Below are 56387 nucleotides of genomic sequence, written 5' to 3'. Positions count from 1 at the left end.
TGTGCACACGACCTGATCAGCACGGGAATCGTAGGCGTCGATGGCGGAAAGGGCACGAGGTGGGAATCCTTATCGGGCTAGGATGACCTCAACAGGATAGCCATCTTCTCGGAAAACGAGAATAGTGGTTCTCGCGAAGCTGTGCGGCGCGTTTAGACTTCGAGCCGTGGACCCTGATTCGCAAATCCGAAAATGGATGTCAACGCTTGTAGGAGGCCGGCATTAACGTCGACAACGTGCTCAGCGGGGTCCGAGTGCTTGAGGTCGCGGCCTGGACATTCGTGCCTTCGGCCGGCGCGGTGCTCGCCGAGTGGGGCGCCGAAGTGATCAAGGTCGAGCCGCGTAACGGCGGCGATCCGCAGCGGGGTCTTGTCACCATGGGAATCGTCGACGAGGGCGGTGGCTCGGTCAACTACATGATCGAGATACCGAACCGCGGCAAGAAGTCGATCGGCGTCGACCTGAGCACACCGGGCGGTCGTGATGTCGTTCACGCATTGGCAAAGACCTGCGACGTGTTCCTGACCAGCTATCTGCCGGAGCGCCGGAAGAAGTTCGGCATCGACGTCGACGACATCCGGAAGGTGAATCCGGGCATTGTGTACGTGCGGGGGTCGGGTCATGGTCCCAAAGGGCCGGACGCGGACAAGCCAGGCTATGACGGAGTCTCCTATTGGGCGCGCGGCGGCATCGCCACCGCCCTGACAGAGGAAAGAGACGAACTCGTCCGGTCCCGGCCGGCGTTCGGTGATCTTCTCGGCGGCATGACCATTGCAGGCGGTATCGCCGCAGCGCTGTACAAGAAGGCGACGACCGGCAAGGGCTCGGTCGTGGACGTGTCGCTGCTCGGGCTTGCTACCTGGAACCTCAGTCCCGACGTCGCCGTCAGCCAGATACACGGCGGCACCTCGATTCCGAAATTCGGCCACGCCGATGCGCCGAACCCGTTGGTGGGTACCTACCGCACGAAAGACGGTCGCTATGTGCAGCTGATGATGCTGCAACTCGACAAGTTCTATCCCGAAGCGATGCGGGTGATCGGCCTGCCCGAGCTCATCGACGATCCGCGGTTCGCCGATCCCGCATCCCGATACGAGAATCGGGCCGACCTGATCACCCTACTCGACGAGGCGTTCGCCAAGCGCACGGTAGCCGAGTGGCGGGAAGTTCTGGCGCCGCTTTCGGGTGCGTGGGGGATAGTGCAGACACCCGGTGAACTCTGCGAGGACCCCGCCGTCACCGCGAACGGGTATGTCGCGCAGACGGAGACCGTCAACGGCGTGCCGTTCTGTATGCCCACCAACCCCGTTCAGTTCGATGAACAATCGGTGGTTCCGACGGGTGCTCCTGAGCACGGCCAACACACCGAAGAAGTTCTGTTGGACGCCGGAATCGGCTGGGACACCATCGAAGAACTGAAGAAGTCGGGAGCAATCCTGTGAACGCCACGCGGCCCGAAGTCGACAGCCGTCCCGTCGAGTTCGACCCGTTCTCCCAGGATTTCTTCGACGGCGCATATGACACCTATCGGCGGCTGCGCACCGAGGCCCCGATCTACTACAACAAGAAGTGGGATTTCTGGGCGCTGACGCGTTACGACGATGTAGCACCCGCGACGAAGGATCACGAAACCTTTTCGTCGGCCAAGGGCGCCACGTTGGACATGGTCAAGGCGCACGACGACGCGATCCCGGTGCCCAAGGTGATCACCTCCATGGATCCGCCGGAGCACCAGAAGATGCGTCGCTTGGTGAGCAATGTCTTCACCCCGCGCGCGATCGCCGCGCTGGAAGACATGGTCGCCGAGAAGATCTATGAGCGAATCGAAGCGTGCAACCCCGAGCGTTTCGACGTTGTCGCCGACTTCTCTGCGCTGTTCCCGAACGAGGTCATCACGACCATGCTCGGCGTCCCGAAAGAGGATCGAGACCAGATCCGACGCTGGCTGGATTTGCTGTTGGAACGTCGTCCCGGCGAGATCGCCGTTCCCAAAGAAGGATACGAGGCCTCGATGAAAACCGGCCTCTACTATTACGACCTCGTTCAGCGGCGCAGAACTCAACCCAGAGACGACATGATCAGCCGCCTCATCGAAACCGAAATCGAACGCGACGGTGTGGTGGAGAAGCTCACCGATGTCGATATCACCGGTTTCGCCACAATGCTCGGGGGAGCGGGCGCCGAGACGGTCACCAAACTGGTGGGTAACGCGATCGTCGCGTTCGCCGACTTCCCGGACCAGTGGCGAAGGCTTCGCGAGGACCGCAGCAAGATTCCCGCCGCGGTCGAGGAACTCCTGCGCTACGAAGCGCCGTCGCAGTATCAAATTCGCACCGCCACGCGCGACGTCACCTACTACGGCACCACGATCCCGCAGGGCGCGGCGGTTCTGCTCGTCACCGGATCGGCCCTTCGCGACGAGCGCAAGTTCGACGATCCCGACCGACTCAACATCGACCGGGAACGCAAAATGGGCTTCAACCTCGCGTTCGGCTACGGCGTGCACAGCTGCCTCGGAGCAGCGTTGGCGCGCATGGAAGCGCGCATCGCGCTCGATGCGCTCCTCGACCTCATTCCCGAATACGGGATCGACCGAAGCGGCCTGCGACGCGTGGCGATGTCGAACGTGTGTGGCTTCTCCAACGTCCCGGTGCGCAGGACCGGCTGAGGCTCACCGTCGCCGAGGACTGACGAATCCGTTAACCGCGTAGGCGCGTACGAATTCAGCTACCGCGTCGTCGTCGGGCATGTCGATGTTCGGAGACGGAGTTGTGAACAGCGAGAACAACATTCGTGCGAACCATTCGGTGGCGGATGCAACATCCAGGTCGGGGCGAACCTCTCCGGTCAGCTTGGCCGCTGTCACGTAGGGCGCGAGGAAGTCGGCGCATTCCTTCAGCAGGGTGGCCGCGTTCTTCGTCATCATGAGACTGACTTCCTCTTCGTCGAAGTACGCCTCGGGCTCGACGACCCGTCGCGCCTGGGTGACGAAGACGGCGGCGCGCACCAGCCGACCCTCGAGGGTGCTGCCTCCGTGACGATCGATGGCCTTGGCCATGTTGCGGTAGAACCGTTGCGACGCCGCCTCGGCGCAGGCTTCGACGATCGTCTCCTTGTCCCGGAAATACTCGTAGAACGTGCTGCGCGACACGTCGGCCTCGCGGGCGATGTCGACGATGGTGGTCTTCGCCAGCCCGCGTGTCCGGAAGCAGGCGAAGGCGGCGGAGATGATGGCATCACGGGTATCGACCGCAACTGATTGAGTCATGTCAGAACCCACGGGACGACATTATCGACTCAGTGGTCGGGGGCGAGGATGAGCCCGCTGGTCGGGACGCCGGTGCCGGACGTCACGAGCACATGTTCGACGTTTTCGACCTGGTTGTATGAGGTGCCGCGGACCTGTCGGACGCCCTCGGTGATCCCGTTCATCCCGTGGATGTAGGCCTCGCCGAGTAGACCGCCGTTGGTGTTGATCGGCATCCGGCCACCCAGCGAAAGGTCTTCGACCGACACGAAGTCCTTGGCTTCTCCGCGTCCACAGAACCCGAGTTCCTCGAGTTGGGTGAACACGAACGGGGTGAAGTGGTCGTAGAGAAACGCTGTCGAGATGTCGTCGGGTTTCAATCCGGAGTCGCGCCACAATTTGTCGGCGACGACACCCATCTCGGGCAGGCCCGTGATGTCCTCACGGTAGTAACTGGTCATCACCTCGCCGTTGTATGCGGCGCCCTGGGCGGCCGCGATGATCACGGCCGGCGGCTTGGCCAGGTCGCGGGCGCGTTCCACGCTGGTGACCACCATCGCCACCCCGCCGTCGCTCTCCTGGCAGCAGTCCAGCAGGCGCAGCACCGGTTCGATGATCCACCGCGATTGCTGGTGTTGCTCGATAGTGATCGGTTTCTCGTAGAACCAGGCGTCGGGGTTCTTGGCCGCATGCTTGCGGTCGATGACGGAGATCTTCCCGAAGTCGGCGTTGCTGACCCCGTAGGTGGTCATGTAGCGCTGCGCATGCAGGGCCACCCAGGCTGCCGGTGTCATGAATCCGAACGGCGCATACGGGGCCATCCACAGGGGAGTGACGCCGGGCTGTCGTCCGGCTCCACCGAACCGGAATCCCGAGCGCTCGTTGAACGCCCGGTAGCAGACGACCGCTTCGGCGGCGCCCGTGGCGACCGCCATGGCCGCCTGCATCACGGTGCCCGCAGCAGCACCGCCGCCGTGCGGTACCCGGGTGAAAAATGTGAGGTTCTCGATGCCGACGTTGCGGGCGACTTCGATCTCCTCGTTCTCATCCACGGTGAAGGTCAGCATGCCGTCGATGTCCCTGGGACGCAGGCCAGCATCGTCGATCGCGGCCTTGACCGCCTCGCAGGCCAATTGCATCTCGGTGCGGCCCGATTCCTTCGAAAACTCGGTCTGGCCGATGCCGACGAGCGCCGCTTTGCCGCCGATGCCTCGGCTCACGGCTCGACTCCCTCGAGCAGGCTGAGCACTGCCGTGCCCTTGACATGATCGCCAAGGCTGTTGCTGCCCTTGAAGGTGACCTCGACGACTCCTTCGCCGTCGCCCGCGGACTTCTCGGTCACGGTGCCTTCGAACCGCAGCGGGTCGTTCGGATACGCGGGCACACCGAGGCGGATGGACAACTTCTTGATCATCGCCTCGGGGCCTGCCCAATCGTGCAGAAACCTCACGCACAGCCCGTTGGTCGTCAGGATGTTGAGGAAGATGTCCTTGGAGCCTTGCGAATTGGCGAAGTCGCGGTCGTGGTGCACCGGCATGTAGTCACGAGACGCGATGGCTCCGGCGACGATCAGCGTGGTGGTGACGGGAATCTCCAGCGGGGTCACCTCGTCGCCGACGTTGATGGTGTTCCACGCCAGTGTGGTGGTGCGGTCGCGTCCGCCGGGGCGAGCGGTCTGTGCACTGGAGGTCATGGGTTCGGTCCTTCCGCGTATCCGTTGCCGAGCCGGGCGAGCTGTTGTGACGCCGATCCGAGCGAGAGTTCAATCTGCTTGGCCCACAGGAAGTATCGAAACAAGGGATAGGTGACGTCGATGCCCATGCCGCCGTGCACCTGTTGTGCGGACGCGGTGACCCGCGCCCCGGCCTCGGCCGCCCAGAACTTGGCAATCGCCGCCGCTCGCTGCGCAGGTCTTTCCTGCGCGATCAACCAGGCCGCATGCCACGCGGTCCACCGGATCGCTTCGGTATCGATGAAGGCGTCTGCCAGGCGCTGCTGGACCGCCTGGAACGAACCGATGGGACGCCCGAACTGTTCGCGCTGGCTCGTGTAGGACGCCGCCAGTTTCAGCGCCCGATCGACTACGCCGATCTGTGTCGCACACAAGCCGACCAGCGCCCTGTCGTAGAGCGCCCGGACGATTCCCGCATCGGCATGTTCTGCGAGCCGCCGACCGACGGCGTCGTTCAATGCGACATCGGCGAATGGCTCGCCGTTCGTTGTGGGCGTTGGCGTCAGATCGACACCGCCGCCGTCGGTTTCGACGAGAAACAGACCATCGCCGTCATCGGCGCGGGCCGACACGACGACGGCCGACGCCAGTTGCGCCGCGGGCACCAACTCCTTCGCGCCGGTGAGTCGCCACACGTCGCCGTCTGCGCGAGCCGTGGTGCGTGGTGCGGTCGGATCGGAGCCCCCGGGCTCGGCCAGCGCCGCGGTCAACAAAATGCGGCCCTCGACCACCCCCGGCAGGAAGCGCTGCTGCAGCTCCGAATCGCCGTGCCGGGCAACCGTATCGGCGCCAAGCGCCAGCGTCGAATAAACCGGTACCGGCGCAACGCTGTACCCGACCTCGCTGAGCAGCACGCACAGCTCGAGGAACCCGCCTCCGGTGCCGCCAAAGGCTTCCGGGAGCGCGATTCCGAGCAGATCGGCGGACGCCAACTCGGACCACAGCGCGGCGTCGTAGCGGATCTCGCCCGATTCGAGTTCGGTCAGATGCTCCGGTGTCGCACGGTGCTCGAAGAGCTGGCGGGCGACCTTGGCGACCGCCTCCTGCTCGTCGTTGAAAGTGAAGTCCATTCCTGTCTGTCTTCCACTTATCGGGCGGGCCGGAACTGGTGCAACACCAGCTCCTCGCCGCTGGGGATCGCCGAAAACGTCTCATAGATGACCTCGACGGGCATCCCGACTTCGATTGCTTCGGGTTCGATCTCGCACAGATTCGACACGATGCGAACGCCCTCGTCGAGTTCGACGAGCGCTACGACGTAGGGGTATTGGAGAAAAGGCAGAGGCGGGTACTGCGGCATGACGAAGCTGTAGACCGTGCCGCGGCCGTCCGAAACGACATAGTCCCAGTTCAGCGACTGGCAGGTGCCGCACATCGGGCGCGGCGGAACCCGCAACGTCTTGCAGTCCGTGCACCGTTGAATACGAAGCTCGTGCTCCTTGAGCCCGGACCAGAAGAACGCGGTGTCCGGGCTGATCGACGGGGCGAGTCGGCTGGCCATCAGTTGCCTGCCGTTCCGGCGGGGCCGCCCGTCTTGAAGCGCAGGGTGCGGAACCACTGGCGGCCGATGACTTCGCCGTTCTGATCGCGGTACGTGGTGACCCACGTGACGAAGAAGCCGTAGCCCATGGCCGTCTTCTTCTCCTCCGATATCGACTCGAACACCGTCTCGGAGGTGATCTCGTCTCCGACTCGGGGATAGCGCTCGATCTCGAATTCGGAGTTCGTCGCGATGATGCCGGTGTAGCCGGCGTCGGAGAGGAACTGCAGCGGGTTCGTCTTGATCTCGATCGGCACACCGCCGCGTTCATGGATGCCCTCCAGCTTCGGCGGCGGCATCGTCCAGCTCTGCAGCATCACGGGTGGAGACACGATCCCGCCGTATCGGGAGTTCTGCGCGAAGTCGGGGTCGAGATAGGCCGGGTTCATGTCGCCCAAGGCGTATGCCCAGTGCCGGATCATCGCGGTGTTCACCGGATCGGGCGCATGGACGGGCTTGCCGACGCCGTCGGTGGGTGTGCCGATGAGAGCGTCGAGGCGTTCGCGCAACTCGTCTTTGGTTGAGTCGGTCACAGCTGTATTCCTTTCAGGACACCCGCGTGTCGCGGGGTGCGCGCGGCATCCCGAGCCCGGCCATCGCGATGATGTCGCGCTGCAATTCGTTCGCGCCGCCGCCAAAAGTGTTGATGACAGCCAGTCGGTAGGCGCTTTCGAGTTCTCCCTTCAGCGGTGCGGTCGCACCCTTGCGGCTGCCGGCCTGCCCGACCACGTCGAGCAGTTCCCGGGCCACCTGTTGAGTGAGCTCTGTGCCGAAAACCTTTGCCGCGGACGCTTCTCCCATGCCGAGCGCGCCGGAGCTCATGGTGGTGTTGACACGCAAGTTCAGCAAGCGGTACGCCGCAACCTGCGCCTCGACGCGTGCCAGCGCCTGCTGCACCCACGGCTGGTCGATCACCCGGCCGTCGTCGAGTGGCGTGGTTGTTGCCCACTCCAAGGTCTTGGCGAACAACGGTTCGAGCGCACCGAGGTTGCCGAGCGCCGCTCGTTCGAGGTTGAGCTGGTTGGTCACCAGCTTCCAACCCTGATTCTCGCCGAGCACGATGGCGCTCTCCGGTACGCGTACGTCGTCGTAGAACGTGTAGTAGGTCGACACCCCGGGCATGGTGTGCAAGGGCTTCCACGAAAAGCCGGGAGAGTCGGTCGGCACGATGAACACCGTGATGCCCTTGTGTTTCTTGGCTTCGGGATCGGTCCGCGCCGCCAGCCAGATGTAATCGGCGAATTCCGCACCGCTGGTGAACATCTTGGAGCCGCTGATGACGAACTCGTCCCCGTCACGCACCGCCGTGGTGCGCAGCGACGCGAGGTCGCTGCCTGCACTGGGCTCGGAGTACCCGATCGCGAAGTCGACGGCGCCCTTCAGTATTGCGGGCAGAAACTTCTGCTTCTGCTCCTCGGTGCCGTACTGGATGAGCGTCGGACCGACGGTGTTGAGCGTGATCATCGGCAACGGGGCGTGCGCGCGGCGTGCCTCCTCGCTGAAGATGTATTGCTCCAGCGCGGTCAGCCCACGCCCGCCGTACTCCACCGGCCACGCCACGCCGAGTAGGCCGGCCTCGCCGAGGGCGCGTCTGCACTCCGCTACGGCGGGGCCGCCCTCCATCAGATTCGAGACGGCGGCCCGCCGCTCCGGGGTCATCACGGCCTCCAGGCGCTCCCGGAATTCCGCGCGGAGCCGCTCCTGTTCGGGGGTGTAGTCGAAATCCATTCAGGCACCGGCTCCGAGGCGCACCGGCATGCGCTTGACACCCGGCACCATCGTCGCGCGCAGCCGGGTCACGTCGCCGGTCAGTTCGATGCTGGGGTAGGCGCCCAGCAGCACTTCGAACATGATCCTGGCCTCGAGCCGTGCCAGTTGCGCGCCGAGGCAGGCATGCTCACCGGCGCCGAATGCGATGTGCGGATTCGGGTTTCGTGTGATATTAAACTCTTCACTGGTCGGGCCGAAGATCTCGTCATCGCGGTTCGCCGAACCGTAGAGCATCACCACTGTGTCACCGGCCGCGATCTTCTGCCCGCGGATTTCGACATCGGCGGTGGCTCTTCGCGCCATGTGTGTCACCGGACTGGTGAACCTCAGCATCTCCTCGACGGCGCAGGTCAACAGCGAGGGGTCGGCCTGAAGCATCGCGAACTGCTCTGGATGGCTCAGCAGCGCCATCGTTCCGAGCGCGATGAGGTTGCGGGTGGTCTCGTTGCCTGCGACCAGCAGCAGGAACGAAAAGTTCAATAGGTCTGTGTCCGTGAGCCGTTCGCCGTCGACTTCTGCGGCGGCCAGGATGCTCAACAGATCGTCCCCGGCTACCTTGCCGGAGCGCCTGGCGTCGATCAGCTCCGTGAAGTATTCGTACAGCTCGCCGAGTGCCACCAGGTGATTGAGCTCGATGTCGGGGTCGGCAGTTCCGACGGCCGCATCGGACCAGGTGCGGAACTTTTCCCAGTCTTCGGGTGGAGCGCCGAGCATCTCGGCGATCATCCGTGTCGGCAGAGGCGCGGCGATCTCCTCGGCGAATTCGTACTCGCGGGAGGGGTCGATGCTATCGACGATCCCATTGACGATCTTGCGCACCGTCGGTTCCAGCAACGCCACCTGGCGACGGGTGAATCCCGAGTTGATGAGCTTGCGCAGCTGGCGGTGTCGCGGCGGATCCGTGAAGATCAGGTTCCCTTCTTGAACGGGCTCGGGTTGGCTGGGATCCGGAATGGTGATGCCGTGCGTCGACGAGAACAGCATCGGATGACCGGACACGAAGCGCACGTCCTCGTACTTGGTCAGCGCCCAGAAGTTCGTGATGTCGTTCCACACCACCGGAGTTCTCTCGCGTAGTTCTCGATACGCCGGGTACGGGTCGCCCGCGTAGAAGTCGGGGGAGTGCAGAGGGTGAGCGGACGTCGGGCGGGACGTGGATTCAGTGGGCACGGCACTCCTCAACGCATCGGCCATCAGACAGATAATGCTCTTGTGTCCGGCGCCCTTGTGTCTACAGGACCCCCGATGGCGGTGTCAATGTTCATTGTCGCAGGAAAATGGCGGCTACCGTTGACTACGTGGCGCAGGCAGGTGTACACACAACGCACAGATGTCGGGCAGTTTGTGTCTGGTTGAGACGGTGGGACGCCCTCGGCCGGACAATCGGGAAGGTCCAGTGATCTGATGGCGGCGTCGAGCCTCGTTGACGACTATGACCTCTACATCAACGGCAGCTGGGTCCAGCCGGAAAGCGGTCGATACGACGTATCCGATCCATCCACCGGGGCGGTCATCGCGTCGGCTCCGGATGCCGGCCCAGCGCAGGTCGAAGAGGCCATCAACGCCGCGCGAACGGCGTTCGACACCGGTCCCTGGGCGATGGCGACACAGCAGGAGCGGTCGCACTGCCTGCGGCAGTTGAGTGATGCTCTGCTCGCCCGCGGTGATGAGATCTACGCGCTTGCGCAGACCGAATGGGGATGCACAGCAAACGAACGACTGATCCACGTCGACGGGCCTGCCGTCATGGTCGGGCACGCAGCAGAACTGGCACTCGAGCCGATTGAGGCGCCCATGGATGCGTGGGGGGCCGCGGGTACGACGCTGTTGCGGTACGAGCCGCTCGGCGTGGTCGCCGCCACGACACCGTGGAACTTTCCGCACACCCTCAACGTGATGAAGCTCGGGGCAGCCTTGGCGGCGGGCAACACACTGGTGCTCAAGCCCTCGCCTCTCACGCCGCTGGCGGGATTGGCGCTTGCCCGAATCATCAACGAGGAAACCGATATTCCGCCAGGCGTGGTCAACGTCGTCACACCAGCGGGTCTTGAGGCCAGCAAGTCCTTGACCCTCGACCCGCGTGTGGACATGGTGAGCTTCACCGGCAGCTCGTCGGTGGGTCGCGAAGTCATGGCGGGCGCGGCGACAACGATGAAGCGGATTCTGCTCGAGTGCGGCGGCAAGTCGGCCTCGGTTCTGCTCGACGACGTCGAACTCACCGATGAACTGCTCGAGCGGCTGTTGTTCGAAGGGTGCACGCTGCACGCGGGCCAGGCGTGCATCCTCAACAGTCGGCTCGTGGTGCCCGCCGAACTGCACGACGACGTTGTCGCACGGCTCGTCGACCTCGCCCGCGACGTGGTGGTCGGCAACCCCGCCGACGACGGGGTGACGATGGGCCCGTTGATCAGCCGTCAGCATCTTGAGCGGGTGGAGAATTTCGTGAGGCGCGCCGAATCCGAGGGCGCAAAGGTGGCGACAGGCGGCGCGCGTATCGAAAAACCATCGGGTGGTTACTTTTTCGAGCCCACGATCTTGACCGACACTAGCGCCGACTCGTACATCGCCCAAGAAGAGGTATTTGGACCGGTGTTGACGGTGCTGCGCTACCGCGGCGACGACGAGGCGGTGGCGATCGCCAACAACTCCTCCTACGGCCTCGGCGGTGCGGTGTGGGGTGCCGATGTGGACCGGGCCGTCGACGTCGCTCGGCGCATCAGAACGGGCCAGGTCTCGATCAACGGAACCATCCCCGGCGACGCACCGTTCGGCGGGTTCAAGCAGAGCGGCATCGGCCGTGAGGGCGGCGTGATGGGGTTGCGCGCCTATATGGAGCCCAAGGCGATCGGGGTTCCCGCGTGAGTCGGGCGCTGGCGGGGCTGCGGGTCGTCGAAGTGGGCAAGAACATCACGGCGCCGTATTGCACGAAGCTGCTTGTCGACCTCGGCGCCGAGGTGTGCAAGGTTGAGCCACCGACCGGCGATCCGCTGCGAGGCTGGGGACCGTTCCGGGACGGCGCGCGACAGCACGGCGGGCTCTTCGAGTATCTGAATGCCGGAAAGCTCGGTGTCACAGTTGATTTCGGCACGTCGGCCGGTGTCGAGCAGGTCCACGAGCTGCTCGCCACGGCCGACATACTGGTCGAGGACCTGCCCGCAGGGGTCGCCGAGAGATTCGACTGGGGACTCGACCGCGAGGCCCTGCAGCGGATCAACAGCGACCTTGTCGTGGTGAGGATCTCGGATTACGGGCAGGAGGGCCCCTGGCGTGAGCGGCCGTCCACGCTGCTGACGCTGCAAGCCGCCTCGGGATGGGTCAACGTCAGGGAGTTCGGTAGGCCGCCGGTGCAGGCCGGGGCGCGCATACCCGAGTACATCGTCGGCGGCTACGCGACTCTCGCGGCGCTGACGGGCCTGCGTATCGCGGACGCCGAACCGGGCCGCGTCGTCGAAGCCGATGTCTCGGCATTCGAGTCGTTGTTGTGCACCCTGCCCTATCCGATGCTGATGGCCGAGCGGTTGAAAAGCATGGGGCTGCCGACCAACTCGAAAGCCGCGCCGATGTTGGGGATCGTTCGCGCCGCCGACGGCTGGATCGGCATCAACTGTCTGACCGGGCAGCACTGGTTGGACGTCTGTGCAATGGTCGGGCTTCCAGAATTCGGCGAGCATCAACTCGCGATCATGTTGGGCGGACCAGAACGCGACGATTTCTTCTCGAAGGCGCAACCCTGGCTGGACTCGATGCCCGTCGCCGACCTCGTCGAGTTGAGCCAGGCCATGCGGATCCCGGCCGCGCCCATCAACGACGGAGCGTCCATTCTGGACTGCCCGCAGTACCGCGACCGCGGCTTCTTCATCGACGGTGGCCAAGAGGACGGACGGTTCCGGCGTCCCGGTGCGCCGTTCCGCCTGGCGAAGACACCGGTGCCTGCGCCTGGCCCCGCGCCGCAACCGGGCGCGAACACGACAGTTCCGTGGCCGCCCCGAGGGCGCCGTGACGCTGCGAACGTCACGGACGCGGCGACACCGTTCGCCGGCCTGAAAGTGTTTGATCTCAGTACGTTTTGGGCCGGCGCCTATCTCACCTGCTATCTCGGCGCGTTCGGCGCCGACGTCGTCAAGGTCGAGTCGATCCAGCGAGCCGACGGACATCGGTACTCGGGCTCGCTGCTGCGCAACAGCGACGAGTGGTACGAGATCGGCCCATTGTGGCAGGGGACGAACCTCAACAAGCGTGACATCACGCTGGATCTGAGCACCGATACCGGCCGAGCGCTCGCGCTGCGGCTGGCTGCAGAAGCCGACGTGGTGATCGAGAACTTCTCCCCGAGGGTGGTCGAACAATTCGGCCTGGACTACGACTCGCTGGCGAAGGTGAACCCGGCTGTGGTCATGGTCCGCATGCCCGGCTTCGGCCTGGAGGGCCCGTGGCGAGACTACGTCGGCTGGGCCCTGAACATCGAGCAGCTGGCCGGAATGTCGGCAGTCACCGGGTTCGCCGACGGTCCGCCGTGCAATCTGCAGGGTCCGGCGGACCCGATCGCAGGCGTGCACGCCACGGTGGCATTGCTCGCGGCGCTCGAACATCGACGGCGCACCGGTCAGGGGCAGCTGATCGAAGTGGCGCAGATCGAGGTCGGCGCGGCGGTGACGGCCGAACCCGTCATCGAGTACTCGATGACGAAACGGGTCCGCGAACGAGAGGGCAATCGCGATCGCCGTTACGCACAAGGCGTTTACCGCGCGGCGGGAGACGACGATTGGGTGGCGGTCTCGGTGCGCGATGACACCGACTGGGCCACCGTGGCCGAGGTGGTCGGGCGTCCGGAACTGCGCGGTGACCCCAGATTCGCCTCGCGCGAGGCGCGGTTGGCGCACCACGACGAATTCGACGACGTGATGGCGCAGTGCGCTGCCACACGCCAGGCAGAGGAGTTCGCCGAAGCGCTGCTCGCTCGCGGTGTGCCCGCGCAGCGACTGATGACCGCAGACCGCATGTACGACGTCGACCAACTCGAAGCACGCGGTTTCTACGAAGAACTCGACCATCGCATCGCGGGGCGACAACGATTCCCCGGCTGGCCCTTTCGCATTTCGCCTGGGCCGTCGCGGCACCACCGCAGCACGTCACCGACGCTCGGTCAACACAACGACGAGGTGTTCGGCGCTGTCGGGCTCACCGGCGAGGAGATCACGGCCCTGCGTGAGCGGCGGGTGATCGGCGAACGTCTCTTGGAGCGGTAGGCGCTAGTCGACCATCATGGCGATGGTGTCGACAACGCATGCCGGCCGTTGCGACCCTTCCACCTCCACCGTGACCCGCACCGTGGCCCTGGCGCCTGTGCCGGTGCGGTCCACCTTGATCAGCTCCGCCCCCGCGCGGATGCGCGAGTCGACGGGAACGGGCGCAGGGAACCGCAGCTTGTCGGCGCCGTAGTTCACCTGCATGGACAAGCCCGTCACCCGGTAGATCTGTTGAACGAGTCTGGGCACCAACGACAACGTGAGATAGCCGTGTGCGATGGTCTTGCCGTAGGGCCCCCGCGCGGCCTTCTCGGGGTCGACGTGGATCCATTGGTGGTCTCCTGTCGCCTCGGCGAACAGGTCGATCTCCTTCTGCGTGACCCGGTGCCATCCGCTGTAGCCCAGGTGCTGGCCCACGCGCGTTTCGAAGGCCGCGATTCCGTCGTATTCCGTTGGCGAGGCAGCCGCCTGCGTCATGCCGGAACTTTCAGCCCGAGCAATTCGATCGCGTTGCCGCCCATAATCTTTGCCTTGGTGGTCTCTGAGACCCCGTCGAGCCGGTCGACGAAGCTCAGCGGGTCGCCGATGCCCTCCGGATGGGGGAAGTCGGAGCCGAACATCACGTGGTCCTCGCCCATGACGTCGATGATTCCCTTGATGTCGTCCTCGAGGAACGGGTGGATGTAGATGTTGCGCTTGAACACCTCGACGGGGTGCTCGTCGAATTCCTTCGGCATGATCTTGTACGCGGTGTTGAGTTGCTCGAGAAGATTGCGCACCCAACCGCTGCCGTTCTCCACGCACAGGATCTTCAGATCGGGGAAGCGCGACAGCGCACCGTGGCAGATCAACGCGGCCAGGGTGTCTTCGATCGCCCGGTGGCCCATGACGACTTCACGCAGCGCGCTCGGTTTGAACGACAGGTATTCGTCGCCGCCTTCCCACTCCATCAGATGCTTCTGGTAGCCGCTGTCGGAGGCGTGCATGGTCACCGGGATCCCGGCGTTGACGACCTCCTCCCAGAACGGGTCGAACTCGGGTAAGCCCATGGACCGGGAGCCGCCGAATCGGCTCGGCACCGGCGCTGGCCGGACCAGGAAGGTTTTCATGCCGCGCTCGAGCCCCCAACGGAACTCCTCGATGGCCTGCTCGACAAGCGGCAGGCAGACCACCGGCGTCGCGAAGATGCGGTCGTGGTAGTTGAACGTCCAGTGCTCGTACATCCATTCGTTGAGCGCGTGGATGATGGCGTGCGTCAGCACGACGTCGTCGGTGGTGCGCTCCTCGATGAGGCTGGCGAGGGTCGGGTACATGACACACTGATCGAGCCCCAGCTCGTCCATGAGCTCCAGACGCGGCGCCGGTGCCTGATAGGCCGGGATGACATCCATTGGGTCGCCGATGAATTCACGGAAGGTGAGGCCCTCCGGGTTGTTCCCCAAGAAGTAGTCCTCCGCGCTACCAGGCCGTGCCACCCTCTCGAACGTCGGGTTCGGGATCATATGACTGATGCGGTCCTTGACCATGAGTTTGGGCCGCCCGTTCACCTCGACGTAGCCGACCTTGCCCCTGTGTTGCTTGGGGAGGTACTTGGTAAGCGCATCGGTCGTCTCGTACATGTGGTTGTCGATGTCGAAGACGGGGAATGGCAGAGACCGAGGAGACATAGGCTGACCACCTTCTTTCGACCAGCGGATATGGCCGTTTACGCTGTACGGAAACGACGTTATCACTTTGGCTGGTCGGCATCCACCACAAGGGTGTCAGGTCGTCAGTTCCGCCCAGGTGTCGACGACGGCGCTGGTGGTGGTGATGGTCGCCAGCAGCGACAAGGTGTTGTCGATAACCGATTCGGCATACTCGCGTGGGTACCCGCTGACGGCGTCGCGGGGGAGGACGAACTGATAACCGCGGTTGACGGCGTCCATGGCGAAGTTGGTGATCGCGACGTTGACCGACACGCCGACTCCGACGATGGTCGTGATCCCGAGGTTACGCAGCACCGAATCCAGGTCGGTGCCTGTCATCGGACCGACCCCGTGCGTTCGGGTGAGCACGAGATCCTCTGGCTGCGGCCCGAACTCGGGCAGCAGCGATGCGCCGGCGCTACCGGGAGTCAAATCGACGGGAAATGACTTGCCCGCAGCGAACAGTCTGGCGTTGGTGTTGGAGCCGCGACCGTCGGCGCGCCTCTGCACCAAGCAGTGCACGACCGTGACAGCGGCCCCGCGAGCCGCGGTAAGCAGTTTTTCGACGTTCGGAATCGTCTCGAGCCTCGCTTCTTCGGCGAGCATGGGCAGGCCCGCCTGGGGTCCAATGACCCCACCTTGGCACTCTTGTGTGACGAGCGCGGTGGTCGTCGGACTGAGCAGATCGCGCAGAGTGGGTTGCGGCATGAGAACACACGTTATCGTGTGTCAGAACGTGGTTTCCATACATAAGCCATACTTCAAGCCAGACGGGAGACGAGTGGATATCTGGGAACTCGAGGCCCGGGAGTCAGTGCGACAGACGCTGGCCGACTACACGGCGGCCACCGACCGGTTCGATCTTCGGGGTGTCGGTGCGTGCTTTGGCCCCGACGGCGTGCTCGAGTTCTCAGGAGGACCCGAACCGCTCAAAGGCCCCGCGGCTATCGAACAGGGACTCCGTGCGGCACTGGCCAGGGAACCAGGTTCGCCGCAGCAGGCGCCGACTCACGTGCGCCACCACGTCTCGAGCATCCGGTTCGAGGCGGTGACTCGCGACCGGGCCGAAGTCAGTAGCTATTTCGGCGTGTACACCGATATCGGACTGGACCATTGGGGCCGCTATCGCGATGTGCTGATACCTGTCGACGGACGATGGCTTTTCGCGCACCGGCGTGTCCGTGTCGATGGATTCTCGGTCGAGAGCCTGATGACCTGATTCAGGTCCTGATGAACTCCTTCCCGAATGCCCTGGCCTCATCGATGACCTCTTCGCGAGAGAACCCCGACGGGGCGATGGTCAGCCACGTCACGCCCATGGCTTCCAGTTTCGCGATGATCGCGTGCCGTTCGTCGGTCGACTTGCTGTCGTCGAGAAGGTTGCCCGCCGAGAAGCAGATGTCGAGTGGTTCTGTGCGACCGATCTCGGACGCGTATTTCCTGGCCCAGGTGATTGCCGCGTCGAGTTCCTCCACCGTCGAGATCTCGGCGGTTCGTGAGGCGGTCGCATAGCCGAAGGTGTTGAACGGTGCCCATCCTTGTCCGCGGGTGACCGCCCGCCGGACCGCGGTCTTGCTGTTGCCGCCGATCCACACCGGCGGTGGCGTGGCGGGTACCGGACGAAGCCGCACACCCCTTGCGGAGAACGTGGTGCCCTGCCAACTCACATCGTCGCCGAGCAGCACTTTGTCGAGTACGTCGAGCGCCTCGTCAAGCAGCACGCCGCGGTTATCGAAATCGACTCCCAATGCCCGGAATTCCGGTTTCAGATACCCTGCTGCGGTTCCGAGGATGAGCCGTCCACCGGAGAGGACGTCGAGGCTCTGTATCGACTTCGCACCAAGGAATGGATTCCGATAAGCGGCGATGTAGACGTTGGTCAGCAGCTTCGCCTTCGTGGTGGCCGCCGCCGCGAACGACAGCGCCACGAACGGGTCGAGCGCGTGGTGTCCACCGTGGTCGAGCCACTTCGCGTCCGGCGCCGGGTGGTCGGTGACGTGTACCGCGGCGAATCCGCTGTCTTCGCCGGCACGAGCGATTTCGGAGATCGCTTGTGAGGTGACGAATTCGGATGCGGAGTCCACCCGGTGGGTGGGCAGTTCGAGTGAAAACGAGACGGTCATGACGTCCTTTCAGCAGTGACAAGGCCCGCGAGACGTTGCGCGTGACGATCCGGGGTGCCGAAGATCAGTTGGGTCGCCTTCGCCCGTCGGACGTAGAGGTGCGCGTCGTGTTCCCAGGTGAAACCGATACCGCCGTGGATACGCATGTTGTCGAGCGCGACCTGGAGAAACGCCTCTGAACACGCCATCTTTGCGACGGCGGCCGCAGATGGGAGATCGTCGCCATCGGCGGATTGCGCCGCGTGCACCGCGGCCGATCGGGCACCCTCAACGAGGACGAGCATGTCTGCGCACCGGTGCTTGACGGCTTGAAAGCTGCCGATGACCCGTCCGAACTGGATTCGCTCCCTGGCGTACCGGACCGCCATGTCGAGGCAGCGTTGCGCCGCGCCGACCTGTTCGGCAGCCAGCGCAACGATCGCCAGGTCGCACGTGCGGGCCAGTCCCGGCGCCGCTTCGCCGTCCGTGCCGATCAGGCGCGCGGGCACGTCGTCGAAGCGCAGGCGAGCCGTCTTGCGGGTGCGGTCGAGAGTGGCCAGCGGCTGACGGGACAGCCCCGACGCGTCGGCAGCGACGGCGAACAATGATGTGCCCGCGTTCGTATTCGCCGCGAGCAGAATGACATCGGCGCTGTGACCATCAAGCACGTATTCGGCCTCGCCCTGGATTCGATAACCCCCAGCGCCACCGTGCGCGGCCAGTGTGACGGCCTGCGGATCCCAAGCGTCGAGGCGGCCGTTGAGGATGAGCGTTGCAGTCATCGAGCCGTCGACGATCGGCGGCAGGTAGTCCTCCATCGCGGATCGGTCACCGCTGCACAGGATCGCGTGGCCGGCCAAAGCGACGGTGGAGAAGAACGGCGCGCACAACAACGCGGCGCCCATTTCTTCGAAGACGACCGTGAGTTCGGTCAACGTCGCGCCGGCCCCGCCGAACTCCTCGGGTACGGCAATCCCGTGCAGGCCCAGCTCGCGCGCCAATTGTCGCCACATCGCCTGGTCGTACCCGGCCTCCGTGGCCATCAGCTCGCGCACCCGCTCGCTGGGGGACACGGCCGCCAGGTAGTCCCGCACCGCGCGCCGGAGCGCGTCGGTTTCAGTGTTGGCGGTCATGTCGTCCTCCACAGCGGGATCGCGAGCGCGGCGCCCGGTCCGGGATAGGCATTCCCGCCTGAGGATAGTATCTTTTCTGAAAAAGGAGAATATCTATTCTCACCCGAAGGAGTCGCGCGGTGGCGGTAAAACTCGACTACGGAATCTTCGACTGCGATACGCATTGCTACGAAACGCGCGACGCGTTTACCCGCTACCTCCCTAAAGAATTCCACGACCGCGCGATCAGTCCGGTGCGATCCGCAGACGGCAAGGAGGTCATTCTCGCGGGCCATCGCATTGCAACGTTCAACAGTGAAGCGGGCCTCGGCTTCGATCTCGCCTACCGCCCAGGCTCTCTCAAGGAAATGCTCAAGCAGATGGGCTCGGGCAATCCCAACGAGAGTTACGAGCCTGCGCCCATGCAGCCGGAATGGCTGGAACGCGAGCCGCGCCTTCGGGTGATGGAGCACCAGGGTGTCGAACGCGCCGTGATCTTCCCCGCGGGGATGGCACTGGCCGCCGAGCACTACGTCGACGACACCACGGCGCTGTATGCAAATCTGCGGTCCTTCAACCGTTGGTTCGACGAGACGTGGGGCTTCAACTATCAAGACAGGATCTATGCCACCGCCCTATTGTCACTGCGAGACCTCGAGTCTTCCATCACCGAGACAGAGGCGATCATCGAACAGGGCGCACGCATGGTGTTACTGCCCACCGGCCCCGCCTACGGGCGGTCTCCGGGTGATCCCTATTTCGATCCGATCTATGCACGACTGGAGGAGGCCGGCTGCACACTGGTCTTCCACATTCAGCCGTTCTGGTACTTCGACGCCATATCCCCGGCGTGGGGGCACAATCCCGACCCCGCCGCGTGGCACATGTCGGCCTGGCAATGGATGAACGTCTACGGACAGCGTCCGATCGAGGACACCCTCTCGGCGCTGATCTTCGACAACCTGTTCGGCCGGTTCCCAGGGTTGAACGTCCTCGTCGCCGAGCACGGCGCCGAATGGGTGCCGCAGTTCGTCGTGCACATGGACAAGAGCCGCGGCATGGGCCGCAACGGGCCGTGGATCGGCGGCAAGCTTACGGAACGACCATCCGAGATCTTCAAGAGACACGTCGGCGTCGTGCCCTATCCAGAGGACGACATCCCCGCGATCGTCGCGCGACTGGGCTATGACGAATGCCTGCTCATGGGCTCGGACTATCCGCACGCCGAGGGACTGGCCGAACCGGCAGACTTCGTCAAGCTGCTCGACCCACTTGATGACGCCACCAAGCGGCGCATCATGCGCGACAACGCCGATCAACTGCTCGGCCCGCGTTGAACCCTGAAATGACCGGCGAGGACTCACCCGTCGTCGACCTCGAACTACTGCGGGCTTCGGCACGTGGTTTCCTCGCTGAGCGGGGAGAGAAAGAATCCGTCGAGGACCTTGCGGCGATGGATTGGACGGGGCTGCTCGTCGACGAGTCGGCGGGTGGCGCGGGTTGGCGCCCCGTCGAGGCGTGCGTGGTGGCCGAGGAACTCGGCCGCGCCCTGGATCGTTCGGCCTGGTTGGGCACAGCCGTGGCGGCCGCCGCGGTCGCGTCCGCATCCGATGGGGAGGCACATCGATGGCTGCCCGATCTGCTCAGTGGAGCCGCCACAGCGGGTGTCGTCATCGGAGGCGCCGCCCGGGTTCCTCGCGGAGACGAGATCGACATCTTGATCATGTTGAGTGACACCGGCATTCGTTTGATCGAGGCTGCCGCAGTCGGAAAGCGTTGGTTTGACGACGATCTGCTCGACGTCACCAGGCCGGTGTGGCGTTTCGACATTCGCGACGTAGGGGGTGTGACCATCGGAGCACCCGAAAGATCCGCCCAGCTGGCGGACATGGCTCGGCTGCTGGTCACCGCCGACTCGCTCGGCGCGGTGTCCATGACACTGTCCCGTCTGACGGAATATCTCAAGGAGCGCAGAGCATTTGGCGCACCGATTGCGAGCTTCCAGGCGGTTCAGCATCGTTTGGTGGACCTGCTCGTCTTCGAAGTGAAGGCTCGAGCCATCGTCATGAAAGCCGCCCGGGCCGTTGCCGCTGGCAGCGACCAGGCGCCCGCATTGGCGGCGACGGCGCACGCCTTCGTTGCCCAGAAGGGCGTAGCCGCCGTCGACGAGTGCATGCAACTTTCCGGCGGGATCGGCTTCACCTGGGAGTACCCGTTGCACCACGAGTTGCGCCGGGTGTTCGCCAACAGTCACCTCTTCGGCACTGCCCGGTCGAGTCGCACCCACCTGGCGAAGGTGTGTGGCTGGTGAACAACTTCGGAAGTCGGCCGAGCGCAGAACAACTCGACGCCTTCAGGTCGCGGGTCAGGGCGCACATCGCCGAGTTCGCGCCGCCTTTCCAAGCGCGCGAAGGCCATCGGGCACCGGGGGACGCGTCGCAGGAAGCTCAACTGCGCACGTGGTTCGCCGGACTATTCAACGCCGGCTTCGTCGGCGCGGATTGGCCTGTCGAATACGGTGGGCGCGCTGATCATCATCTGCTCTACGACCGCATCGTCAGCGAAGAGATCCTGCGCGCGCGTGCACCGCGGCCGATCGACCAGGTCAATCTCGCAGCACATGTGTTGCTGCACTTCGGAACCGAGCAGCAGAAGCGTGCGCTGTTGCCGCCCATCCGACGTAGTGAACACGTGTGGTGTCAACTGCTGAGCGAGCCCGACGCCGGCAGCGACATCGCGGCTGTACGCAGCCGCGCCGTACGCCAGGACGACGGCACCTGGATCATCGACGGCCAGAAGACGTGGATCACCGACGGACACTGGGCGGATATGGGGCTCGCGCTCGTGAGGACAGACCCGGCGTCGTCGCGTCACCACGGCCTTTCGGTCTTCGTCGTGCCCTTGTCGGCGCCCGGCGTGGAGGTGCGTCCGATCCGCACCATCGGTGATGCGATCGAGATCAACGAGGTGTTCATGACCGGTGTCGCGGTCACCGAGGATAGCCTCATCGGCGCGGTCGGCCAGGGCTGGTCAATCATCATGGCCGGTCTCGACTTTGAACGCTTCGGGATCGGCGGCAACGTCATCCTGCTGGAACTGCTGATCGACGACTTGGTGACGGTCGCCCGCAATACGCTCACTGACGGCGTGCCATCCCTTGCTCACGACGACATCCGTCAGGCCATCGCCGAACTGGCGGTCGAAGTGGAGGTCGCCAAAGCATTCATCGACGATCACGTCGAACGGCTGATCTCGGGAGTGCAGGAGCCGGGTGACGGTTCGATCGCCAAGCTGAGTTTCGCAGAGACCTACCATCGTGTCTCGGCCTACGCCGCAGATCTGGTAGCTTCCGCGGAGACGGTCGAACCGGCCGACTCGTCGGTCCAGCAGGCCAAGGAGCGGCTGCGGGACTCCTGGCTGTGGTCCCGCGCCTACACCGTGTCCGGAGGAAGCTCTGAGATGATGCGCAACATTCTCGCCAAGCGCCGGATGCTGCTGCCGACCGAGTGAGTGCAGACGTGCCTGCGGAGACCTACTGGGCCCTCGTCGACGCGGCAGCCCGGGGCCATCCCGACCGGGTGGTGCTCTGCGACGACTTCGGCCGCAACCTGACCTGTGCGCAGTTGCGCGACGAAGCGCAGCGAACAGCAGCGCGGCTAGCCGAGTACGGCGTCAGAGAAGGCGCGGTGGTGTCGTGGCAATTGCCGACCACGCTGGAGACGATGGTCGTGATGGTGGCATTGACCCGCCTCGGCGCCGTCCAGAACCCCATACTTCCCATCTGGCGCGAAAGCGAAGTCCGGTTCGTGACAACGCAACTCGGCACTGAATTCTTCATCGTGCCGGGAGTGTGGCGCGGGTTCGACCACGTCGCCCTCGCAGACGAATTGGCCGCCGGGCGGTCGATAACGGTTGTGGTCGTCGATCATGCGGCCCCTGCGGACGAGGGACTGCGGCTGCCCTACGGCGACCCGAGTTCGCTGCCGGCGCCGCCGACTTCGGATTGTCTGCCCCGATGGGTCTACTACTCCTCGGGCACCACCGCTGCGCCCAAGGGGGTGCGGCACTGTGACCGGTCGGTGATAGCCGGTTCGGCCGGGGTCATCGGAATGGTGGGGGTCTGCAGCAGTGACGTCAACCCGATTCCGTTCCCGGTGTCCCACATCGGCGGTGCAGCGATGCTGGCCGCCGGTCTGTTGACCGGCATGCGTCTGGTGTTGTTCGACGCGTTCGACCCGGTGTCCGGCCCCCTGGCCATTGCCTCGCACCGTCCGACTCTGCTCGGCACGGCGACGCCGTTCTTCGTCGCGTTCATGGCCGCCCAGCGCGAACACGGCGGCGAACCGCTCTTCCCTAACCTGCGTGGTTGCGTCGGCGGCGGGGCCCCGATCACTCCCGAGCTGGGACGGCAAGTGCGAGAGATCTTCCCGGTGAACGGCGTCGCCAATTCATGGGGTCTGACGGAGTTCCCGGTCGCCACCTCGCCGGGGCTGGACAGTGCGCCGGAAGTGCTCGATCACACGGTCGGCAGGCCCGTGCCAGGGGTCTCCGTGCGAGTGGTCGACGACTCCGAGCTCGAAGTCCGCGCGGGCGAGGAGGGTGAGTTGCGGCTCAAGGGCCCGCAGTGCTTTCTCGGCTACGTCGACGAGGCTTTGAACGCTGACGCGTTCGATGCCGACGGCTGGTTCCGCAGCGGGGACCGAGGGCGCATCGATACAGACGGCAATGTCGTCGTGACCGGTCGGATCAAGGATGCCATCATCCGCAACGCGGAGAACATCTCGGCTTTGGAGATCGAAGGCGTCTTGGCGACGCATCCTGCAGTGGCCGACGTCGCGGTCATCGGCGTGCCGGATCCTCGTACCGGCGAACGGGTTTGCGCGGTCGTCGTCACGAAGCCCGACAAGGCAGTCACACTGACGGCGCTCGCAGAACACTGCCAGGCCAACGGGTTGAGCAAGCACAAGTCCCCGGAGCGACTCGAACTGGTCGAGGCGTTGCCGCGCAACCTGACCGGCAAAGTGCTCAAGAACGAGCTACGAGGGCGATTCGGCTAGCCGCTGGCGCCCGGGGCGTTTCAGACGCCGATCAACTCCTTGAGATTGCCGCCCATCACCCGAGCAGTGGTGTCTGCGGGTAGACTCCCGAGTTCCTTGACGAACTCCGCGGGGTCGGCGAGACCTTCGGGATGCGGGTAGTCCGAACCGAACATCACCCGATCCGCGCCGAGCACCTCGATCAGATGCGGCATGTCCTCCTCGTGGAACGGGTTGACCCACACATGCCTGCGGAACACCTCGCATGGATGCTCGCTGAAATCCCTGGGTTTCTTGCGATACACGCGGTCGAAGGCCTCCATCAGGCGCTGTGCCCAGGACCCGCCGTTCTCGACCACACCGATACGCAGGTCGGGGAACCGCTCGAACACGCCATGCGCGATGAACGCCGCGAGCGTGTCGAAAATGTGGCGGCTCTCTTCGTAGATGAAGCCGCGCAACTTCGTCAGCGAAAACCCCTGAAATTCCGAGGGGGTCTCCCAGTCGTCGACGTAGCGGTCATAACCAGAGTCCGAATTGTGCATCTGCACCGAGATTCCCGCTGATTCGACCAGACCCCAGAAGTCGTCGAACTCAGGCAGAGCCGGTGAGCGAGAGGTGCCGTCTTCGCGAGGTACTGGGGCGGGCCGAATCAATACCGTTTTGGTGCCGTTCTCCAAGCACCACTCGAGTTCCTTGACTCCTAGGGCCGGATCGTTGAGAGATATGGCGGGAACGGTCAAGATGCGGTCCTTGTAGTTAAACGTCCAGTCTTCGAGGAGCCAACGGTTGAAGGCGTGGGTGACCGCGTGAGTGAGCTCGGTGTCGGATTTCGTCCGCTCCTCGAGCATGCCTGCCGTAGTGGGGAACATCACCGCACCGTCGACGCCCTGACGGTCCATCAGCGCGAGCCGCAGATCCGGGCGTCGGAATTCGTCGGGACAGCGGATGGGCTCGGCCAGCTCACGCAGCGTTTTGCCGTCCGGGTTGATGCCGCGGTAGTAGTCGGCCCAGGCACCCGGGGTGGGGATCACCTCGTACGTCGGATTCGGGATGCACTCGGTGATCACGCCGAGGATCTGCAACTTCTTGCGGCCGTTGACGTCGACGAATTTCAACGCCTCCGAGTACTTGTCAGGCAGATAGCGGGTGTAGGCGTCGATGGTCTCGTACATGTGGTTGTCGGCATCCCACACCTCGAATTGATTCTTGCCCACCTGTCGGCTCCTTCGCTTTTTCCGCCATCACGGTAACGCCATTATCGCAAATTGAGAAGTGGTGTTCTCGACCGCGTCGTCCGAATCGGTAGCGACGTCATCACTATCCGCGGGTCGGCCGCGCTCGGATCACACAGCGGCCGCCTATGCGTCGGCCAGAGTGGCGAGTTCGCGCTTGAGAACTTTGCCGACGTCGTTGCGCGGCAGCTGCTCGACGAACACGACCCGCACAGGGACTCGGTACGGTGTCAGGTGCTCGCGACACCAGGCGATCAGTTCGTCTTCGCCGAGCTTGTCGTCGGTCCGTACGACGAAGGCCCATGGCACTTCGCCAAGTCGCTTGTCGGGTACGCCCACCACGGCGGCTTCCCGCACGCCGTGGGCGGCCAGCAGCACGTCTTCGACGGCGCCGGGGAACACCTTGAGCCCACCGCGGTTGATCATGTCCGACACGCGGCCGTCGAGCCAGAGGAATCCGTCTTCGTCGAACCAGCCCAAATCGCCCGTGTGGAACCAGCCGTCATCGGTGAGCCTGTCGAAAAACGCAGGGTCGATGTTGCGCGCCGCCGTTGTCGGCGTGCGCACCATCACCTCGTCGTCGGCGATCGTCACGTCGATGCCAGGTAGCGGCCGTCCGACGGAACCGAGCTTGGTCTCGCCCCACCTGCGGGCATCGGCGGCGGACCACCCGACGACTTCACCGCCGAGTTCCGTTTGACCGTAGGAATTCAGCACGAGCACACCGAATTTGTCGCGGAAGCGCGCTGCTTGGACGGGGGACAGGGGCGCGGTGATGGACCGGACGAGTCGCAGCGGCGACAGGTCTGTGACCGACGTGTCGTGCAGAACCATCGTCAATGCTGCCGGAGGCAACACCGTGGAGCGCAGCTGGTGGCGCTTGACCAACGCTGCGAAGTCCGCGGGCGAGAACCGGTCCATCAACACGACACCGGAGCCCGCTCGGAAGGCGAACAGCACCTGGTAGATGCCGGCCCACAGCGACATCGACAGCGGTACGAGATTCGGCATCGGTGCCCTGTCGCGTCTCTCTCGTTTCGCACCACGCAGCTTGACCAGCAGCCGGTCGATCAGGTCGAGCACGGCGGAGTGGCGCAACGGAACGGGCTTCGGCGGACCGGTGGTGCCCGATGTGAACTGCAGCAACGCGACGTCGGCGTCGTAGCGATGTGCCGCGCGGGACGATTTCGACGTCTGCGTGAGCGACCATGCCAGGTTCGACGCAGTGACCACCGGCAACCCGGACCCCGAAAAGCGATGGGCCTGTTCAGGAGTCGTGATCACCGCCACCGGATCGAGCGATTCGAGCTGGGCCGCCAGCTCGGCGTCGGCCGCTCTCGGGTTGAGCGGTGTGTAGACGCAGCCGGCACGCCAGACGCCGAACAGCGCCGCCACCGTCGCGGCCTCGTTCGGCAGCATCGCTGCGACCACCTGACCGGCCGCAGTTCCCGTCTCAGTGATTATCTCGGCCAGGCGCTCGGCACTCGCAACCAGCTCAGCACGGGACACGTCCGCCGCCAGTGTGTGGACCGCGGTGTCGGGAACATCGGCCAGCAGGTCGACGAGATTCACGAATCTGGCTCCAGCGGTTGCCAATTGGGCGTTCGCTTCTCGGCGAACGCCAATGGGCCTTCGTTCTGATCTGCGTGGCCCCACATCGACGTCAGGTGCTTGGCGCCCTCTCGGCAGGCATCGGTCAAGCCGTACTCGAGCGCGCCCCACAGTGCCCGCTTGGTGGCGCGCATCGCTGCGGGCGAGTTCCTGGCGATCTTCTCGGCCAGCTCCTGTGCCGCATCGCGTAGTTTGTCGGGTGGATCCACGACCTGGCTGATCATGCCGAGCTCGTATGCGCGCTGGGCGCTGAGGCGTTCATGACTGCCGACGAGTGCCATCCGCAACACCGCCTCGGCGGGCATCTTGCGCATCAGCGCAATTGTCTCCAGCGCGCTGACCTGGCCGATCGAAACATGGGGATCGACGAAGCTGGCGTCCGACGCGGCGATCACGACGTCAGCATCGGCGACCCAGTGCAGTCCGCCGCCCGCACATACCCCGTTCACCGCGGTGATGACGGGTTTATCGACGTTGCAATGCCATCCGGTCAGTTTGAGATCGAGTGTGCGCAAGGTGTCCTGGAACTGTCGCACACCGTCACCGTCGAGGTCGCCGACGTCGGCGCCCACCTGAAACGCTCTGCCGTTTCCGGTGTGCACGATGACGCGCACGGCGGGGTCGGCATTCAGCTCGGCCCACGCCCTGGGGAACTCGCTGCGCATCAGCGCGTCGTACGCGTTGAGCCGCTCCGGTCGGTTGTTGATGATCCAGCCGACCGGTCCTCGGCGCTCGACGATCAGCCTCTGGAAATTCACGGCACCTCCACGGGATCGAGCGGCTGCCAGCGCGCTTGACGCTTCTCTCGCCACGCGCCCACGCCCTCGGCATGGTCGGGGTGATCGCGCAGCCGCCAGATCGTCTCGGCGGCAGCGGCTCTGGCCTCAGAAAGACCGACCTCGAGTGAATACCACAACGCCTTCTTGGTGGCTCGCATCGCCGTCGGCGAGTTGGTCGCGACGGCCGCCGCGAGACGTGCCGCCGCCGGCCGCAGCTGTTCGGCCGAAACCACCTCCGAGACGATCCCCAACTCGTATGCCCGTTGTGCGCAGATGCGTTCGCCCTTACCACTCAGCGCCATCCGCGTTATCGCCTCCATCGGAGACTTCCGTGCCAAGGTGATCGCTTCGTATGCCACCGCCTGTCCCACCGAAACGTGGGGATCGACGAACGAAGCGTGCTCGGCGGCGATCACGATGTCGGCATCGGCGACCAGATGCAGGCCTCCACCTGCACACACGCCGTTGACGGCGGCTATCACCGGCTTCCACACCCCGCAGTGCCATGACGAGATCTTCAGTTCGGCATCCCTGGTCCGACGTGAGTGTTTCCGCATCGCGGCTTTGTCGCGGGCCACCTGTACCACGTCCATACCGGTGCAGAATGCCTTGCCGTTGGCGGCGTTGACAATCACGTGTACGTCGTGGTCGCTGTCCAGCTCCGCCCACGCGGCCTCGAGTTCGTCGAGCATCAGTGCATCGAATGCGTTGCCGGCATCCGGCCGGTTCAGGATGAGCCAGCCGACGCCGTCGGACTTCTCGATGACGAGGCGCTCGTAGACGGTCATGACCGTGGAATCTCCCGCCACGGCTTGCCCTTCCACGGATCGGGCTCTCTGGGCAGGCCCAAGACTCGCTCACCGAGGATGTTCTTGTTGATGTCGGTCGTGCCGCCTTCGGTGCTGTTGGCCAGGCTGCGCAGCATGCCGCGCACCTCGTCCGGCAGCGCGTCGGGCACATCGGTGGCGGTCCAGGCCACCGCCGCGACCCCCAGCAGGTCCACCATCAGATCCTGGATCTGTTGGTTGAGCGTCGCTTGGTGAACCTTGCCGATAGACGACGCCGCGCCGGGGGACTGCCCCGCCGAAAGCGCCGCGCGCACACGGTCATTGGTCCACCCGCGGATCTTCTCTTGAGCCCACAGCCGCATCACCTTGGTTTGCACGACGGGGTCGTCCCAGCGCCCGGTCTCTTGAGCCAGTGAAATCAGCCGATGCGCGCTGAAGCCGCCGAGCCGCCCCATCCCGCCGGATCGGGCCCCCGACACCATCTGCCGCTCGCTGGCCAACGTCGATGCGCTGACCCGCCAGCCGTCGTTGACATCGCCGACACGGTGCGCGTCGGGCACCCGAGCTCCGTCGAGGAAGACCTCGTTGAACTCCGCTTCGCCGGTGATCTGGCGCAGCGGCCGCACCTGCACCCCGGGTTGATGCATGTGTAGCAGGAAGTAGGTGATGCCTTGGTGTTTGGGCTGATCAGGATCGGTGCGCGCGAGCAGGATAGCGAAATCTGCTTCGTCGGCCCATGTGGTCCACACCTTCTGTCCGGTGATCACCCAGGCGTCGCCGTCGCGCACCGCCCGTGTCGCCAGTGACGCGAGGTCGGAGCCTGCGCCGGGTTCGCTGAAGAGCTGACACCATTTCTCTTCGTTGCGAACGATCGGTGGGAGGAAACGTTGCCGCTGCTCTTCGGTGCCGTGGCTGAACAGGGCTGCGGCGGCGTTGTTGAGTCCCAGCGGATTCAGGCGCGGCATGCGCAGCGGTGCGAGCACGCCCTCGATTGCCCTGGCGACGTCATTGCCGATACCAAGGCCGCCGTGCTCGGGCATCCAGGTCGGCGCCACCAGACCCGACTCGGCGAATGCCGGGTACCACTGTTGATATTCGGCGGTGCTGCGGACAGCTCGCAGGGCGCCGGGACCTTCGGCGGCGGCCTTTCGCCATGCGACGGGCACCTCTGTGTCGACCCACCGCCGCACCACCTCGACCGCAGCGTCGGCCGGGGTGTCGGCGAAGATCGGTAAGCGGCTCATCGTCCCTGGAACTTTGCGTTGCGTCTCTGATTGAACGCCGCCAGGCCTTCCTTGAAATCGTCGCTGCGACTGGAGAGTTCGAGCGCCATCGCCTCGTTCTGGAGATGGCGATCGAGATCGAGTCCGTTGCCGCTGTGCAGCAGCCACTTGGTCAGTCCGAGCGCCACCGTGGGCGCCTCGCTGAGTCTGGCCACGAGCTTTTCTGCGACGTGGGGCAAATCGTCGGCAGGGCAGGCGGCGTGGATGATGTTCCAGTCGGCCGCGGTGGAACCCGAGACCTCCTCACCGAGCATCAGCAGTGTCCTGGTGCGGACCGGCCCGATCAGCCGCGGCAGCAGCCAGGTCGCGCCGCTGTCCGGTGTGAAGCCGCGGGCCATGAACGGTTCCCAGAACCGGGCGTCCTCGGCGGCGACGCAGAAGTCCGATGCCAGGGCCATGTGAAAGCCCAGTCCCGCGGCCCAGCCCCGCACCACAGCGACAATCGGGACTTGAGTTTCGAGCATCAACGGGATGAGCCGGTTCGCCTTGTTCGGCAGTCGGCGTTGCGTGCTGCCCACCCGCGGTTTGCGTTCCGACTTCGCGTTGTTGGCCACAAGATCGGACCCTGCGCAGAAGTCCGGTCCTTCGGCGTCGATGCGGATGACCCGAACCGTCTCGTCGATTCCGGCGGCGGCGAGATGCCCGATCATCGCGTCGAGCATCACGTCATTAATGGCGTTGCGCTTCTCCGCACGGTCCAGGGTGAGGGCCAGGACCGGACCTCGCTGCTCGGCCCGAAGACCAGAAACACTCGCGTACCCCATGCTTGGTCAGCGCCCCGCGAACTGGGCCGTGACGGCGCGCAGCACGTCGGCGAGATTCGTTGCACCGTCCGGCGGATCGGGCAGCCGGACTGGGCCCCGGTTGCGGCTGGGCAGCAGGACGGTCGCGTGCCCCGGGGTGGTGACTTCACCGCGCTGGTTGATGGCTGCCAACTCGAGATCCACCGCGGGACGATCGCCGTCCGCGAGGTACTTGCGGACCAGGGTGCCGGTGATGGTGTGCAGGTCGCCCACATAGTTGAACAGCCGGAATTCGCAATCCAATTTCCACAACCATGCGTCGTCGCCCATCCAGTCGGTGCACAGATGGATGAGCCACGTCTCCCGCATGCGACCGTAGTCAAAGGTCGTCGGATTACCGGCGCTTCGGGCGGCTTCGGGTTCCCAGTGCACCCGTTGCATGACGTCGGGGACGCCGTGTTCGTTCGGCGTGTAGAAGCGCGGGATACGTTGGCGATTCCGCCATGCCAATCGCAACGGTCTTACGCCGTAGAGGCCGGTGCCAACGCCGACATGCCAGCAGACCATGTCGGTGACCGTGAGGGGACCCTTCGTCAGCGACCCGATGTCGTCGCCCTCGTCGACGTCTTCCCACCACCTCGGCTCCGGCCCGCGTGGTGCCTCGCGCGCATAGCGTTCGTCGATTTCAGCGATCTCTTCGGCAGTCCAGGTCTTGAGTTGCACCGAGTCGTACTTCTTGCGTCCGCGCGCCTTGTCGCGTTCGGTGCGAATCATGTTGCGGTATTGCCCACCCAGAAGGACGCCCTCGTCGTCACGGAACACCTGCGCCGACCATTCGTGGACTGCGCGACCGGCGAAGTCACTGCGTTTGTCTAGTGCGGCCACCAGTGCGTTGCGGCGGAACACCCGATGGTTGGCGCGCAGCGGGGCCCACCACTCACGCGACGACCCGGCGTAGAACGCATGCACGCCGCGCAGCGGGTCACCCTTGGTCGCGGCGCGCTCCTCGTCTGAGAGTTCGGTGACCTCGTCCTCCCCGATCAACGTGTCGCCACCGATCAGCGCAGGCGGCGCGATCGATTCACCCCACACCGACTTGGCGGCGTACTCCGGATCGACCCATAGCGGATTGTCGTCGCCGTATGCTTCGGCGACATGGCGAAAAGTGTCCTCGTTGGGGCGGCGATAGTGCGGGGGCTGCGGATGCGGCACCGCGATGCCGATGGTGGCGCGCAGCCGGGCCAGCCCCTCATCGGTGATCTGCCCAACTGCCGCCATCCAGCGCCTCCCTGTCGTGGTTCCCATCGCCCGAACCCCGGCGGAAATTAAGATACCCGAAAAACGGAAATGCCGTTAACGCAGGGATGGACGAGATGACCGAAGAAGAACCGGGGGTCCTGGTAACCGTTGGCGAAGACAATGTCTGCCGCATCACCATCGACCGGCCGAATGTGGGAAACTCGTTGTCCCCGTTGGCACGTGACACGTTGATCCAGTCATTCGCGCGTGCCGGCGCTGACCCCGCGGTGCGGGCTGTCCTCTTGAGGGCGACCGGCGACCGGCATTTCTGCGCAGGCGCGGGACTGTCGCCGGATCCGCCCGCTGAGCCTGCGCGCGAAAAGCGGCCCGGTGACATAGCGAGGATGCTCCAAAACGGCTGGCAGCGACTGATCGTGGCCGTACTCGACTGCGACAAGCCCGTCGTCGCCGCGGTCAAGGGCACGGCCGCGGGTGCAGGGGCAAGCCTGGTGCTGGCATGCGACCTGGTCGTGATGGCGCAGGAGGCGACGCTCGTGCAGGCCTTCGTGCATCGCGGCGTGTTGCCCGATTCGGGCGCGATTCACCTGTTGACCAGGATCGTGGGACTGCGCAGGGCGGCCGAACTGCTGATGTTGGGCGAACCGGTGGATGCCGCGACGTGTGAGCGGTTGGGGTTGGTCAACCGGGTAGTGGCGAGGCAGGAGACCGACGCGGCAGCCGAAGAACTCGCCCGACGCCTTGCGGCGGGCCCGACGGTGGCGCTGGCGCTGACGAAGCGCCTGCTCTCGGTGTCATCGGAGTCGGGCAGGGAACGGGCCTTCGAGCAGGAGGCCTGGGCGCAGGAGGTGGTGTCGCGCACCGCGGACCTGCAGGAGGGACTGCAGGCGTTCGCCGAGCGCCGCCGACCGCGGTTCAGGGGGTTTTGAATCAGCCCGTTTGCGGTCCGCCGCGGACCATGAACGACTTGGTCTCATCGATCAACTCGATCGCCGCTGCGACGGATTCTGCTGTCAGCGAGGTGTTTTCGACGCCCTCCGTGACGCCGATGAAAACGCGGGACACCTTGCCTGCCCCGACCGAATAGATATGGGCGGTGCGGTCACAATCGCGATGCGACAGATAGATCACGACCGGGGTGACCAGTTCGGGATCCATGGTCTTGCCGGCTTCGCCCATGATGTCCTCGGTCATCCGAGTCCGCGCGATCGGTGCTATCGCGTTGATCGCAATGCCGTTTCGCGCTCCTTCGATGGCCAGGACATGCATCATGCCGACCAGCCCCATCTTGGCAGCGCCGTAGTTGGCCTGCCCGAAGTTGCCGAACAGCCCGGTGCCCGAAGTCGTTTGCACGATCCTGCCGTAGTTCTGCTCCCGCATTATCGGCCAGACGGCGCGTGTGACGTTGAAGGCACCGAGAAGATGCACCGAGATGACCGCTTCCACCTGTTCGGCGGTCATGTTCTTGAAAGCGGCGTCACGAAGGATTCCGGCGTTGTTCACCAGGATGTCCACCTGTCCGAAAGCTTCCATGGCGGCGGAGACAATCGCGGCGCCGCCTTCCTCCGTGGCCACCGAGTCGCCGTTGGCGATCGCGGTGCCGCCCGCCGCGGTGATTTCGTCGACAACGTCCTGTGCCGGTGAGATCGACGCACCCGCGCCGTGCACTGTGCTGCCGAGATCGTTGACGACGACGCGAGCGCCTCGGCGCGCGAGTTCAACGGCGTGACATCGCCCGAGCCCTCCGCCGGCTCCGGTGACGATGGCGACCTGATTGTCGAAAGTCAGAAGCGACATGTATGAGAGGTTACATTTACGGGGTAGAGAATCTGTATTCACATCGGAGGGCACCATGAGCGCGGCTACCGGGCTGCTGCACAATGCGCACCGCCGAGCGGATGCTCTTCGATCTCGGTATCGTGCCGCCGGTGTCTGGTCGGACCGGCCGCTCGACGTCGTCCGGCACGCCGCCGAACGGCATCCGCTGCGGGCCGCGCTCGTCACGCGCGATGCCGAACTCACCTACGCGGCCCTCGATGAACGGGTTGATCGTGCATCGCGTGCACTTCGGGACGCCGGTGTTGGTGCTGCGACGCCCATCGCCGTCGTAGTCGGCAACGACATCGGATCGGTCGTCGCCGTGCACGCCGCCATCCGCGTCGACGCGGTGGTACTTCTGGTGCCGCGCAGCGCAGGCCCGATGCAGGTCAGCGACATCGTCACGCGCAGCGGTGCCAGGTTCGGCGTGGCTCCCGACTGGCGGCCTGCGGGCGAATCGCCGGTGCGCGACGCCTGCAGCTGGGTCGACATCTCGCGGCCCTCTGACGGTGCGGCGCCGGGCCGGCCCGTGCGGCCGGCCGACGAGCCGTCCTTCGTTCTCTACACCTCGGGTACGACCTCTCGGCCCAAGGGCGTCGTCCACTCGTTGAGCACACTGGCCAAGGCGTCGACCAATTACATCGCCGCCGCCGGCCTGGGGGCGGATGACCGCCTCTTTCTCATCAGTCCGCTCGCCTCGGTGACCGGCGTGCTGCAGGCCCTGTTCATCGGGCCCATGCTCGCCGCGCCGGTGGTGCTCGAGGACCGCTGGGACCCCGCTGCGACATACGATCTTCTGCTGTCGTCCGGCGCGACCTGGTACGGCGGACCCGACCGGCTGCTCGACAGGCTGCTCGACGAGGCGGCCGCTCGGAGCAACGTTGTGCCGCTGCGCGCGGTGTATCTCGGCGGCACGATGCTCGACCGGCGCATCGTCGAACGGGTTGAGGACGATTTCGGCATCACCGTGATGCGTGCCTACGGATCGTCGGAGGTGCCGGTCAGCACGTCCGGGTTGCGAACCGAGAGCAGGGCGGTGCGTCACGCGGATGATGGTGTGGCACTTGATGACGTCGGCGTGCGGGTGGGATCGGTTGGGGACCCGGGGGAATGCTGCATCAAGGGGCCGCACGCGTTCCTCGGCTACACCGACGCCGAGGACGACATCAAGGCGTTCGACGGTGACTGGTTCCGCACCGGTGACGTGGCCGAGGTCAGCGACAACCGGGTGCGGGTGATAGGGCGGATCAAGGACATCGTCATCCGTAACGGCATGAAGATCGCCGCGGCCGAGGTCGAGGAGGCGGTGGCGCGGATTCCCGGTGTGCGCGAGTGCGCCGCCTACCCCGTGGCGGATGTGGTTACCGGGGAACGGTTGGCGGTCGCGATGGTGCTCGACGGCGCCGTCGAAATGTCACTCGCCGAGGTCGCCGCAGAACTGGTTTCGATGGGACTCCCGAAGTACAAGTTGCCGGAAGAATTGGTGTTCTGGGACGAACCCTTGCCCGTCAACGCAAATGGGAAGTTGCAGCGCAACGCGCTCGAGGCGCGATCGCAGGGGCGGCCGCGAGTACTCGCCGATCGCCTCGCGAGACTGTAATCCCGCAAGACTCCACTCGAATTTCCGCTGCGGGAATACAGTTTCGCGGGGCGGCGTCAGGTCAGCGGCCTGAAAACCGGAACGACGAAGCCGTCATCGTCCTCGCGGAACGCGGCCGTGAGTTCCAGGTCGGGGCGCAGATCGTCGGCCGCGCAGCCCTCGAGTTGCGTCATCAGCCGCGGGCCCTCCTCGAGATCCACCATCGCCACGACATAGGGCGTGCGGGAGTCGAAGGGGGCGGCATTCTGGTGGACGACGGTCCACGTGTAAAGGCGTGCCCGTCCTGTGGCGGGGCTCAGCGCCACGTCCTCACTCCAGCAGTGCGGGCAGAATGGCCTGGCGTACAGCGATTTCCGGCCACATGCCGCACATGCGGTGACCATCAGTTTGCGCTGTTGCACCGCCGCCCACCAGGCCTCGCTGTCGGCGTCGACGATCGGGCGGTCCGGGCCGGCCGCGATCTCCACTACTGCCTCCCCAGAATCATCGTCGCGCTATGCGTGAAGAACCCGCCCATCGCGTGCACGCACGCCAGTCGCGCGCCGTCGACCTGCCGTGGGCCGCACTCGCCACGCAGCTGCCTGACCGCCTCGACCATCAGGAACATCCCGCGCATGCCGGGGTGACAGCACGCCAGCCCGCCGCCATCGGTGTTCGTGGGCAACGCCCCGCCGGGCCGCAGAGCTCCCGACCCGATGAACGGTCCACCTTCGCCCTTGGCGCAGAAGCCGAGATCCTCAAGCGTGAGAAGCACCGTGGAGGTGAACGAGTCGTAGAGCTGACAGACGTCGATGTCGGCGGGGCTCACACCCGCTTGCGCGAATGCGGCAGGACCCGACTGCGCCGCGGCAGAGGTGGTGAAATCACCCCACTGGCTCATGCTGACATGTGAAGCGGATTCGGCTGAGCCGAGAACCCAAACAGGTTCCTTGGCGCAGTCTTTCGCCACCCGCTCGCTTGCCAGCACGACCGCCCCGCCGCCGTCGGTGCGCAGGCACACGTGCTTGGCGGTGAACGGCTCGGCCAGCATCGGAGCCGCCGCCACATCCTCCGCCGTGATGCGCTCCCGCTCGAATGCGTTGTCGTTGCGGGCTGCCCATTCGTGGGCGGCCACGGCGACCTCGGCGAGTTGCTCGACCGTGGTGCCGTATTCGATCATGTGGCGCCTGGCGGCCATCGCGTACTTGGCGATCAGCGTCGCACCGAACGGCGCTTCGTACTGCATTGCGCCCGCCGTGCTCATCGCGGCGGCGGACGGGCGAAGGCGGCGTTTGACGTCGGAGCGGGCGGTGGATCCGTATGTCAGCAGGGCGACGTCGATCTCTCCCGCGGCGATTGCTGCCGCCGCGTGCCGGGCCATCACCTCCCATGACGACCCGCCGACGTTGGTGGAGTCCACCCAGGACGGGTGTAGCCCGAGATACTCGCTCACCTCGATCGGCGGCAACAGCGACCCATGGCCGCCGAACCCGTCGATGTCTTGCTTGCTCAGGCCCGCATCGGCAATGGCAGCGCGCGCGGACTGTGCCATCAAACCCATGGCGGTCTTATCCGGGACCCTGCCGCAGTCGGAAAGGGCCGCACCCACGATGGCGACGCGATTGGCCGGCATGTCTAATGGTTATCACATCGATAATGCCGTTAACGAATATTTGCAATGGGCGTTCTCGCTTCGACCACTGTGGACTACTGTGAGCATGTGCAGGGATCGCTTCGGGAGGCTCTGAGAGGCGACGGCTTGGTGCTGTGCATGGCCCTGATGAATGCCCGCACACCCGATGTGCCTGCGATCGCCGCCGCATGCGGCTTCGACGCCGTCTACGTGGATTTGGAGCACACCTCGACGTCATTGGAGTCCGCGGCGATGCTGTGCTCGAGCGCGCTGGGTGCGGGCATCTCCGGTCTGGTGCGGGTCCCGTCCCACGACCCCAGCGTCATCGCTCGCGTACTCGATGGCGGTGCTGTCGGAGTAATTGTGCCGCATGTTAATTCGAAACAAGAGGCGCTCGCCGTCGTCGACGCCGCGCGATTCCCGCCCGTCGGGCGCCGGTCGATTTCGGGTGCCAACCCGGTCAGCGGTTACGCTTGGCGTTCCACGCCGGAGATCGCACGGATCATCGAGAGTCGGACGACGGTGGCGGTGATGATCGAAACCCCAGAAGCCGTTGAGGCGGCCGGACAGATCGCCGCGGTGAACGGCATCGACATGATCCTTATCGGGGCGCACGATCTGACCGCCGAGATGGGCATTCACGGACAATTTGAGAATGACCATTTCCACCATGCAGTAGAATCGGTCGCTGCGGCTTGTCGTGAGCACGGCGTGGCGCTGGGACTAGCGGGCATCAAGGACTTTGACCTGCTGAACCGCTTCGTAGATCTCGGTCTGCGATTCGTATCGGCGGGTACGGATGTCGGCTTGATGACCGAGGCGGCGACGGCCCGCGCTTCCGAACTCCGTGCACTCGAGGACCGCAAGCGATAGCGGCTAGTTGCGCCACGACAACGAGGAGAACCGATGCCCACCCCGATATACACCGAACAGGTCACGGACCCGATGGCATGGACGGGCGCAGACTTCGCCAGTAAAGAGGACTTCGCCTTCGACCTGTCACCGCGCAATGTGGCTGCGCTGGAGTCGATTCTGCGCAAAACCGCGGACAAGGATCGCGATGAGATCACCCCGGAGGACGCCCGCCATCCCGACCTGGACGACGACCTGGCTCGGCTGTATCGGGAGGTGATGTTCGGCAGGGGTCTGGTGTGCGTACGGGGCTTCCCCGTCGAGAACCACTCGATCGAGGATCTCGAACGAATTTACTGGGCGTTCTGCACGCACCTCGGCTATCCGGTGTCGAACAACTCGTTCGGTCATCGCATGGTCCGCGTTCAGGAGGAGGTGCTGCCCAACGGCGTGCAACCGGCCCGCGGCACGAAATCGCGCGCCGAACTGGCGATGCACAACGACGCGGCCGACATCCTGGCGCTGCTGTGCGTTTACCCGGCCGCCGAGGGCGGTGAGAGCCAGTTCGCCAGCGGCCCCGCCGCCCACAATCGCATCCTGGCCGAACGTCCCGACCTGCTCAGCGTCCTCTATCAGGGCTTCCCACACCACCGCCGCAGCGAACAGCCGGACGACCAGCCGGACGTGACGCCCTACGACGTGCCGGTCTTCTCTCAGATCGACGGCCGGATCTGCATCAACTTCACCTACAGCAGCATCCTGCCCGCGATGAAGACACTCGGCCGCGAGTTCACCCCGCAGCAGGAGGAGGCCATCGAGTTGCTCCGCACCGTGCTCGTCGAGCAGCAGGTTGAGTTCCGGCTCGAATCCGGTGAGGCCGCGGTGGCGAACAATTTCGCGATGTGCCATTCCCGGTCGGATTTCGTCAGCAGCACCGATCCGCAGAAGACCCGGTGCTTCTTGCGGGCCTGGATGGAGGTGCCGCGTGAAGACCGCCGCCTACCCATCGGGCGCGAGTACTTCCACATGGAGAACAAAGACCTGCGGCTGGGATATGACCCCGTCCCTGGACGCGACGGCGCGATCGCGCGCAACGATTACAAGAACGTCGACTCCGCGTTGGCCGACATGTTCAAGGCCGCGCAGGCGAAGCCGAAACTGAAGAAATGACCGATCGTCCCCGCCCGCGACTGGTCTACGAACGGTGGACCGACCCTGTCGCAGGGGAGATCCTCGGGCAAGCGGACGTCGACATCATCAAACTCGACCTGGCCGCGGCCGACGAATTCGGCTGGGCGCAACTGTCATCCGCGCACGGATATCAGGTCGCCACCCGCACCGACATCGCCGATCATCCCGACGGCGACCAATGGCTGGCCGGAGCGGCGCTGGTGCAACGCTGCGAGAACCTGCTCGCCGTCTGCTCGGCCGGTGCCGGCTACGACGTGATCGACGTCGAAGCGTGCACGCAGGCCGGAATTGCGGTGTGCAACAACTCCGGACCGGGCGCGGAGGCCGTCGCCGAACATGCGCTGGGGTTCATGCTCGACCTCGCCAAGAACATCACGGTCGCCGATCGGGCGCTGCGCGGCGGTCCTGTCGCCGACCGGATGGCGTTGCGTGGCAGCCAGCTGTTCGGCAAGACGCTCGGCGTCGTCGGCCTCGGCGCGATCGGCGGTCGCCTGGTGCAGCTGTGCGCCCCGTTCCGCATGCAGGTGCTCGCCTACGATCCCTACATCGACGACGCGACTGCCCGTTCCCGCGGCGCGACTCCGGTCCCGCTCGAAGAACTGGTCGAGCGGTCCGATTTCGTCCAGGTCACCTGTCCACTGACCGACGAAACACGCGGCCTGTTCGGCCACGAGCAGTTCGCCGCGATGAAGACATCGGCGTTCTTCATCACCACCGCGCGCGGCCCCGTGCACGACGAATCTGCGCTGTGTGCCGCGTTGGTCGACGGCGCAATCGCGGGCGCAGGTCTCGACGTCTTCCACCAGGAACCGCTGAGCCCCGACAATCCGCTGCTGTCGCTCGACAATGTCGTCGCGACTCCGCACACGGCGGGGATCACGGTCGAAGCGGCGCACGATATCGCGGTCGCCACCGCGACACAGTGGTTGACGATCTTCGATGGTGGCGTGCCGCCGCGATTGCTGAATCCCGATGTGTGGCCGCGCTACTGCGAGAGATTCAGCGACATCCTCGGGTTCCGCCCCGACGCCACCACCGCTTTGCAGAAGGAAGGCAAGCCGAGTTGACCGACTACGAGACGATCGAGGTCGAGGTGCGGGGCCGCACGGCGTGTGTGAGGCTCAACCGTCCTGACGTGCTCAACGCGATCAACGACGAGATGATCGCCGAGCTGGCGGTGGCCTACGCGGAAATCGAACGCTCCGACGACATCTGGACGATGATCATCACCGGTGCAGGCCGGGCGCTGTGTGTCGGAGCGGACGTCAACAAGGCGGCCGACCACGACATGGAGAACGCGGCGGGAATCGACAATCAGGGCGAGCCGATCCTCAGCTCGATGCGGCAATGGGATGCGCCACAGGAAGCGACACCGCCGTGGCTTGCGATGACCAAGCCGATCATCTGCGCAGTCAACGGCATTGCGTGCGGCGCGGGCCTGGATCTGGTGACGACGGCCGACATCACCATCGCCTCCGAGCGTGCGACCCTGATGGATCCGCACGTCAGCATCGGCGTGACGTCGGGCCGCGAAGGCGTCAGGCTGGCTCGGATCCTGCCGCTGCCCGTGGCTATGCGGCTGATCCTGATGGGCAAGCACGAAAGCCTCGATGCCCAACGCGCCTACGAATTGGGCATATTCACCGAAGTTGTCGCGCATGACGCCTTGATGGACAGAGCCTGGGAGATCGCCGAAGTGGTGAACTCGAACGCACCCCTTGCGGTGCGCGGGTCGCGGATGGCCGTCCGCAAGGGGCTGACATTGCCGATCTACGAAGCCGAACTGCTCGCCGAAAACTATCGGATGAAAGTGGCGCTGACGAAGGATGCCATCGAGGGACCGCGTGCCTTCCTCGACAAGCGCAAACCGGAGTGGCAGGCGCGGTAGACATCACCGCACCCCCGACATGACAGACTCAGACGGCCTCAGATGAGACCAAAGAACCTTTTGGCGTTGGTGGACAAGACCTTTCGCTTGGTCTCCTCGTCGAGACCCTCCGTCGCCTTATTGGCGACCTCCATACTTCTCGGCCAGTTGGTGTCGTTGTGCGGGTAATCGGTCTCGAACATCAGTTGGTCGGGGCCGACCAGGTCGAGAATGCGGAACGCCACGGGATCGCCGAACGTGGAGAAGTAGACACGTCCGGGCACCTGGCTGCTCGGTGGTTCGGTCAGCAGGGGATGAATGCCACCCCAGGCGCGACGGTCGTGCCACACTTCGTCCACCCGTCGCAGGTAGTAGGGGATCCAGCCCGCTTGCGCCTCGGCGAATGCGAGCTTGAGTCTGGGGAACTGAATGAGCTTGCCGGAGAACAGCCAGTCGACCAGGGCGATAGTGCAGTTGACCGCCATCAGTGCGCTGGTGACCACATGTGGCGAGTCGGGGGACGACTTGGTGAGCGACGAGCTGGAGCCGATGTGGAGCATGATGCCCACATCGTTTGCCTCGCAGGCAGCGAAGAACGGATCCCAGTAGCCGCTGTGGATCGAGGGCAGATCGAGACGGGAAGGCAGTTCCGAGAAGCACATCGCGTGCATCCCTTTCGCCGCGACCCGCTCGACCTCCTTGACGGCGAGGTCGACGTCCCAAAGGGGAATGATTCCGAGCGGGATCAGCCGACCGTTCGAACCTGCGGCCCACTCGTCGATCTGGAAGTCGTTGTAGGCCTCCACACACAGCTTGGCGAGTTCCTTATCCTTGCCGTAGAGGAAACGCTGGCCGCAGAAGCGCACAAGTGTGTTGGGGAAGCAGGCCGACGCCTCGATGCCCGCGATGTCCATGTCTGCCAGTCGGTCCGCCGGCCGGAAGCAACCCGGCCGCATTTCGTCGTAGGTGATCGGATCGGTGGTCAGCTCGTCGAGTTCATAGCCGGCCGCCGCGCTGATGAGCGGGATCGGAATGATCGCATCCTCGTAGTGCCAGATGTCGGCGTCGCGACCGTTGTCATCTTCGATGAACGCGACGTCGGAGGTGACCGTGGGGTCCATGCGTCCGCGGTGCCGCACGATCCGGGGCCCGATGTCTTGATACCGCTCGGGCAGCCGGCTCGTCCACAGGTCGGCCGGTTCCACAAGGTGGTCGTCCGGCGAGACGATCAGGATGTCGGTGCTCAACGGTGCGCTCCTTCGCGAACGGCCTGCGGCAGTCCGGGAAACAATGACTTCCACAAGCGAGAATGGCCGTTTTCAGAGTACCGGATAGGTAAGCGGACGGAAGGGCCTGGGCCGGACTTGAGAAATCGGTCAACATGCGCGTGTAGGTAGGTCGCATGTTCGGGCTGCAGAACGCGTATTCTCATAGCATCATGACCGCTAAGAAACGTAGTAGCCGCGACTCAGAGGCCGAGCTGGAACTGGTCGACTCAGACGTCTCGGACGTCGAGACGATGACGAGCTGGCAAGAGCGCACGATTGAGCGGCGTTTGTCCGCGGCACGCGCGCGGGCGCTCGCTCGCAGCTCGAGATTCCTCGCCACCGCACTGGAGTTGGTCGAGGAATCAGGTCGAGCCGACTTCACCATCCAGACGCTCATCGACCGCTCCAACCTCAGCCTGCGCGCGTTCTATCAACACTTCGCGGGTAAAGAAGAACTGCTGCTCGCGCTGTACGAGAACGCGACGAGCCAGTTCATCGAGGCGATCCGGCATGAGGTTGCCGCGGCCGATGGTCCGATGGAACGGCTCGAGGCGTTCTGCCGCGGGTTTCTCTCCCGTGCGGAGCGATCGGAGGCGGTCGGCGGCCGCGTGATGACGATCTACAACCTGAGCCTCGAGATCGAGCGGCCTGCCGACTTCGCGAAGATCTGGGAGCCGCACCAAAAGCTGCTGACACAGATCCTCACCTCATGCCAGCGGGCGGGGTTGATCCGAACCGACATGTCGCCGACCCAGTTGACGACGCTGCTGAATTCGACGCTCATCGCCCTCGCTCAGATCGGTGTCTTTCACCTTGGCGTCAAAGGCGCCGAGCTCACCGAGGATCAACTGTGGGCGTGGTGCAAACAGGCGCTGATGCCTCCCGATGGCACGACCAAACGCAAGTCCACGCCCGCCAAGCGTGCGACCAAACGCACGGCCCCCAGCAAGTCCACCGGCAAGCCGAAGAAGCTAACGGGGTAATCCCAGCCCGCGTTGGGCGATGATCGATCGCTGGATTTCGCTGGTTCCCGCATAGATTGTGGTTCCGAGCGAGAACCGCATCAGGTGCTCGAAGCGGCCCTGTTCCGGTGCCCTCGGCTCCCAATACGACCGCATCGCGTCCGGTCCGACGAGTTCGACAACGTCCTGGCTTGCGCGTGTCAACGCTTCGGTGCTGAACACCTTGGACATCGACCCTTCCGCGACGGGCATCTGACCCTGCTCGGTCATCCAGACGCACCGACGCTGCAGCAGCATCGCCACCTCCAACTCCATCGCGACCCGTGCAATGCGGCGGCGCACATCGGGTTTCGTCAATCGAGGTGAGCCGTCGTCGCCCGGCGCCGCGGCCCAACGCTCGACATGATGCAGAAGCCGCGCGATGTGGGGGCCCCATCCGGAAGCGTGTTCGTCACGCAGCGACAGTCCCAGAACCTGCCAGCCGGCGTCGACGTCGCCCACCCGCCACTCGTCGCCGATGCGGACATCGCTGAAGAACGTGATGTTGGTGCGCTCGCCGGAAAGTGTCCACACAGCTTGGGCCTCGAACCCGTCGGAGTCGAGTGGGAGGAGAAACATGGTGAGCCCCTTGTGTTTGGGCTTGTCCGGATTGGTGCGTGCAAGCAGGAACACGTAGTCGGCGATATGACCGTTCGTGGTGAACATCTTGGACCCGTTGATCACCCAGTCGTCGCCGTCGCGCACAGCCCTGGTGGACGCCGCCGCGACGTCTGAGCCGCACTCGGGTTCGGTGAAGCCGAGCGCGATGGTGATGTCGCCGTTCATCGCCGGACCGAGAATGCGCTGCTTTATCGCGGATGTACCGACTTCGCGGATGATCGAGGCGACCATGCGAGTGGTCTCCGACAAGTACATCGGTGCGTCGGCCCGCATGAACTCTTCTTTGACGACTTGCTCATCCCAGGCGTCACGGTTTTGGCCGCCGAGGTCTTGCGGCCAACTCGGCGCGAAAAAGCCCTTGTCCACCAGACCTTTGGCGAACGTCTCGTCGTGGGCGACCCCACTTCGGTAGATGCGCTCCTCGAACTCGGGCGTCATCACCGCGTCGAGATGGGCCCGTACCTCGGCGCGGTAGGCCTCGGTTTCGGAGGCAAGCTGAAAATGCATGGTGGGGAACCAATCTGTGTAGGCCGCAGTCCGGTGGAGGTCCGATCGAAAATGTTACTCTCGAAAGTGAGAATAGGTATATCCGCGTCGACGGGACTAACGAGTGGACCTAAGCCTTTCGGTCGAACAGCAACAGCTCGTCGACTCGTTCGCCGCAATCTTCGCGCGTGACTCGAGTCCTGATCGGATCCGCGCGGCCGAACCGTCCGGTTTCGACCCCAAGTTGTGGCATGCACTTCGGTCCACCGGCGTCGTTGAGATGGCCGTCGATGAATCAGCAGGGGGTTGGGGCGCATCGGAGCTCGACCTCGCCCTGATCGCCGAGCAGTGCGGGCGGGCGGTGGCCTCCGCCCCGCTGATCGAGGCTCAGGTCGCCGCCCGCGTTCTCGGCAGATGCGGTGACTCCGCCGCCGGGCTGCTGGCTGAGGCGTTGGCGGGCGGCAAGCTCGTCGGTTTCGCACCGAGAACTCCACGAGAGGGCGTGCTCGAGCTGGTACCGAGCGGCGGTGTCGCCGACGCCGTCGTGGCTCTCGTCGGCGACCATCTCGTCGCTGTTCCGGCGGGCGAGGACCGTCGGACAGTGCACAACCTCGGCTCGCTGCCGCTGGCCGATCTCCCGCTTGGCGACGAGTTGTCGGTTCTTGCCGTCGGCGCCGACGCACGACGCGTCTTCGATGGCGCACTTGACCTGTGGCTGACGCTGACCGCCGCGGCACTCGCAGGCGCGGCGAGGCGAGCCGTCGAAATGGGGGCCGACTATGCCAAGCAGCGGCGCGCGTTCGGATCTGCGATCGGGTCGTTCCAAGCGGTGTCACATCCGTTGGCCGACAGCGCAACCGCGGCCGACGGCGCGCGGCTGCTGGCGCTGCGGGCGGCTTGCGCGTTCATCGACGAGCCACACAGGGTCACCGAGCTGGCCGCGATGGCGTTCGCGTTCGCGTACGAGAGCGCGCGTGATGCGACGCAACGCAGCCTGCACATCCACGGCGGCTACGGATTCGGGATGGAAGGCGATATCCAGTTGTACTACCGGAGGGTCCGCGGCTGGGCCATGACTTACGGCGACTCGGAGGTAGCGCTCGATCGCGTCGCCGGCGCCCGCTACGGGGCGGTCGCCGGCTGACCGACGTCCCCGTCACGCGTCGGCGCGCACCTGGTCTTTGACCGACGTCACAACCGGGGGAGCGGTTCGCCAATTCGGCACGCCCTGCTCTTCACCCGCAACCGCACGCTTGTCGGCACGCACACCGACCCAATGCGAATGGTTGAGCTGGTGCAGGGTAAAGCACGACTGCAAGGCGTTGTAGAAGCCCATGTTGTCGACGGACTGGTTGACCGATTCCTTGATGAGCAGCGCGGCCATTGTCGGCACCGTGGCGATCCTTCGGGCCAGCTCCAGTGTGCGATCGGCCAACTCGTCGCGCTTGAAGATCTTGCTCACCATGCCGAGCCGGTAGGCCTCTGCGATGTCGATCGCATCGCCGGTCAGCATCAGTTCTTTCGTCCGGCGCGGCCCGAATTCCCACGGATGTCCGAAGTACTCCATGCCGCACATGCCCAGGCGCGTGCCGACGACATCGGCGAAGCGCACCTCTTCGCTGCCGACTATCAGGTCGCATGCCCAGATCAGCATCAAGCCCGCCGAGAAGACGTCGCCGTGCACCTGCGCGATCGTGATCTTGCGCAGATTGCGCCAGCGCAGGTTGTTCTGGAAGAAGTAGTGCCACTCCTGCAGCATGATCTTCTCCGCGCCTTCGCGAGTCCCGCCGTTGATCGTCGCGGTCGGGTGCTGGCCCGGTCCGGTGGCGAACTCGGCTCTGGCCTGCTTGGACCCGATGTCGTGGCCCGATGAGAACATCGGTCCCTCGCCGGCCAGGATGACGACGCGAACGGTGTCGTCGGCCTCGGCGCGCGTGAATGCGTCATCGAGTTCGACAAGCATCCCGCGGTTCTGCGCGTTGCGTTGTTCAGGCCGATTCAGCGAGATCCGGACGATTTGGCCGTCGTCGAACGTCTCCCACTTCAGGAACTCGTAATCAGGCCCGTGCTCTGTCATTGTCGCCTCCGCGCTTGCTTGTTCCGGCAATGGTGTTATCAAGAACTGAAAAGGTATGTTCTCACGAGCCGGTCGAGCGGGAGGAGTGCACATGGCAGACGGCCCAACAAACCCGCGGGTGATCCTCTGGGGTCCCGGACAGGTCGGTGTCGGTGCGCTGCGCGCGCTCATCTCCCACCCTGGACTCGACCTGGTGGGCGTGGTCGTACACGCCGAGGCGAAGGACGGCAAAGACGCGGGCGACCTGTGCGGGATGCCCGCGACCGGCGTGATCGCCACCCGCGACATCGATGCGGCGCTGTCGACGCAAGCCGACGTGGTCGCCTACTTCGCCTCGGGCGACTACCGCTATCGGGAGGCCGCCAACGACATCGCGCGCTGCCTGCGCGCAGGCAAGAACGTGGTGTGCACCTCGTTGGTGCCGATGTGCTATCCACCCGCCGCGGAACGGCAAACCGCTGAACTCATCGCAGCGGCATGCACGGAAGGCGGCACCAGCTTCTTCAACAGTGGAGTGGACCCCGGCTGGGCCAACGATGTGATCGCGCTGACGATGACGGGTTTCAGCAGCCGTGTCGAGCGCATCACGATGCTCGAACTTCTCGACTACGGCCCGATCAACCAACCCGACATCATGTTGGACTTCATGGGTTTCGGTCATCCGCCTGATCATCCCGCGCCGCTGTTCGATCCCGAGCGGCTCGCCTCACTGTGGGCACCGATCGTGCACCTGGTCGCAGACGGTGTCGGTCTGCCGCTCGATCGGGTGGATACGACGATCGAGAAGTGGTTGGCGAAAGAGCGTTACGAAGTGGCATCGGGCTGGATCGAGCCCGGCACGATGGGTGGGATGCGGTTCAGGCTCGCCGGCATTGTCGACGGTGAGCAACGCGTCGTGCTCGAGCACATCACCCGGATGGGGGAGTCGTCGGCGCCGGATTGGCCTCGACATCCGTCGCCACACGGCGGCTACCGGGTCATTGTCGATGGACTGCCGACGTACACGGTCGACATCGAGATGCACGGGCGCGGAAACAACATGCGTGGCCTGACCTATGCCACCGTGATGCGGGAACTCAACGCCATTCCCGCCGTGATAGCTGCGCCGCCCGGGGTGTTGTCGACGCTGGATCTTCCGTTGGTGACGGGGCCGGTACGCGGTGGGACGTGGCGCGGTGTGCTGCCGCGGACGGTGTTGACATGAAAAGCCAAGCGGTACGGCAGACTTCGACTGACCTGTGGACGGTCATGAGCACTGCCTCCGCGGTACGGCGATATCGCGATGAGCCCGTCGACGACGAAACGCTCGACAAGTGCCTGCGGGCAGCGAGTTGGGCTCCGTCGGGCGCCAATCAGCAGCCATGGCGATTCGTCGTCCTGCGCTCCTCTGACGCCCGCGCAGCCGTCACCGCGGCGGCCCGGCGTACGTGGCAGGAACTCAAAAGGTTCTATGGGCTCACTGAGCCGGTAGGGCATGCCGATGACGCCAAGTCCCGGGTCTTGCGGGCGATGGAAGAACACACACGAGTCGGTGGCTTCGCGCCGTGTCTCGTGTTGTTCTGCGTTCAGCCCCAACGGGGCGCCTCCGAGCTGCAGCAAGGCGGGTCGATCTTCCCTGCCGTGCAGAACTTCCTGCTCGCGGCACGCGCCGAAGGCCTCGGTGCGGCGATCACTCTGTGGCACGATTCCTGCGAAGACGAGTTGCGCCGTCTCGTCGGCATTCCGGACGACTGGCTGATCGCCGCATTGGTCACGGCGGGTTGGCCCAAAGGCAGGCACAAGGCGGTGCGCCGCAAGCCACTGGAACTGGTGGCGGTGGTGGATCGGTGGAACCAGCCCTGGTCTTGCGGCCTGGACAACTCATGACCCGTTCGGCCGCGAAACCCGCTCTGATACTGCACCCTTCGCATGTGGCCGTCAGCTTCGCCGAACTCGAGGGGCGCGCAAACCGGCTCGCCCATTACTTCCGCCGCGCCGGGCTGTCGGTGGGCGACACCGTCGCGGTCGTGATGGAGAACAACGCGCACGTGCACGCGGTGATGTGGGCCGCGCGGCGAAGCGGGCTGTACTACACGATGGTCAATACCCATCTGTCCGACAGCGAGATTGCCTACATCGTCGAAGACAGCGGCGCGAGCGCGATCGTCGCCTCTCGCGCGATGCGCGACGTATGCACCTATCTCGCTGAACATCTCCCGACCGGCCTGCCGCGGGTGGTCCTGATCGCCGACGATGATCTGGCGGGCTGGCAGCGCTACCCGGAATGTGTGGCCGACGAACCGTCCGGACCGATCGGAGAAGGCCCTGCCGGGCAGCTCCTGCAATACTCCGCGGGCAGCACGGGGCGGCCGAAAGGAATTCGCAGAGCGCTCGATACATCCGGTGCGGGAGGCGACCGCTTGTCGACCCCGGTGTTCGAAGCGCTGGGCGTGACAGAGGCTTCGGTTTATCTGAGCCCTGCGCCGATCTATCACACGGCACCGGCGATGTGGACGATGTCCGCACAGGCCGCCGGTGCCACCGTCGTCATGATGGAGCGGTTCGACGCCGAACAGGCCCTGGAATGCATTCAGCGGTACGCAGTCACGCATGCGCAGTTCGTTCCGACGATGTTCGTGCGGATGTTGCGCCTGCCCGAGCAGACCAGGCGGCGCTACGACCTTTCCAGCCTGCAGCGGGTGGTACACGCCGCAGCACCGTGCGCGCCGGCGATCAAACGTCAGATGATCGAGTGGTGGGGGCCGATCATCGACGAGTACTACGGATCATCCGAAGGTGCAGGCATCTCGTTCATCAGGGCCGAGGAGTGGCTGCGGCATCCGGGCTCGGTGGGCCGGCCGCTTCTGGGCGTTCCACACATCCTCGACGAGCGCGGCGTCGAACTGCGGCCAGGGCACGTTGGCGAGATCTATTACGAGGGTGGATATCCCTTCGAATATCTGAACGACGAGGCCAAGACGGCCGCGACGCGGACGCCGCAAGGCTGGGTGACCGTCGGCGATGTCGGCTTCTTGGACAGCGACGGTTATCTCTACCTCACCGGCCGGCGCGACCACATGATCATCTCGGGCGGGGTCAACATCTACCCGCAGGAGATCGAGGATGAACTCGTCGGGCATCCTTTGGTCGTCGACGCGGCGGTCTTCGGCGTGCCGGATGACGTGATGGGCCAATTGGTCGCAGCCGCGGTGCAATTGGTCGACGATGTCGAAGCGGGTGAGGAACTGGCCGACGAAATTATCGGTTGGCTGCGGCGACGCATCGCGCATTACAAGTGCCCGAAATCGGTCTTCTTCGAGCCGGCGCTTCCTCGCACCGACGCCGGAAAGCTCTACAAGAACAAGCTCGTGGCGAAGTACGCCGCGTCAGGAATTCTCAACCAGTGACCAGTACCGCTGTTCGCGGTCGGTCATCTCATTCGACGTGATCGAACCGAAGGCTGCTGCGTCCCGGCTGAATTGGACATCCGTGTCCGGTAGCGCGTCCGGCCCCTCCAGTCGGAAGCAGTTAGGCGCGAGCGGGCCGAACAGCAACGCGCGGTGTAGCTGCGGCCAGTTCTTTAGGTGTGGTTCGACACCCGCGGCGCGGGCGAACGTGAACGCTGTGAGGTTCATCCGGGTCTTCTGGGGCGTTCGGCGGCGCGCGCGGCAGGCGTCGACTCTCGATCGTTGCTCTGCCAGGCTCGGCGCCGGGGTCGCGCCACTCCACGTGTAGGCGATCCAGCGGGCCTGCAACTCCATCGGCACAAAGTAGCCGCCGGACTGGTCCCACATGCCGACGAAGGCCAGCCCGGGAAGGTCGGGATGAAAGGTGTAGCGATCGGCATCCAGATGCACCGCATCGAGGCCGATGACGGTTCGGATGTCGTCGTCGAGGAACGGCAAATTCAGCTGGAATCCGGTTCCGAAGAGTAACCCCTCGAAATCGGCGGACGACCCGTCGGCGAAGGTGACCGACTTCCCGTCGACGCCAGTCATCCATGGCCGCACGGTGATTCGACCCTCGGCGACCAGCGGCAGGTACTGCTGCGCGAGCGTCACGCCCGCGGCGAGCAGAGAAGGACCGGGTGCGGGCGCGCCGTACTGCTGCGGGGTACCGCCCGCTTCGACCACGATCTCCTTGAGCTGCCGATCGACCTCGTCCTGCGGCAGACGTTCGTTCGCCAGCGCACCGTACCGCGTGAAGAGCCGATGGTCAGAGGGCACGCCGGCGGCGAACTTCGGCAACACGTAACGTTGCCGCCGCTGCGTCACGGTCACCTCGGCGCCGAGTTGGGCGAGGTCAGAGGCGATCTCGAGTGCGCTGATAGCGCCGCCCGCGACAAGCACCCGCCTCCCGAGGTAGGAATCCGGGCCACGGTAGGCGAAAGTCGATCGCACGCCAGCCGGGCCGGTGAAGGATTTCAACCCGGAAACTAGTGGGATACGCGGTGATTGAAATCTGCCGCTGGCCACAACGACACGGCTGAATATCTCGGCGGTGCCGGAGTGCTCTATGAGCCATCCATTCTCGGCTCGGCTGATCCGCTCCACGCGGGTGTCGAACCGAATCCGCGACGTCAGGCCGAAGAGCTCGGCGTAGCGGTGCAAATAGTCGAGGACGTCGCGGTTCGACGGGAAGACGAGGTCGTTGTCGTGCGCCAAGTCGTTGAACGCCGTCAGGACACGACTGGTGTTGGTGTGCATCGTCGGCCAGACGCCGCTGATGCCCTCGAGTCCGGTCCACTGACCGCCGAGGGTCTGCCGCTGCTCGAAGATGGTCGGCTCGAAACCCTGCGATGCCAGCCAGCGTGCCGCCACCAGCCCCCCGGGGCCTGCGCCGATCACCGCGACGTCGTGCAGGTTGCGCGCCATCTCCGGACTGTGGCACACCGCGCTCATGGACGTGGGTGAACCGACGTATGGACCGGGGCGGATACTTCCTGCCATGACGCGTCGACCCGAGATCTCACTGTATCTGCGCACTTTCAGCGACGAGGACATTGACTCGCGCGCGATGTTGGAAACCGCGCAGGCCATGGACGCCGTTGGGGTGGACCGCGTGGTCGTCTCGGATCACCTGGTCCTCGGCGAGAACCTCGAGGCGTACGCGAATCCGGCGATCGGTGGCACCGCAGGCGGACGTCAACCGACCGGTCCCGACGGCAATTGGCTGGAGCCGCTTGTGTTTCTAACCGCGGTCGCGGCGACGACGACCCGCATCCGGCTGGGCACGGCGATCCTGCTCGCGGCGCTGCGCAGGCCGGCGGTACTGGCCAAGCAACTGGCGACCATGGATGTGCTGTCCGGCGGGCGCGTCGACCTCGGCGTCGGAGTCGGATGGCAGCGTGAGGAGTACGAGGCGGTCGGCCTGCGATTCGAGGATCGCGGCCGGCTGCTGGACCACACGCTCGAGGTCTGCCAAGCGCTGTGGACTCAGCGCCGCGCCCGTTACAGCTCGCCCGAACTGTCGTTCGACGGCATCCACCAGATGCCCAAGCCGGTGCAACCCGGCGGCATCCCGATCTGGGTCAGCGGCACTGTCAACAAGCGAGTGGCCCGTCGGCTCAGCACCTTCGGCACCCGGTGGATTCCCTGGGGTCCCGCGATCACCCATCTCGATGAAGCCGTGGCTGCCATGAAGCAGGCCATCGCGGACGTTGGCGGTGACCCGAGTCATCTCGAGGTGCAAGGCACCGCCGTGCTGGAGAAGCAACATGATGGGTCCCTCGACATCGAGGCGTCCCTCGCGCCGGTGCCCAAGCTGCTGGCCGCCGGTGCCACCGACATCCGCTTCGCCGGCTCACCACCCGGCGATCCAGCGCAGTTGGCCCAGTTGGTGGACGGGTTCAGAAAGATCGCGTCCGACCCCGTTTAGCGTTTCGGCGGCGACGGGTAGGCCCTGTTATTCGGGGGGGTAACGTCGTCCGCCGTGACGCGGTAGGGCGGCAGTCCGTGACCAGCACGTCGGCATTCGTCGGCGTGCCGATCGAAGGAGTGCACGCATGAACGTCAAGAGGACCACTGCGAAGGCAACGCTGGCAGGTGCGATCGGCGCCGCCGCGCTCGGTCTGGGAGCAGGCTTCGCGCAGGCGGAACCGTTCAACCCGCCGCCGCCTCCGCCGGTCCCCGCGCCCGCACCCGCAGACCCGGGCGTCAGCGTCGAGGGCCCGAGCCTGAACGCTCCGGGAATCAGCGTTGAGGGCCCAGGCGCCACGATCGCGCCGCCGCCGTGGGCGCCGCCGCAGCCGCCGCCTCCGTCGTGGGCACCGTGGTTGCCGGTTCAGTGGAACGCCGAGGCGCAGGCCTGGGGCGTTTACACGCACGCCGGATTCCAGCCGGTGCAGTGACCGGTCTTCAACCGGGTCGGCCGTCTCGCCGCGTGCGGGGCGGCCTTCTCGATTTCTAGATCTGCATGAACGTCTGCATGAACGGTGCAAAGCGCCGGTCGAAGCCGGATCGCCGCAAGTCGATCTGCTCGGCACGTTGCGCCGGGGTGACGAAGACCGTGTCGGGCGGCAGCACGCCAGGATCGTCCAGCTCGCTGATTTTGACCACTTTCGAACTCACGGTCGGACCGACGTCGCCCAGATCCTGGAATCGGATCGACACCGTGCCCTGATTCAGGCCGCCGGTCGACACCCAGTTGTACACGCCGGGATCGGCCTTCGAGATGACGATCGTGTACGTTTTTCCGTCGCTGTTCTGCACCGCCTGCGCGATGTTCAGGCTGGTCTGCTGATCCCAGTAGTTGTCGGTGATCGTCCAGTCGTTGGTCACCGGGACGACGAAGTAGCCGGAGTCGCCAGGGTCGACGGTGACGATCAGCGCTTCGTCGTCGGCGAGGTCGAAATACCCGGCGCTCTGCAGCTGTGTCGACAGGAACGCGGCATTGCTGGTCGGATCGGTGAAGACGTTGGGCTGCCTGGGCCCTCCGGTGGAGGAATCGACGGTGGCCACCCGGATGTACTCGCGTTCCATCTGCAGGCCGATGAGCATGATCACCGACGTCACCGCGCCGCGCAGCAGTGGCGGCTCGTTGGGCAGCGGCGGGATAAGCGACACCAGTTGCGTCAAGAACGGGCGCTCGGAGACCGCGGGCCCGATGAATGGGATTGCGAATAGACCCAATTGGGCCGCCAAGCTGTTGGGTGGCCCGCTGATGCGCTCGATCGACAACGTCATCGGCTGCTCGACGTTCCAATCCGCCAACGTGTCACGCGCGGCGATTAAGGTCGAATCGGAGGTGAGCTGGATGTAGTTGTCGTACTCGTCGGGCTTCGGCCCAGCCGACACGTAGATCTCGAACTCTCCGTTGGGTTTGACCACAAGGTCTTTCTGCGACAGTACTTGTGCGGTGTTGCCGCTCAAGCCCGTCAGAAGACTGAACGTGGTATCCGCGGGCAGCTTTGGGTTGCTCTCGGGGTCCTCGGGGTTCCAGTCCTCGAACTTGCCTCGGATGACGTACGTCGAGGTCTTGTTCACCGCCATGAAGCGGTAGATGGTGTCCGGGTTGTCGTAGAGGATGCGCGATCCGCCGACGCTCTGCCCGTACCAGGTGTGCGGCGGGGCGACCTGCATCACCGCTCTGGGGGTCATCGGATTGAGCAGTTGCTGCTGGAACGCCGCTCCCATCGCGTACTCGTCGACCGATCGGCTCAACTGCGCGAGGTTCGCTCGGTCGGGGCCGCCGACTTTGGAATATTCGCTCAGCGCGGTGACATACCAGCCGGTCTTGAGAACCAGCTTCGTCACCTGAACGGGCAGCGTGTTCACGGTTTCGGTGGCCGTCCGTTCGGCGTCGCGCTGCGCCGGTGTGCCGAGCGGACTTATCGCCTGGGCGGCCGCGGATTGAGTGACCGCGGACTGAGTGACCGCGGACTGAGTTATCCCGGATTGAGTAATCGCGGCGGCCGGGGCCACGGACTTGCGGGCCCTGGCTGGGGTGGCGACCTGCTCGAGTTCGCGTCGCACAAAGCCTGCGACAGCCACCAGAGCGGGGTTCGGTGCGGTTTTTCTCGGCTTGGGCGTCGTTCTGACGATCTGCGTGGCTTGCACGTGCGGTGCCGCCCGTTGAGGGCTTCGCGCACGGAGACGGTCATTCACATCGTCTTTGGCGTCCTGCACCTTCTCGCGGATGTCCGTGATTTGCGATCGCAATTGCCGGACAACGGTTTTCACCGGATCACGGTCTCTGCCGGACGGTTGCGCGCTGGACTCAGCGGTCGTCTTGTCCGAGTCTGCGCTCTGTCCGTCGTTCGCGGATGCGATGCCGGGACTGTTGACGATGGCGACGCCGATGCCCAGTGCGACGGCGAGGCCTCCGACCCTGCCGATGAACCGGGCGTATCGCGTGTCGGTTGGGTCGGTGCACGGCGCCTTTGCCATGGGAAGCCCTTTCCTGCATGCCCCCGCTGCCGGTACGGTAGTTAGCCGAGCATCCCTCGCGCAAGCACCAGTTCACGGCGGGTATGCGGTTCGCCTCGTGGCGTCAAGCTGTGCTCTTGCCTGGTGTCGATGTCTTTGCCGAGGGGGAGTTGAATGCGGGTTCCACGGGCGGTCGCGAAGTTCAACCGTCGCATCACGAACCCGCTCGCGCTGGCGCTCGGTGGATGGGCACCGACGATGGGCGTGCTCGAGCACGTCGGACGAAAGTCAGGGAAGCGGTACCGCACGCCGCTGAACATCTTCGACAGCGCAGACGGAGTCGTTGTCCTGATCGGCTACGGAACCGAATCACATTGGGTGCAGAACGTTTTGGCGAGCGGCTCGGCCACCGTCCACAAGGGCGGGAAGACGGTGCGGGTGGGCAACCCGAGGATCGTGAGCAAGGCCGAGGCCGAACCGCTGGTGACGTCGTTGCGATTCCTCTACCGACTGCACCCCTACAACGAGGCCGCGCTGGTGATGACCGCCGACGAACCGTGAATCTGGCGACGCGAATCGGGAAAAAGCGTCGCCAGATGCACAATTCGCGGGGTCAGGCGGGCCGGGTGAGCGTCAACACCTCGGCCGTCGGTAACTTCGTCAGCACCCGCGGCGCGGCAAGCAGTTTCGAGCCGCGCACGCCGCTGCCGATGATGACCTGTTGTTGATCGGCTACGTTCCGGTCGACCAGGACCGGCCAGTCAGCAGGCAGTCCGACCGGCGTGATGCCGCCGTACTCCATCGCGGTCAGCGACACCGCGGTGTCCATCGGGGCGAACGAAATCTTGCGCGCGCCAAGGTGTTTGCGCACGATACCGTTGACGTCGGCACGGGTTGTGGCCAGCACCATGCACGCCGCGTACCACACTCGATCGGCGCGCTTGGCTTCCGCCACCACGCAGTTGGCCGAGACGTCGAGGCCGATGTCGTAGTGCTCGCAGAAGGCCGCGGTATCGGCAGATCCGGATCGATCGCACTGACCCACAACCCATCACCGCCGGTCTCTTCGATATGGCGGCGAACGGGGCCGCCAACCAAGTCCAATGCGTCCTCGACCGGAACGAACGTCAGCTTTCCGACGTCCACTTTGCCCACGCTCATCACTCCGAACTGTCGTGTCGCTGACCGATGTATTCCAGCAGCCGCGGGTCGTCGGAGGTGAACCGATCGACCTCCTCGCCGCCGTCGCACCGTAGCAGCGCGATCGTCACCCGGTCCTGCGTCCGGGATACCACCGACCACACCGCACCGGCATCTTCCCAGCGCTGAAGTTCCGCCACGCGATCGACAACCATGCCTCTACCATTGCACTTCCATGAGTGGCCATCATCCCGTCACCATCTCGCGGGTCTACGACACCAGTCCCGACGACGGCGAACGCGTGCTCGTCGACCGGCTGTGGCCACGCGGAATCCGCAAGGACGACCCGAGGATCGATCGCTGGATCCGCGACGTCGCCCCGTCGAACGAGCTGCGCAAGTGGTACGCGCATCGACCGGAGCGGTTCGAGGAGTTCGCCGACCGCTACGCCGCCGAGCTCGAGACTCCCGAGGGAGCTGCTGCGTTCGAGGAGCTGCGCGAGCTGGTGCGCACGCGGCCCGTCACCCTGGTGACCGCGACCCGGGACCTCGAGCTCAGCCAGGCCGCCGTCCTGCAGAAATTGCTGTCGTAAGCTGCGGCTATGAGTCCCGCATCGGCTGTTGCGGTGGCGGCGATCTTCGTGTGGCTCGGCATGGTGATCGCCATCTCGTTTCTTGAGGCACCGCTGAAGTTCCGCGCGCCCGGCATCACCCTGCAACTCGGTCTGGGGATCGGGCGCTTGGTGTTTCGCGCGCTCAACGGATGCGAGCTTGCGTTGGCGGTCGCGCTGGTCGTCGCGCTCGTCATCTCGTCGCCCGGCGCGGCGGTGTGGGCGGCCTCGGTGGTAGCCATCGCGATGCTGTTGGCGCAGGTGCTGCTGGTTCGCCCGCGGCTGAGCAAGCGGTCGGACGCGGTGCTCGCCGGCGAGGAGGGCCCGCGGTCGCGCGCTCATTACGTCTACGTCGGCCTGGAAATCGTCAAGGTCGTGGGCTTACTCGTCGCAGGGGTCGTGCTGCTCGCTGCGTGACGGCCATTTGTCGGTGTGTGATGTCCTGCCACACGACAGCCACTTGTCGGCACATCTTGTCGGCCTGTTGCCTCATGTCAACATGCGCGCGTAGGCGTATTCGTTGCCTCACGTAAACGTGCGCGCTTGTTGGTTGGTGGTTGGGTTCCGGGTGCGGCTTTGCTGGTGGCGAGGGTGAACAGCTGGCTGATGAGTGCTTGGATCTGACGTTGGATGGCGGCGGGATTGATCAGTGAGTAGGTCCGGGTCAGTGCCACGATGCGTTCCACGTTCATGGTGGGGTGGTCGACTGTGCGATGAAACGGGGTGGTGG

At 65.0% G+C, this 56387-nt stretch carries 56 protein-coding genes and 1 pseudogene (1 of these 57 running past the window's edge); 25 read left to right on the top strand and 32 right to left on the bottom strand.

The features are described from left to right. Window positions 1-56, bottom strand: the beginning of a protein-coding gene (locus tag CQY20_RS17540) for a class I adenylate-forming enzyme family protein (protein WP_097941354.1). The gene continues 1567 nt to the left of window position 1, outside the view; only the first 56 of its 1623 coding nucleotides appear in the window; it begins with the start codon at window positions 54-56; its stop codon lies beyond the left edge, outside the window. Between the two features lie 180 nt (window positions 57-236). Between CQY20_RS17540 and CQY20_RS17535 the strand changes: the two genes are divergently transcribed. Then, window positions 237-1442, top strand: a complete 1206-nt coding sequence (locus CQY20_RS17535; RefSeq protein ID WP_234816292.1) for a CaiB/BaiF CoA transferase family protein — start codon at window positions 237-239, stop codon at window positions 1440-1442. Next, window positions 1439-2668, top strand: a complete 1230-nt coding sequence (locus tag CQY20_RS17530) for a cytochrome P450 (RefSeq protein ID WP_097941352.1) — start codon at window positions 1439-1441, stop codon at window positions 2666-2668. Before CQY20_RS17535 ends, CQY20_RS17530 begins: the two co-directional genes overlap by 4 nt. A 3-nt stretch (window positions 2669-2671) precedes the next feature. Here the strand turns inward: CQY20_RS17530 and CQY20_RS17525 are convergent, their stop codons facing one another. The 8 genes from CQY20_RS17525 to CQY20_RS17490 are packed head-to-tail and all read right to left on the bottom strand — an operon-like array spanning window position 2672 to window position 9417. Continuing rightward, the gene (locus CQY20_RS17525) at window positions 2672-3268 is read right to left on the bottom strand and encodes a TetR/AcrR family transcriptional regulator (protein ID WP_097941351.1); all 597 of its coding nucleotides are present in this window, start codon (window positions 3266-3268) and stop codon (window positions 2672-2674) included. Window positions 3269-3297: 29 nt separating this feature from the next. After that, window positions 3298-4467 carry a lipid-transfer protein gene (locus CQY20_RS17520; RefSeq protein ID WP_097941350.1) on the bottom strand — a complete coding sequence of 390 codons (1170 nt, stop codon included), beginning with the start codon at window positions 4465-4467 and terminating at the stop codon, window positions 3298-3300. Then, window positions 4464-4940 carry a MaoC family dehydratase gene (locus CQY20_RS17515; protein ID WP_097941349.1) on the bottom strand — a complete coding sequence of 159 codons (477 nt, stop codon included), beginning with the start codon at window positions 4938-4940 and terminating at the stop codon, window positions 4464-4466. Before CQY20_RS17515 ends, CQY20_RS17520 begins: the two co-directional genes overlap by 4 nt. Beyond that, window positions 4937-6049 carry an acyl-CoA dehydrogenase family protein gene (locus tag CQY20_RS17510; RefSeq protein WP_097941348.1) on the bottom strand — a complete coding sequence of 371 codons (1113 nt, stop codon included), beginning with the start codon at window positions 6047-6049 and terminating at the stop codon, window positions 4937-4939. The genes CQY20_RS17515 and CQY20_RS17510 overlap by 4 nt, the downstream gene beginning before the upstream one ends. Before the next feature lie 17 nt (window positions 6050-6066). Further along, complete coding sequence (locus CQY20_RS17505) at window positions 6067-6480, bottom strand: Zn-ribbon domain-containing OB-fold protein (protein WP_097941347.1); 414 nt, start codon at window positions 6478-6480, stop codon at window positions 6067-6069. Beyond that, window positions 6480-7052, bottom strand: a complete 573-nt coding sequence (locus CQY20_RS17500) for an FAS1-like dehydratase domain-containing protein (RefSeq protein WP_097941346.1) — start codon at window positions 7050-7052, stop codon at window positions 6480-6482. Before CQY20_RS17500 ends, CQY20_RS17505 begins: the two co-directional genes overlap by 1 nt. Window positions 7053-7065: 13 nt before the next feature. After that, window positions 7066-8247, bottom strand: coding sequence for an acyl-CoA dehydrogenase family protein (locus tag CQY20_RS17495; protein WP_097941345.1), 1182 nt, complete (start codon window positions 8245-8247; stop codon window positions 7066-7068). Next, window positions 8248-9417, bottom strand: a complete 1170-nt coding sequence (locus CQY20_RS17490) for a cytochrome P450 (protein ID WP_097941373.1) — start codon at window positions 9415-9417, stop codon at window positions 8248-8250. A 276-nt stretch (window positions 9418-9693) separates the two neighbouring features. Between CQY20_RS17490 and CQY20_RS17485 the strand changes: the two genes are divergently transcribed. After that, complete coding sequence (locus tag CQY20_RS17485) at window positions 9694-11151, top strand: aldehyde dehydrogenase family protein (RefSeq protein ID WP_174814654.1); 1458 nt, start codon at window positions 9694-9696, stop codon at window positions 11149-11151. Continuing rightward, complete coding sequence (locus tag CQY20_RS17480) at window positions 11148-13535, top strand: CaiB/BaiF CoA transferase family protein (RefSeq protein ID WP_097941343.1); 2388 nt, start codon at window positions 11148-11150, stop codon at window positions 13533-13535. Before CQY20_RS17485 ends, CQY20_RS17480 begins: the two co-directional genes overlap by 4 nt. 3 nt (window positions 13536-13538) lie before the next feature. Here CQY20_RS17480 and CQY20_RS17475 read toward each other — a convergent pair whose 3' ends face one another. From CQY20_RS17475 to CQY20_RS17465, 3 genes are all read right to left on the bottom strand, one after another. Beyond that, window positions 13539-14012, bottom strand: a complete 474-nt coding sequence (locus CQY20_RS17475) for a MaoC family dehydratase (protein ID WP_097941342.1) — start codon at window positions 14010-14012, stop codon at window positions 13539-13541. Beyond that, complete coding sequence (locus tag CQY20_RS17470; protein WP_097941341.1) at window positions 14009-15202, bottom strand: amidohydrolase family protein; 1194 nt, start codon at window positions 15200-15202, stop codon at window positions 14009-14011. Before CQY20_RS17470 ends, CQY20_RS17475 begins: the two co-directional genes overlap by 4 nt. A gap of 96 nt (window positions 15203-15298) precedes the next feature. After that, a complete protein-coding gene (locus CQY20_RS17465; RefSeq protein ID WP_097941340.1) occupies window positions 15299-15931 on the bottom strand; it encodes a cysteine hydrolase family protein in 633 nt (210 codons plus the stop codon). Window positions 15932-16004: 73 nt separating this feature from the next. Between CQY20_RS17465 and CQY20_RS17460 the strand changes: the two genes are divergently transcribed. Then, window positions 16005-16442: a nuclear transport factor 2 family protein gene (locus CQY20_RS17460; RefSeq protein ID WP_097941339.1), complete on the top strand. Its 438-nt coding sequence runs from the start codon at window positions 16005-16007 to the stop codon at window positions 16440-16442. Between the two features lies 1 nt (window position 16443). Here the strand turns inward: CQY20_RS17460 and CQY20_RS17455 are convergent, their stop codons facing one another. After that, complete coding sequence (locus CQY20_RS17455) at window positions 16444-17346, bottom strand: TIGR03619 family F420-dependent LLM class oxidoreductase (protein ID WP_097941338.1); 903 nt, start codon at window positions 17344-17346, stop codon at window positions 16444-16446. Next, window positions 17343-18458: an acyl-CoA dehydrogenase family protein gene (locus CQY20_RS17450; RefSeq protein WP_097941372.1), complete on the bottom strand. Its 1116-nt coding sequence runs from the start codon at window positions 18456-18458 to the stop codon at window positions 17343-17345. Before CQY20_RS17450 ends, CQY20_RS17455 begins: the two co-directional genes overlap by 4 nt. A gap of 119 nt (window positions 18459-18577) precedes the next feature. Between CQY20_RS17450 and CQY20_RS17445 the strand changes: the two genes are divergently transcribed. From CQY20_RS17445 to CQY20_RS17430, 4 genes are read left to right on the top strand one after another with little or no spacing between them, the layout of a single operon-like run. Next, a complete protein-coding gene (locus CQY20_RS17445; RefSeq protein ID WP_097941337.1) occupies window positions 18578-19774 on the top strand; it encodes an amidohydrolase family protein in 1197 nt (398 codons plus the stop codon). Window positions 19775-19782: 8 nt separating this feature from the next. Beyond that, window positions 19783-20748 (top strand): acyl-CoA dehydrogenase family protein, encoded by a 966-nt coding sequence (locus CQY20_RS17440; RefSeq protein WP_097941336.1) that lies wholly within the window; start codon window positions 19783-19785, stop codon window positions 20746-20748. Next, window positions 20745-21947 carry an acyl-CoA dehydrogenase family protein gene (locus CQY20_RS17435; RefSeq protein ID WP_097941371.1) on the top strand — a complete coding sequence of 401 codons (1203 nt, stop codon included), beginning with the start codon at window positions 20745-20747 and terminating at the stop codon, window positions 21945-21947. The genes CQY20_RS17440 and CQY20_RS17435 overlap by 4 nt, the downstream gene beginning before the upstream one ends. Next, complete coding sequence (locus tag CQY20_RS17430; RefSeq protein ID WP_097941335.1) at window positions 21944-23494, top strand: class I adenylate-forming enzyme family protein; 1551 nt, start codon at window positions 21944-21946, stop codon at window positions 23492-23494. The genes CQY20_RS17435 and CQY20_RS17430 overlap by 4 nt, the downstream gene beginning before the upstream one ends. Before the next feature lie 20 nt (window positions 23495-23514). Here the strand turns inward: CQY20_RS17430 and CQY20_RS17425 are convergent, their stop codons facing one another. The 7 genes from CQY20_RS17425 to CQY20_RS17395 form a co-directional block, all read right to left on the bottom strand. Further along, complete coding sequence (locus CQY20_RS17425) at window positions 23515-24648, bottom strand: amidohydrolase family protein (RefSeq protein WP_097941370.1); 1134 nt, start codon at window positions 24646-24648, stop codon at window positions 23515-23517. A 186-nt stretch (window positions 24649-24834) separates the two neighbouring features. Beyond that, the gene (locus tag CQY20_RS17420) at window positions 24835-26280 is read right to left on the bottom strand and encodes a class I adenylate-forming enzyme family protein (RefSeq protein ID WP_097941334.1); all 1446 of its coding nucleotides are present in this window, start codon (window positions 26278-26280) and stop codon (window positions 24835-24837) included. Beyond that, window positions 26277-27077 carry an enoyl-CoA hydratase/isomerase family protein gene (locus tag CQY20_RS17415; RefSeq protein WP_097941333.1) on the bottom strand — a complete coding sequence of 267 codons (801 nt, stop codon included), beginning with the start codon at window positions 27075-27077 and terminating at the stop codon, window positions 26277-26279. Before CQY20_RS17415 ends, CQY20_RS17420 begins: the two co-directional genes overlap by 4 nt. Continuing rightward, complete coding sequence (locus tag CQY20_RS17410) at window positions 27074-27886, bottom strand: enoyl-CoA hydratase/isomerase family protein (protein WP_097941332.1); 813 nt, start codon at window positions 27884-27886, stop codon at window positions 27074-27076. Before CQY20_RS17410 ends, CQY20_RS17415 begins: the two co-directional genes overlap by 4 nt. After that, window positions 27883-29130, bottom strand: coding sequence for an acyl-CoA dehydrogenase family protein (locus tag CQY20_RS17405; protein ID WP_097941331.1), 1248 nt, complete (start codon window positions 29128-29130; stop codon window positions 27883-27885). Before CQY20_RS17405 ends, CQY20_RS17410 begins: the two co-directional genes overlap by 4 nt. Beyond that, the gene (locus tag CQY20_RS17400; RefSeq protein ID WP_097941330.1) at window positions 29127-29933 is read right to left on the bottom strand and encodes an enoyl-CoA hydratase/isomerase family protein; all 807 of its coding nucleotides are present in this window, start codon (window positions 29931-29933) and stop codon (window positions 29127-29129) included. The genes CQY20_RS17405 and CQY20_RS17400 overlap by 4 nt, the downstream gene beginning before the upstream one ends. A 6-nt stretch (window positions 29934-29939) precedes the next feature. Further along, window positions 29940-31190: a hotdog family protein gene (locus CQY20_RS17395; RefSeq protein WP_097941329.1), complete on the bottom strand. Its 1251-nt coding sequence runs from the start codon at window positions 31188-31190 to the stop codon at window positions 29940-29942. Between the two features lie 86 nt (window positions 31191-31276). Here CQY20_RS17395 and CQY20_RS17390 point away from each other — a divergent pair, with 86 nt between their 5' ends. Further along, window positions 31277-32098, top strand: a complete 822-nt coding sequence (locus tag CQY20_RS17390; RefSeq protein WP_097941328.1) for an enoyl-CoA hydratase/isomerase family protein — start codon at window positions 31277-31279, stop codon at window positions 32096-32098. Between the two features lies 1 nt (window position 32099). On the opposite strand, the gene CQY20_RS17385 is transcribed toward CQY20_RS17390, so the two are convergent. Continuing rightward, the gene (locus tag CQY20_RS17385) at window positions 32100-32966 is read right to left on the bottom strand and encodes an SDR family NAD(P)-dependent oxidoreductase (protein ID WP_097941327.1); all 867 of its coding nucleotides are present in this window, start codon (window positions 32964-32966) and stop codon (window positions 32100-32102) included. A gap of 55 nt (window positions 32967-33021) precedes the next feature. Between CQY20_RS17385 and CQY20_RS17380 the strand changes: the two genes are divergently transcribed. Then, window positions 33022-34587, top strand: a complete 1566-nt coding sequence (locus CQY20_RS17380; protein WP_097941326.1) for a class I adenylate-forming enzyme family protein — start codon at window positions 33022-33024, stop codon at window positions 34585-34587. A gap of 56 nt (window positions 34588-34643) precedes the next feature. Here the strand turns inward: CQY20_RS17380 and CQY20_RS17375 are convergent, their stop codons facing one another. Next, window positions 34644-35054 carry a Zn-ribbon domain-containing OB-fold protein gene (locus tag CQY20_RS17375; RefSeq protein ID WP_097941325.1) on the bottom strand — a complete coding sequence of 137 codons (411 nt, stop codon included), beginning with the start codon at window positions 35052-35054 and terminating at the stop codon, window positions 34644-34646. Continuing rightward, entirely contained in the window at window positions 35054-36199 is a 1146-nt protein-coding gene (locus tag CQY20_RS17370; RefSeq protein ID WP_097941324.1) for an acetyl-CoA acetyltransferase, read from the bottom strand. Before CQY20_RS17370 ends, CQY20_RS17375 begins: the two co-directional genes overlap by 1 nt. 45 nt (window positions 36200-36244) lie before the next feature. On the opposite strand from CQY20_RS17370, the gene CQY20_RS17365 reads away from it, so the two are divergent. From CQY20_RS17365 to CQY20_RS17350, 4 genes are read left to right on the top strand one after another with little or no spacing between them, the layout of a single operon-like run. Beyond that, window positions 36245-37072 carry an HpcH/HpaI aldolase family protein gene (locus CQY20_RS17365; protein ID WP_234816290.1) on the top strand — a complete coding sequence of 276 codons (828 nt, stop codon included), beginning with the start codon at window positions 36245-36247 and terminating at the stop codon, window positions 37070-37072. 33 nt (window positions 37073-37105) lie between these two features. Beyond that, on the top strand, window positions 37106-38221 hold the full coding sequence (locus tag CQY20_RS17360; RefSeq protein ID WP_097941323.1) for a TauD/TfdA family dioxygenase: 1116 nt from the start codon (window positions 37106-37108) through the stop codon (window positions 38219-38221). Further along, a complete protein-coding gene (locus tag CQY20_RS17355; RefSeq protein ID WP_097941322.1) occupies window positions 38218-39309 on the top strand; it encodes a hydroxyacid dehydrogenase in 1092 nt (363 codons plus the stop codon). The genes CQY20_RS17360 and CQY20_RS17355 overlap by 4 nt, the downstream gene beginning before the upstream one ends. Beyond that, window positions 39306-40130: an enoyl-CoA hydratase/isomerase family protein gene (locus CQY20_RS17350; protein ID WP_097941321.1), complete on the top strand. Its 825-nt coding sequence runs from the start codon at window positions 39306-39308 to the stop codon at window positions 40128-40130. The genes CQY20_RS17355 and CQY20_RS17350 overlap by 4 nt, the downstream gene beginning before the upstream one ends. Window positions 40131-40168: 38 nt before the next feature. Here CQY20_RS17350 and CQY20_RS17345 read toward each other — a convergent pair whose 3' ends face one another. Next, on the bottom strand, window positions 40169-41356 hold the full coding sequence (locus tag CQY20_RS17345) for an amidohydrolase family protein (RefSeq protein ID WP_097941320.1): 1188 nt from the start codon (window positions 41354-41356) through the stop codon (window positions 40169-40171). Between the two features lie 191 nt (window positions 41357-41547). Here CQY20_RS17345 and CQY20_RS17340 point away from each other — a divergent pair, with 191 nt between their 5' ends. After that, entirely contained in the window at window positions 41548-42360 is an 813-nt protein-coding gene (locus CQY20_RS17340; RefSeq protein ID WP_097941368.1) for a TetR/AcrR family transcriptional regulator, read from the top strand. Here the strand turns inward: CQY20_RS17340 and CQY20_RS17335 are convergent. Then, complete coding sequence (locus CQY20_RS17335; protein WP_097941319.1) at window positions 42349-43506, bottom strand: acyl-CoA dehydrogenase family protein; 1158 nt, start codon at window positions 43504-43506, stop codon at window positions 42349-42351. The genes CQY20_RS17340 and CQY20_RS17335 overlap by 12 nt on opposite strands. 103 nt (window positions 43507-43609) lie before the next feature. On the opposite strand from CQY20_RS17335, the gene CQY20_RS17330 reads away from it, so the two are divergent. Beyond that, window positions 43610-44629: an acyl-CoA dehydrogenase family protein gene (locus CQY20_RS17330; RefSeq protein WP_097941318.1), complete on the top strand. Its 1020-nt coding sequence runs from the start codon at window positions 43610-43612 to the stop codon at window positions 44627-44629. 12 nt (window positions 44630-44641) lie between these two features. Here CQY20_RS17330 and CQY20_RS17325 read toward each other — a convergent pair whose 3' ends face one another. Continuing rightward, complete coding sequence (locus tag CQY20_RS17325) at window positions 44642-45562, bottom strand: enoyl-CoA hydratase (RefSeq protein ID WP_097941317.1); 921 nt, start codon at window positions 45560-45562, stop codon at window positions 44642-44644. 118 nt (window positions 45563-45680) lie between these two features. Between CQY20_RS17325 and CQY20_RS17320 the strand changes: the two genes are divergently transcribed. Genes CQY20_RS17320 through fadD4 form a run of 3 tightly spaced genes read left to right on the top strand, consistent with a single transcriptional unit; the run spans window position 45681 to window position 48948 of the window. Continuing rightward, a complete protein-coding gene (locus CQY20_RS17320; RefSeq protein WP_097941367.1) occupies window positions 45681-46766 on the top strand; it encodes an NAD(P)H-dependent amine dehydrogenase family protein in 1086 nt (361 codons plus the stop codon). A gap of 44 nt (window positions 46767-46810) precedes the next feature. After that, the gene (locus tag CQY20_RS17315; RefSeq protein ID WP_097941316.1) at window positions 46811-47428 is read left to right on the top strand and encodes a nitroreductase family protein; all 618 of its coding nucleotides are present in this window, start codon (window positions 46811-46813) and stop codon (window positions 47426-47428) included. Then, window positions 47425-48948: a fatty-acid--CoA ligase FadD4 gene (fadD4, locus tag CQY20_RS17310; RefSeq protein ID WP_097941315.1), complete on the top strand. Its 1524-nt coding sequence runs from the start codon at window positions 47425-47427 to the stop codon at window positions 48946-48948. Before CQY20_RS17315 ends, fadD4 begins: the two co-directional genes overlap by 4 nt. Here the strand turns inward: fadD4 and CQY20_RS17305 are convergent. Beyond that, window positions 48928-50415 carry a flavin-containing monooxygenase gene (locus tag CQY20_RS17305; RefSeq protein WP_097941314.1) on the bottom strand — a complete coding sequence of 496 codons (1488 nt, stop codon included), beginning with the start codon at window positions 50413-50415 and terminating at the stop codon, window positions 48928-48930. The genes fadD4 and CQY20_RS17305 overlap by 21 nt on opposite strands. A gap of 73 nt (window positions 50416-50488) precedes the next feature. On the opposite strand from CQY20_RS17305, the gene CQY20_RS17300 reads away from it, so the two are divergent. Beyond that, complete coding sequence (locus CQY20_RS17300; RefSeq protein ID WP_097941313.1) at window positions 50489-51418, top strand: TIGR03619 family F420-dependent LLM class oxidoreductase; 930 nt, start codon at window positions 50489-50491, stop codon at window positions 51416-51418. 127 nt (window positions 51419-51545) lie between these two features. Next, entirely contained in the window at window positions 51546-51890 is a 345-nt protein-coding gene (locus CQY20_RS17295) for a hypothetical protein (RefSeq protein WP_097941312.1), read from the top strand. Between the two features lie 55 nt (window positions 51891-51945). Here CQY20_RS17295 and CQY20_RS17290 read toward each other — a convergent pair whose 3' ends face one another. After that, window positions 51946-53928, bottom strand: a complete 1983-nt coding sequence (locus CQY20_RS17290) for a hypothetical protein (RefSeq protein WP_097941311.1) — start codon at window positions 53926-53928, stop codon at window positions 51946-51948. A 153-nt stretch (window positions 53929-54081) separates the two neighbouring features. On the opposite strand from CQY20_RS17290, the gene CQY20_RS17285 reads away from it, so the two are divergent. Continuing rightward, window positions 54082-54468, top strand: coding sequence for a nitroreductase family deazaflavin-dependent oxidoreductase (locus CQY20_RS17285; RefSeq protein ID WP_097941310.1), 387 nt, complete (start codon window positions 54082-54084; stop codon window positions 54466-54468). 52 nt (window positions 54469-54520) lie between these two features. Here the strand turns inward: CQY20_RS17285 and CQY20_RS17280 are convergent, their stop codons facing one another. After that, entirely contained in the window at window positions 54521-54952 is a 432-nt protein-coding gene (locus CQY20_RS17280) for a YbaK/EbsC family protein (protein ID WP_234816288.1), read from the bottom strand. Window positions 54953-55067: 115 nt separating this feature from the next. After that, window positions 55068-55262, bottom strand: coding sequence for a hypothetical protein (locus CQY20_RS34880; protein ID WP_163700488.1), 195 nt, complete (start codon window positions 55260-55262; stop codon window positions 55068-55070). A 20-nt stretch (window positions 55263-55282) separates the two neighbouring features. On the opposite strand from CQY20_RS34880, the gene CQY20_RS17275 reads away from it, so the two are divergent. Both CQY20_RS17275 and CQY20_RS17270 read left to right on the top strand, forming a co-directional pair. Further along, window positions 55283-55639, top strand: coding sequence for a DUF488 domain-containing protein (locus CQY20_RS17275; protein ID WP_097941309.1), 357 nt, complete (start codon window positions 55283-55285; stop codon window positions 55637-55639). A gap of 9 nt (window positions 55640-55648) precedes the next feature. Then, window positions 55649-56074, top strand: coding sequence for a hypothetical protein (locus CQY20_RS17270; protein ID WP_097941308.1), 426 nt, complete (start codon window positions 55649-55651; stop codon window positions 56072-56074). A 77-nt stretch (window positions 56075-56151) separates the two neighbouring features. On the opposite strand, the pseudogene CQY20_RS17265 reads toward CQY20_RS17270, so the two are convergent. Beyond that, window positions 56152-56387: pseudogene (locus CQY20_RS17265) on the bottom strand (integrase catalytic domain-containing protein); the annotation flags it as partial.

The organism is Mycolicibacterium agri, assembly GCF_002553505.1.
GTDB classification, from domain to species: Bacteria; Actinomycetota; Actinomycetes; order Mycobacteriales; family Mycobacteriaceae; genus Mycobacterium; species Mycobacterium agri.
Note: the sequence above shows the minus strand (reverse complement) of the source record. Positions and strands in the feature narration are given on the sequence as shown.

Excerpts from the sequence above, each read along its gene's own strand:
- CQY20_RS17525 (WP_097941351.1), bottom strand. The coding sequence starts at position 3,268 with ATGACTCAATCAGTTGCGGTCGATACCCGTGATGCCATCATCTCCGCC.
- CQY20_RS17515 (WP_097941349.1), bottom strand. The coding sequence starts at position 4,940 with ATGACCTCCAGTGCACAGACCGCTCGCCCCGGCGGACGCGACCGCACC.
- CQY20_RS17510 (WP_097941348.1), bottom strand. The coding sequence starts at position 6,049 with ATGGACTTCACTTTCAACGACGAGCAGGAGGCGGTCGCCAAGGTCGCC.
- CQY20_RS17505 (WP_097941347.1), bottom strand. The coding sequence starts at position 6,480 with ATGGCCAGCCGACTCGCCCCGTCGATCAGCCCGGACACCGCGTTCTTC.
- CQY20_RS17495 (WP_097941345.1), bottom strand. The coding sequence starts at position 8,247 with ATGGATTTCGACTACACCCCCGAACAGGAGCGGCTCCGCGCGGAATTC.
- CQY20_RS17485 (WP_174814654.1), top strand. The coding sequence starts at position 9,694 with ATGGCGGCGTCGAGCCTCGTTGACGACTATGACCTCTACATCAACGGC.
- CQY20_RS17475 (WP_097941342.1), bottom strand. The coding sequence starts at position 14,012 with ATGACGCAGGCGGCTGCCTCGCCAACGGAATACGACGGAATCGCGGCC.
- CQY20_RS17470 (WP_097941341.1), bottom strand. The coding sequence starts at position 15,202 with ATGTCTCCTCGGTCTCTGCCATTCCCCGTCTTCGACATCGACAACCAC.
- CQY20_RS17465 (WP_097941340.1), bottom strand. The coding sequence starts at position 15,931 with ATGCCGCAACCCACTCTGCGCGATCTGCTCAGTCCGACGACCACCGCG.
- CQY20_RS17455 (WP_097941338.1), bottom strand. The coding sequence starts at position 17,346 with ATGACCGTCTCGTTTTCACTCGAACTGCCCACCCACCGGGTGGACTCC.
- CQY20_RS17450 (WP_097941372.1), bottom strand. The coding sequence starts at position 18,458 with ATGACCGCCAACACTGAAACCGACGCGCTCCGGCGCGCGGTGCGGGAC.
- CQY20_RS17440 (WP_097941336.1), top strand. The coding sequence starts at position 19,783 with ATGACCGGCGAGGACTCACCCGTCGTCGACCTCGAACTACTGCGGGCT.
- CQY20_RS17425 (WP_097941370.1), bottom strand. The coding sequence starts at position 24,648 with ATGTACGAGACCATCGACGCCTACACCCGCTATCTGCCTGACAAGTAC.
- CQY20_RS17410 (WP_097941332.1), bottom strand. The coding sequence starts at position 27,886 with ATGACCGTCTACGAGCGCCTCGTCATCGAGAAGTCCGACGGCGTCGGC.
- CQY20_RS17405 (WP_097941331.1), bottom strand. The coding sequence starts at position 29,130 with ATGAGCCGCTTACCGATCTTCGCCGACACCCCGGCCGACGCTGCGGTC.
- CQY20_RS17400 (WP_097941330.1), bottom strand. The coding sequence starts at position 29,933 with ATGGGGTACGCGAGTGTTTCTGGTCTTCGGGCCGAGCAGCGAGGTCCG.
- CQY20_RS17395 (WP_097941329.1), bottom strand. The coding sequence starts at position 31,190 with ATGGCGGCAGTTGGGCAGATCACCGATGAGGGGCTGGCCCGGCTGCGC.
- CQY20_RS17390 (WP_097941328.1), top strand. The coding sequence starts at position 31,277 with ATGGACGAGATGACCGAAGAAGAACCGGGGGTCCTGGTAACCGTTGGC.
- CQY20_RS17385 (WP_097941327.1), bottom strand. The coding sequence starts at position 32,966 with ATGTCGCTTCTGACTTTCGACAATCAGGTCGCCATCGTCACCGGAGCC.
- CQY20_RS17380 (WP_097941326.1), top strand. The coding sequence starts at position 33,022 with ATGAGCGCGGCTACCGGGCTGCTGCACAATGCGCACCGCCGAGCGGAT.
- CQY20_RS17370 (WP_097941324.1), bottom strand. The coding sequence starts at position 36,199 with ATGCCGGCCAATCGCGTCGCCATCGTGGGTGCGGCCCTTTCCGACTGC.
- CQY20_RS17365 (WP_234816290.1), top strand. The coding sequence starts at position 36,245 with ATGGGCGTTCTCGCTTCGACCACTGTGGACTACTGTGAGCATGTGCAG.
- CQY20_RS17360 (WP_097941323.1), top strand. The coding sequence starts at position 37,106 with ATGCCCACCCCGATATACACCGAACAGGTCACGGACCCGATGGCATGG.
- CQY20_RS17355 (WP_097941322.1), top strand. The coding sequence starts at position 38,218 with ATGACCGATCGTCCCCGCCCGCGACTGGTCTACGAACGGTGGACCGAC.
- CQY20_RS17340 (WP_097941368.1), top strand. The coding sequence starts at position 41,548 with ATGACCGCTAAGAAACGTAGTAGCCGCGACTCAGAGGCCGAGCTGGAA.
- CQY20_RS17335 (WP_097941319.1), bottom strand. The coding sequence starts at position 43,506 with ATGCATTTTCAGCTTGCCTCCGAAACCGAGGCCTACCGCGCCGAGGTA.
- CQY20_RS17325 (WP_097941317.1), bottom strand. The coding sequence starts at position 45,562 with ATGACAGAGCACGGGCCTGATTACGAGTTCCTGAAGTGGGAGACGTTC.
- CQY20_RS17315 (WP_097941316.1), top strand. The coding sequence starts at position 46,811 with ATGAGCACTGCCTCCGCGGTACGGCGATATCGCGATGAGCCCGTCGAC.
- fadD4 (WP_097941315.1), top strand. The coding sequence starts at position 47,425 with ATGACCCGTTCGGCCGCGAAACCCGCTCTGATACTGCACCCTTCGCAT.
- CQY20_RS17305 (WP_097941314.1), bottom strand. The coding sequence starts at position 50,415 with ATGGCGCGCAACCTGCACGACGTCGCGGTGATCGGCGCAGGCCCCGGG.
- CQY20_RS17300 (WP_097941313.1), top strand. The coding sequence starts at position 50,489 with ATGACGCGTCGACCCGAGATCTCACTGTATCTGCGCACTTTCAGCGAC.
- CQY20_RS17295 (WP_097941312.1), top strand. The coding sequence starts at position 51,546 with ATGAACGTCAAGAGGACCACTGCGAAGGCAACGCTGGCAGGTGCGATC.
- CQY20_RS17290 (WP_097941311.1), bottom strand. The coding sequence starts at position 53,928 with ATGGCAAAGGCGCCGTGCACCGACCCAACCGACACGCGATACGCCCGG.
- CQY20_RS17285 (WP_097941310.1), top strand. The coding sequence starts at position 54,082 with ATGCGGGTTCCACGGGCGGTCGCGAAGTTCAACCGTCGCATCACGAAC.
- CQY20_RS34880 (WP_163700488.1), bottom strand. The coding sequence starts at position 55,262 with ATGGTTGTCGATCGCGTGGCGGAACTTCAGCGCTGGGAAGATGCCGGT.
- CQY20_RS17275 (WP_097941309.1), top strand. The coding sequence starts at position 55,283 with ATGAGTGGCCATCATCCCGTCACCATCTCGCGGGTCTACGACACCAGT.
- CQY20_RS17270 (WP_097941308.1), top strand. The coding sequence starts at position 55,649 with ATGAGTCCCGCATCGGCTGTTGCGGTGGCGGCGATCTTCGTGTGGCTC.